We start from the raw sequence: 57671 nt of genomic DNA, 5'->3' as shown, positions 1-57671 counted from the left end.
TTCTCTGAATTTCATAAGTTACTACCTCCTAGCATTAGTTGTTTCTTTTATACCCCATTCCGTGGAGATTAATCGTAATTAACCCTAAAACCGCCTGGAAATCCGATTAATAACAAGGGAAGTGAGTAAAATGCCGAGAACGGCCCCCGCCGCGTCGATAAGCACATCCCGGAACTGACCGGAGCGGCCCAGTACAAATAATTGATGAAATTCGTCTGTCATGGCATAAATCATGCAGATGAGCAGCGCCAGATTGGCTGGTTTTCGTGCCTCACTTTGGACAAGTGCCAACAGGGTCAGAACGCCTAAAATAAAATAGGCCATGAAATGGGCGTTTTTTCGGATCAAGAAATCCAGATTCCCGAGCTCGATGCTTTCGATACCCGGCATCAAATACCTCAGAATTGCCAGCAATCCATCTTTTAACCCGGTACTGAGCTGCTCTGACTGGGTGGCCGGCTGACTGGAAAGATAAAAGATAATCCCCATCCAGAGCAGGGCGCAGCTCCAGGTCAATAGTTGAATTAATCGCTTCTTATCCACTTCTTCACCTTTTCCGGACCTGATAGTCACCTTTGCTATTAATATGATTTTTATAAACAGCGGGTCACTCTTTATTACCTGTTCTTTTTTTACCTGCAAGACAACAATAGAAACCCATTTATTTTATCCGAGACATCTCCACTTATCAATAGAATTATGGTAAACTAAAGAAAAAAACTGGAGAATGCGATGAAACGACAAGATTATATTACCTGGGAAGAATATTTTATGGGGATTGCCCTGTTATCGGCCCGACGCAGCAAGGACCCCAATACCCAGGTGGGGGCCTGCATTGTTAATAAAGACAATATTATTCTGTCCACCGGCTACAACGGCATGCCGAAAGGCTGCAGTGATGACGTCCTGCCCTGGGAGCGGGAAGGAACGTTTCAGGACACCAAATACGCCTATGTTTGCCACGCTGAGTTAAACGCCATTTTAAATTCGGATGGCCGGTCGCTGGCTGATTCGATTTTGTATGTCACCTGTTTTCCCTGCAACGAATGCGCCAAGGCCATTATCCAGGCCGGGATAAAAAAGGTGATTTATCTCGAAGATAAATACCCGGATGCGGACGCCACCCAGGTTTCCCGGCGGTTGTTTAAAATGGCCGACATCACCCTGAAAGAATTTCTCAATCCGACCTTTTACAGTGAGTTATCGCTGTATTAAACGGGACTCTACTACCGTTATCTTTTTTGACTTTCACAGCATCCCTCAAATAATGAGAGGATGCTTTTTTCACCAGATGACTGGTAGCCTGGCTATTACTGGTTGGCGATCTGCGTAAGCATTTTGCCGAGCCGCTTGTTGAGTTTGGCAATCGGCAGCCCGACAATATTATTGCAGTCACCCTTAATCCATTTGACCCAGAGGCCAGCTTCTTCCTGAATACCATAGGCTCCGGCTTTGTCCATCGCCTTGCCGGAGGCCACATAATCTGCCACCTCCCGCCGCATCTGATGATCCCACTGATAAAACTTGATAGTCGATGTGGCGACAAACCGCTCTTCCCGATCCCGATAGCGGATGCTGACCCCGGTTAAGACCTGGTGGGTGTTTCCGGCCAGCTGTTTAATCATCTTATAGGCTTCCATTTCATCGGCTGGCTTACCGAGGATCTGATCATCAAGCACCACAATCGTGTCCGCTCCCACGATCAGAGCCCGTGGATTAAGCTTTTGTACAACTCGGGCTTTTCTGGCGGCCAGCTCCCCCACCAGTTTTTTTACCGTACCCTGAAAATCCCCGTCACTGTTTGCCAGTATCTCTGCTTCTATTCGTTTTTCATCGATTTCCGCGGCCTGGATGATAAAATCTTTGATGCCATGGTTTTTTACCACCAATTTAAACAGCTCCCGTCGGCGAGGCGACTGGCTGGCAAGAATTATTTTTGGTTGCATGGTATACCTCCGATTTTTCAAAAAAGTTAGCAATATTGTATCATTTTATCGAGTTAAACGAAAGATTTATCCGATAAAAATCGAATCGCTGTACGAGTAAATTGATTATCTTTGTAATTTGCTCATAACCAACCCATTATTGCCTGGATCATTTCTTTCGCTCTGTTTAAAAATGTCTGGCACGGGTATGATAGTTCTATCGCAGGTGCCTGACTCCGTTAGTTTTTTGTGTTAAAGGCTTTTCTTTCAGTCTTTTGGACGGCTGGCAACTGTATTTTCAATCAACACCTAAATCGAACCAGTGAAAGGAACCAAAATGAAAAAAAGTATTTTCAAATCGATCACCGGCCGTCTTCTGATTCTCCTACTGATGCTGTCAATGATTTTTTCAACCGGCGTATTTGCTGCAGTTGACTCAAACAGCAATGAATCAAGCAACGATCCCACCATTGATACTCAAGCCACCAGCGATATTGGGGTTCAATATCGGGGTCATGTTCAGAACAAAGGCGATGTGCCGTTGCCGGTGGGCAACTTCGTTACCGGACCGAATGAACTGGGCTCCCGGAGCGAAGGGCTCCGGTTGGAAGGTCTTCGAATTGAGCTCACTGGCGCTGTCCCCAGCGGTGCCGGGATCAGCTATCAGGTTCATGTCCAGAATAAAGGCTGGATGGATGCAGTGCAAAACGGTGATTTTGCCGGAACCACCGGAGAGGGTCTACGGATAGAAGCCATCAAGATCAGTCTGACCGGTCTTGACGGCTATGAGGTCTATTACCGTGGCCACGTTCAGAACAAAGGAAATATTCCGGCTGTCGATAACACCTGGGGTTGGGTTAAGAACGGCGCCGAGTTGGGAACAACCGGTGAAAACCTGCGTCTGGAATCGATCGAAATAAAAATCGTCAAGACTGAAACCTACACTGCCCTGGGCGATTCCATCGCCTATGGGATGAGTGCCACCCCCGGTTCCGGTTATGTCAATCTTTTCTATAACGATTTGATCGGCGTTAGCGGTAATGAAGATCTCACTCTGGTGAATCTGGGCGTCCCGGGTTACACCTCCAGTCAGCTGTTAACTCAACTCCAGAATGATCCAGCAACCATTGCTGCACTCAGCAAGGCCAAGGTAATTACCGTCAGTGTTGGCGGTAACAATATTCTCGCACCTGTCATCGTAACCCTGGCGGCCGCTTTCCAGCTGGATCCCGCCTCACCGACCTTCCCAACCGATCTGGCGACCGCTTTAGCTCAACCCGGTGCCCAAGACATTATTACAGCGGCGCTGCCAACAATCCAGACCAATGTCACTGCCAGTGTCACCCAGTTTGGCACCGATTGGCCGCAGATCGTGGCCACCATCAAAACCCTGGCACCCCAGGCGGATATTTACGTGACGACTCTGTATGATCCCATCAACACTCAGGATCCACTATTTGCGATATTTGATCCGGCCATTCAAACCATTAACGCCGCCATTGAGACCCCCGGTGCCGGTTATAAAGTAGCTGATGTCTACACCGCCTTTGCCACCTACCAGGGCAGTGAACCGTTGGTTAATTTCAACTGGTATACCGGCAACCTCGATCCTCATCCCACCAACGCCGGTCACGAGCTGATTTACCAGTCACATCTGAATGCCGTAGCAATTAACTAGTATTGATAGCTGACTTAATCGGGCAATCTCTATTTCATGATCAATCAGCAGTTTAAGTCTGATTCTAATCCTAAATCTAAATTAAATGCGATGGAAGTTAATTCACTTAACTGCCATCGCATTTTATTGTTGCTATTCTTTTAATTATCCGGTGCAAATTTTTTCAGCCCGATTACGGTTTTAACTGGACTTACGTCAATTTTTGAATCAGCGCCTGGGCGGTTGCCTCATCAGTTATCAGAACCTTGATATAGCGCTGCCGGGCGGCACTGATAAGCGGCGCGACCTTCTCGCTGCCGTGGGCAATGCAGATCACATTCTCAATCTTTTCTAACAATGATAAAGCCATGCTGGTCATGAAATAATCTTCCGGTAATTGCAGGGCCTGATGATTTTCATACATAACGTGTCCCAAAAGATTGCCATGTGACTTGGTTAAAGCCCGAGAAATATCAATTTTCTTACTGAATAAAGAAAATTCATCAAAATAAGGATAACTGATATTGATCGGGCCGGCAATCGATAAAACGACGGTATCTAATTTTTCATAAGCTTTCTCAAGCTCATCAAAACGTTTCAAATCAAATGGGGACATCATGCTTCGCTTCTGACAGATGGTAAAATTGTTGTAATGACAGCTCCCTTTAAAGTGCCGGGCAAAATTATCCAAAATAACACTGGGCTGCAAATAGGGGTTATTGGTACCCGACGATCCCACAACTGAAAAAAACTTCAACGGTTTGTCCACCCGCCGGTTTGTCAGCTGGGAAGCCACATGGTAAAGGGTTTTACCTAATCCGATCCCAATGTTTTGACACTCTGGCAGCAGTTCTTCCAGTTGCCGGGCAGCAAAAAAATATAGGGCCTCGGATTGATCTGGCTGGGTCGATAACGACGGTGCCACGAAAACGTCCTGTAGCGCCAGCAGTTCCCGCAGCTGATTACCAAGGGCATCGGCGGTGCAGCTTTCCGGGGTGCTGACCCGAATTTTGACATAGCCCAGTTCGCGCGCCTGTTTAAGGATCCGTGAGATTTGTGATCGGTGGATGTTTTCTTTTTCAGAAATCTCCTGTTGGCTTAATCCGTCAAGATAATAGTATTTTGCGATCCGCAGGATCAATAATTGATCATCATTTTGTTTCATTAATACTCCCCTTATGGTTTTAAATTGCTCTGACAAACTGTTTTTGATAAAATAATATCCTCACACGTGTGATTTGTCAAGCAATCACATATGTGCGCATTCATTCGCATCGATTGACATTGCTCTATTTTATAACCTATAATGACATTACTAGGAGTATTTTAAATTCACATTTGTGACTATATTCGATTAAAAACCAATTAAGGAGAACGAAGATATGTGTGTTGACAGCTATCCCCCTGAACGATTGGATTCCCCACTGTTCACCAGCCGTTCATCAGAAATCTATTTGTGGGAAGGCTCCCGGTTATTGAAACTTTTCAACGCCGAAGTCGATCCCTTCCTGATTGAAAACGAAAAAATCAATACCATCGAAGCCTATCAGAAAGGTGTCACCAAGGTAAAATGCTACGGCATGATTCAAATTGAAAACCGGACCGGAATGATCATTGAATGCGTCAACGGAAAACCTTTAATCAGCCTGGCCGGCGCCCATCCCACGACGGTTTTCGGTGTTCCTCGGCTGATGGTGCAACTCCAGATCCAATTACATGAGACCCAGACCGACGTTATCCGCAGTTACAAGGAAATGGTCCTTAGCACCCTGGAATCCCCACCCCTGGCTTTTTTATCCGCGACGGAAAAGGAAATGATTATGACCAGGCTTGCCTTACTCCCTGATGGAAATTCGATCCTGCATCTTGATTATCACCCTGACAACATTATGTCGGATCGTCAGTCTGCCACCATCATCGACTGGATGACGGCAGCCCGCGGGGTTCCGGCCGCTGATGTGGCGGCAACCCTCTATCTGCTCAATGAAGGTGAAATGATTCCCGGTCTCAACAAGACCGTTGCGATGGCGTTAGAATCGGTGCGAAAATATCTCTGCAAACGTTATCTCAAAGCGTATCAACGGACAACCGGAATGACCGATGCCGAAATTGCCCCCTGGCGGCTGCCCTTTTTAATTGTGCGGCTTGGTGTCTGGAACATTGAAAGCGAAGTGCTTATTCTCCAAAAGAAGATCAGAGCCGCCCTTAATGAGTAAACAGTTCCATTTTCACTGTCATGATCAGATCCTGCGATTGATAAATCTCGTAACGCACAAGGAGACAAGCCATGAGTAACGTAAAAATAGCCTTAGCGGCTCTAAAAAACTGCATCAGCCAATTAAAATCGGCCAACATTGAACTCAACCACGCCTTTCTGGCCCTTCGGCTTTCGGATAAGGCTTATCTTGCGGCAATACCAGTTATGCATTCAGACCGTTATGATCATCACCATTTTAAGGTGCTCAATTTGGCCGGATTATTAACTTGCAATAAACTGGCCCATGCAATTTTTCTGGCTAACAGTAAAACCAACGCTGTCATTCTTACCCATTCACGGTTTTGTTCACAGGCGGCCGAAAATGGGACGGATATTCCCGCGGTGCTGGATGATATGGCTCAAATTATTGGCCTGACCATAAAAATCTGTGATATTAGCGACCAGCAGAAAATCAACCAGCTTTTAAAAAGCAGTCGCGGCTGTTTACAAAAAAGCCCAGTCGCCGCTGAACAGGGCGCAGTGGCCGTGGGTAAGAATCTGGGCGAAGCTTTTATTGTCACCCTATTGATGGAAAAAGCCGCCCAGGTCTATCTACAAGCTAACCTGCTGGGCGGCGCAAAAATTCTTAATCCCATCGAAGCCCAAATTATGCAGCTGGGCTATGAGCTTGCCTATTCAAAAATGGCGGGCGCGGTTTGCCACCAGACTGCTGCCGATTTTCCGCGGCTCATTTCTGCTCATGAACTGGACTTACGTGAACAGCTTGTTGAACTGGGTCAGTCGCTGGCCCGGGAAAATCTGGTGCAGGGAACCTGGGGCAATATTTCCATCCGGCTGGACGATCAGCACATGCTTTGCACCCCATCTGGCATGGACTATGCGACCCTCACGCCCTATGACATGGTTCGGGTTGCCATTGACACCTTAAAATTCGAGGGCCTAATCAAACCTACCGGTGAAAAAGCTCTCCATGCGGCACTCTATTTAAACCATCCGGAGGTACACTGTGTCATCCATACCCATCCCGTTCATTGCAGTGTTTTTGCGGCCGCCCATAAAAAAATAAAACCGTCCGATCCGGTCCTGCGTGAGTGCCTCGGCGGCGATGTTGCAGTGGCCCGCTACGCCTTCCCTACCTCGAAGCAATTGTCTAAAAATGTGGTCAAAGCAATCAAAAAAAACCGCGCCTGTGTGATGGAGAATCATGGTATGGTGGTCTGCGGCAGTACCCCAGAAGATGCCCATGCAAAATGTCGGGCGGCTGAAAACAGTGCCCGGATCATTCTCGAACAAATTTCACAGGAACAGCCTATGACTGCTCCGAAAACAGCCGTGATCAACAAAGGAGTTAAGCATATGCCTCACTTTAACAAAATCTGCAAGCAAATCAGAGCCCTCTCGCCGCGGATCACCGTGACCGAAGAACGGGGCTGCATTGTCTTAAGAGGAGCAGTCGATGACTGGGCTACTGTGGTTAAGGCCGGGCAGCTGGCGGTTGATAAAAAAAACTATCGGGGTGTCATCAATGACGTTCGCCTCAAGGGTTTCGTTCAGCAGCGGCAAACTCCCGCGGTCCAGGATCGCAGCTTAAATGGTGAAAAACCTGATGTCCTAATCATCGGCGGCGGTATTGTCGGGTGTGCCATTGCCCGAGAGCTGTCCCGATATAATCTGGACATTTTACTGGTAGAGAAAAAATCGGATGTCGCCCTGGGAGCCACCGGTGCCAATGGCGGCGTGGTTCATGTCGGTGTCAATTTTTCGAAAAAATCCCAGAAATACCGGTATAATCTCCGCGGCAACCGGATCTACGAAGCGCTTTCAAAGCAGCTGTCAGTGCCCTTTGAACAACAGGGTCAGGTGATGCTTTGTGTCAAAAAATGGGAACGCCTATTAGTCTGGATTCTCATACTCAAAGCCAGATCGATGGGGATTCCTGGGGTGACTTATTTAAAACGCGATGCCCTGCTTCAACATGAACCCCATCTGCCCGATTTTGTGGTGGGTGGGATGTACATGTCCACCGGCGGCATCACTAATCCTTTTGAAATGACCATCGCTCTGGCTGAAAATGCCATTCAAAACAAAGCCCGGATTAGTCTGAGTACCATCGTTACCGGCATGGAAATAACGGATGGACACATTACTCAAGTGGCTACCAACCGAGGTCGCCTTTATCCAAAGCTGGTCATCAACGCCGCCGGTGTTTATGCCGATGAAATTGCCGAGCTGGGCGGTGACCGCACCTTTACCATCCATCCGCGCCGGGGTACCGATATTATTACCGACAAAAATGCCGGCTATATGGTGCGCTCCAGTATGGGTATCTCACCTTTCGCCATCCTGCCCCAGCAGCTGTCTACTTTATCCAAAAATCCGATTAAGCGAATGATTAACGGCTTTACCGGTAAGAGCCATACCAAAGGAGTCGGCCTGATTCACTCGATTCATGGCAATATGCTGATTGGTCCCAATGCCATTGAAACACCGGACCGGGAAGATACCGCTACCCATTATGACGAGGTCAACAGCATTTTGGCGATGCAGCAGCAAATTGCGACGGAACTCAAACCCAGTGACGTGATCGCCTATTTTACCGGCGTCCGGGCAGCCACCTATGAAGAGGATTTTGTGGTTCGTAAAGGCATCTTCACGGACAACATTATTCACGCCGGGGGGATTCAATCGCCCGGCGTCACCGCTGCTCCGGCCATTGCCGAAGATATTGCCAATTGGTCGGTCCAAATACTCAGCCAAACCATGAACGTCGAAGCAAACCCGGATTTTGATCCGGTGCGAAAACCACTGCCCCGACTCAATAGCCTGGATGATTCACAACGGGATGCCTTGATTCGCGCCAACCCGGACTATGGGATCATCGTCTGCCGCTGCGAAGAGATCAGCAAGGGCGAAATCATCGATGCCCTCAATGCCAGTCTGACCGTCCCGACGCTAGACGGCATCAAACGACGACTGCGGCCTGGGATGGGCCGTTGCCAGGGGGGCTTCTGTACGCCGCTGGTTGCTGGTATCATTGCCGAACATTCCAAGATCCCCTTATCAGCGGTTAAAAAAAGTGGCGAAAATTCAGTGATCCTTTATCATCAATCGAAAGGAGTGTCCCAATGAAACAGACCGATGTGATCGTTATTGGCGGCGGCCCGGCTGGTCTTGCCGCCGCTTTGGCCGCCCATCGCGCCGGGGCTCGAACCCTACTGATTGAACGGGAGCCCCGACTTGGCGGTATTCTTAAACAGTGCATTCATGACGGCTTCGGGCTGGTCCGCTTTTCCGAACAATTAACTGGGCCGGAGTATGCCGACCGCGATATAAAAAGCTTTAAGCAGGCCGGGATTGAAGCGCTAACGACAACCTTTGTAACCCGCATTAACAAGACCGCCACAGGCTTTATCCTTACGGCGGTCAATCAAACGGGAGTGCTGACGATAACAGCCAAGGCGCTGGTGCTGGCCACCGGTTGCCGGGAACGCACGGCCCGGCAGGTCTTTATTCATGGTACCCGCCCAGCTGGGATATTCACCGCCGGAACAGCCCAGCATTACATTAATCTTTTAGGTCAGATGCCGGCTAAAAAATGCGTGATTCTCGGCAGTGGCGACATCGGTTTAATCATGGCGCGGCGATTGACCTTAGAAGGTGCCACCGTATTGGGGGTTTACGAAGCCAAAGCAACCCCCTCGGGGCTGACCCGCAACCTTTATCAATGCCTTCATGATTTTGATATTCCCCTGCACCTTTCCCAAACAGTCACCCGGGTTTACGGCGAAGAACGACTGACCGCTGTTGAAGTCTCTACGGTGGATGAAGACATGCAGCCGATTGCCGGAACCAGTCAAAAAATCGACTGTGATGCCCTGATTCTTTCAGTCGGGTTGATTCCTGAAAATGAATTGGCAGTCAGCTTGGGGGTTGAACTGGATCCCAAAACAAAGGGTCCCATTTGCAATGCGACCCTAATGACCTCAGTTGACGGCGTCTTTTCCTGCGGCAACGCCCTGCACGTCAACGATCTGGTGGATTATGTTTCTGAAAGCGGCGAACTGGCCGGAACAGCTGCGGCCAACTTTAGCCACAAACAACGGGCCGAAATTGCTCTGACGGCGGATCCAAACTTTGCCTACCTGGTGCCGCAACGGTTGGATTTAAACAACACTGACACGAAAACCATTGTTTATTTCCGCAGTCAACAGGTGCTAAAAAACTGTGATGTCATCATCACCGTGAACGAGCAGGAAGTCTTACGCAAACACTATTCTCATTTACGCCCGCCGGAAATGGAACGGCTGGAAGTGGACTTTTCCCCATATGGCCTCACGGCAAGTTCAACCCTATCATTTAAAATGGAGGTAAGCTGAGATGAAAGAGCTGATCTGCATCCTCTGCCCCAATGGCTGTGCCTTATCAGTTGCCGAAGATCAGTCTAAGATTGTCGTCACGGGTCAAAAATGTAAGCGGGGTCAGGAATTTGCCATTGCCGAAACAACCAACCCAATCCGAACTCTTTGCACCACGGTTAAGACGAATTTTCCTGAAATGCCGGTGCTGCCGGTGCGCAGCGCCTCCGCTATTCCCAAAGATCGCATTTTTGCTGTGATGGCCGAAATCAACCAGGTAGTGATCACCGAAGCCCTTGGTTGCGGCACGCCGGTGATCACCGACGTACTGGGTCTGGGTGTTGACATCATCACAACCAGCTCTTTGGAAACCGCTCTTTAAAGCGCCTTAGCACTTATGATATAAAAAGCCAGAAACCTTCCCAAAAGCATTAGTCTTGGTAAGGTTCCTGGCTTTTTTATTTTCAGCAAATTACATCAATAGTGCTGTATTTTTTAAAACCGATTGCCCCTGTTTTTTAAAGAATCAGACAAATCAATTTTGCTATAGTTGTTGTCATAATATGATTTTTAAAACGGGTCTACAATCTCATAAACCGCTTAATCAAAAACCGGGTCGGCTTGTAATAAAAGCCTTCCATGGTTTTGGCAACAGTTGCCAACTCGTCTCGGATTTTGATATTCTGAGGGCAATGGCTTTCGCATTTACCACATTTTGAACAAAGGGAGGCATTGCTGGTCTGGCTTTTGACACTGGTTTGCATGATATATTTGCTGAGTGCCGCCGTTTTTCCTTCAATTTCACGATCATTATAGGTTGAGAAGCAAGTCGGAATATCAACCCCCTTAGGACACGGCAGGCAGTAATTGCATCCGGTACAGGGAATTTTAATCTTTTCGCTTAATATTTGGGTGACCTGATTAAAGAGTTCAAAGTCAGCCGTGCTGAAGGCATTGGCTTCAGCCTCAGAAGCCACTCTAATGTTTTCTTCAACCATCGCCTGGGAATTCATTCCCGACAAGACAACGGTAACCTGTGGATGATTCCAGATCCAGCGGAAGGCCCATTCCGCCGGTGACCGCTTCACCTCCGCCTGATCCCAGACCTGATAAACTTCCTTGGGCAGATTAGTGACCAGCTTCCCGCCTCTAAGGGGTTCCATGACCATCACCGGCAACCCTTTGGCGGCGGCATATTCCAGTCCCTCTTTGCCGGCTTGTTTGTTTTCATCCAGGAAATTATATTGGATCATGCAGAATTCCCAATCATAGGCATCAATCAGCTTTTTAAATTCATCGCGGCCGCCGTGATAAGAAAAGCCGATATTGATAATTTGTCCAGCCTGCTTCTTTTCCTCGATCCATTTCAGAATCCCTAAATTGACCAGCCGGGTCCAGATGTTAACATCCGTCAGCATATGCAGGAAATAATAATCAATATGGTCGGTTTGCAACCGTTCCAGTTCAGCATTGAAAATCTTGTCCAGGTCTTCATATTTCTTCACCAGATAAGGGGGCATCTTGGTGGCGATTTTCACCCGGTCACGATAACCTTTTGCCAACACCCGGCCTAAGATTGCTTCGCTCTTGGGATAAATATAAGCGGTGTCAAAATAATTGACGCCATTTTCAATGGCATAGATGATCTGTTTCTCAACCTCGTTTTCATCTTTGGCAAAGCGCATACAGCCAAATCCCAGGGCTGAAAGTTTGTCACCGTTTTTAGGATTAATCCGATAATTCATTTTGTATCTCCTTCATCAATTTTATTTATGATAACCGCTGAGCAGTTCGCTGATTCATATCAGTGAATTTTATTTAATAGCCATCGCTTGGCAGGCACAAATCCGTCAAAATGACTGATTAGTCATTCATTTGTAAAAAAAATTAATTTTTAATGCTGTCCCATAGAAAATTAAATGATGTTTCCAAAAAAACCTCATCTGCGGCCAGACTGGGATTATCAATAAAATAATAGGTATTTGCATTGAGAATACCCATCAGCAGGTTGCTCATATAATCGAGATTAACCTTTTTGATAATCTCCTGTTCAATCCCTTCAGAAATTAAATCCATAATATTATTAAATTTGCTCAACCCTTCTTTCCGGGTCGTTTCGCCGATACAGGAAGCATTGCAGAACTGCTGAAAAAACAGAAATTCTTCGGTGTGATCCAGACTCCAGCCAATGTAATTAATATAAATCCGTTTTAGCTTGCTTCTAAAGGTGGTTTCCAACTCCAGTCCAAATGATAATCGGCGGGTCAGGGATTCTTTGCAAGCCAAATAAAGCACATTGATCAGTTCTTCTTTATTGCTGAAATAGTTGAACAATGTCCCGGTGGCCACCCCGGCTTCTTTGGTAATCCGAGCCGTCGGGGTATTATCAAAACCGTATTGATTAAAAAGTTTTAAGGCTGCTTTTAATATTCTGTCTCGCTTATCCAATCGTTGCCTCCTGATTCTGGACTCTTTATATCTTAATGTCTTTGACTTTTTTTCCTTATTATAAATCAAAATGACTAAACAGTCAATATTGTTTTTAAACACCCGGCAGGCCTGGTTAATCTCCTGCCGGATTTATTATTCCTCACTGTCATCCAGGGTAGCACTTTCGATGTAGTTGATATGACGTCGCAGTTTTCGGGATTGTTCGATTGAAATCTCACCAGATTCATACATCCGTTGAATTTCCTGGCGTTCGCTGTCCATGGCTTTAATTCGCAGTTCTTCTTTCAGAGCTTCATCGACATTTTCAAACTCAGACCGCTCCATGGAAAGACGCCGGATCATCCCCTGATAACCCATCATCACTGCTTCAATAATATCGGCATCAGCCTTGGTTTCAGCCTTCTGTTGTTCCTGCTCAAGACTTACAATGGCGGCCTGGAAAGCTCTGATTTGAATATCTTTAACATTGGCCATTTTTTCCACCAGCTTTTCTTGATCCGGTTTGGATTGTCGCCTGAACTGATGCCAGGTCCGCAGGGTTTTGCCCAGAAAATATCTCACACTGAACCGGACATCATTAGACAGGGCTTCTTCCCGGCGATCCAGGGCGGCTTCAAATTTTTGATAGATACTCTGGTCGATCTGGTTGCTGTCCAGCAAACCGCGAAGGTAGTCAGCCTCGGCTGTGAGCCCGATCAACTTCAACCCATTGAGTTTATTCAGGTATCCCTCTGTTTCCGCAGAATTCTGCTCGTTTTGGATCCGTTTAACGATCCGTTTATATTCGCCAATCAGTTCATCGGCGGCCAGCTCATTTGCCGGATTGATTTCCTGTTTGATCCGGTTAATGGTGGCCAGGAAGATCTTGATAATGGCGGCATTAAAATCCAACTGATTGATGGCGCTGGCCTTTTCTTTGTCAGTTTTACACAGTAGTGGCAAAAACAGGGTGGCGGCCACCAGGGTAACCAGAATCACCCCCGTAGCGATAAAAAGAATCAGTGATCGCTGAGGAAACTCCGCGCCACTGGCCAGCAGTGTCGGAACCGACAGCACGGCGACCATGGTCACTGTCCCCCGGACCCCGGTAAGACTGATCAGCAGACTGGTTCTAATACTGGGTGCTTCAGCCCCCTGACTTTTGACAATAAAATGGCGGATCACCGCGAATAAATAGGAGTAAAAAAAGCGGATTCCAAAAATTCCCAGCCAGATCACCAGTACCCCAGCAATAGCCAGCCAGTTGTTAATATCCTCACTAGCCACCGCATCGCCCATCGATAAGGGGATATTCAGTCCTAATAGGATAAAAACCACCCCATTGAGCACAAACAAAAGCACTGACCAGACATTTTCCGAAATCACCTTTTCTTTGGCCAGCATCGTTGAGGTGTGTTCCGTGATGGCGGCATGGGCAATCCCGGCAACCACTACCGCAATAACCCCGGAAGCATGAAACAACTCTTCGGTAACGATAAAGATGATAAAAGGGGTTAATATCTGCAGCAGGCTATGGAAGGTGGCATCCCGGATACCCTTTTTCCGGAGAATAAAACCAATCCAGTCAATCAGCAGGCCGAGGGTCAAACCCAGAAAGGCCCCGACAATAAACATATAGGTGAAATTCAGGGCCGCATCCCGTAATGAAAAATAACCGGTGACCACCGCGGCAATGGCATAGTTAAAGGCCACCAGCCCGGAGGCATCATTGATCAGGGACTCCCCCCGAACCAGGGTCAGCACCTTTTGGGGGATATGAACCCGTTTGGCAATCCCATTCACCGCCACCGGATCGGTGGGTGAAAGCACCGCCGCCAGAGCAAAGGCCGCTGCCAGCGGTATATAGGGCATCAGCCAATGGATGAAAAAGCCCCCCAGAATGGTGGTTAGCAAAACCAGAATGATGGCGTTGCCAAAAATCGGCTCCCGCATTTTCCAGAGATTTTCCCGGGAGAAATGACGTCCATCATCGTATAAAAGCGGTGCCACAAAAAGAATTAAAAACCATTCCGTTTCCAGTTCAATAGCTTGGCTTTTCATGATAAAGGCAATACCAAACCCCAATCCGATCTGAATCAGGGCGGTGGGAATAAAGGGAATAAAATGACTGATCACATCCGAGATCAGTAAGCAAAGCAGAAGCATTAAGATGATAAGCAGTAAATTCAAACCAATCTCCTTCACACCTTTTTTTATTATATTACCGCATTATCCTTTTTTTCTCAAGAAAATCTTAGCCTTTCTGAAAAATCGCCGGGAGTGCTTCGGATTCTCCGCAATGGTTATTTTTTCATCCATTTCTTTGTATACTTATTCATTCTATGCTATAATACATTGAATTTATTTTAGGAGGAAAAGAATGAGTACTGATAACATCCAAATACTGATCGCCATGATTATTTACATCGCGGCGATACTCGGTATCGGCGTCTATTTTTTAAAGATCGCCAACGAAAACAGTGACAATTATTTTATCGGCGGCCGTTCCCTGGGACCCTGGGTGGCGGCAATGAGTGCAGAAGCATCCGACATGAGCGGTTGGCTTTTGATGGGATTACCCGGTGTCGCCTACTGGTGCGGCTGGAGCGATGCCTTCTGGACCGCTTTAGGTCTGGCTTTAGGAACCTACCTGAACTGGAAGATTACCGCCAAACGGCTGCGGCACTATTCCGCCATTGCCGGTGATGCGATTACCATTCCAGAATATTTCAGTAATCGCTTTAAAGAAAACAAAAAAGTCATCATGCTGATTGCATCGGTGTTTATTCTGGTTTTCTTTACGGTTTATGCCGCCAGCTGCTTTGTTACGGTCGGAAAGCTGTTTAATTCACTGTTTGGCATTCAATATCAGGTGGTCATGATCGTCGGTGCATGTTTTGTTATTTTATATACCTTACTGGGCGGTTTCCTGGCTGAAAGTGTATCGGACTTTCTACAGGGCATCATTATGATACTTGCGCTGACCCTGGTCCTGATCCTCGGTGTAACGGCTGCCGGCGGTTTTAGTGGGGTCATGGACAACATCCAACAGATTCCTGGTTTCTTTGATTTCTTTGGTATTGCCAACCCCACGGTGGTCGATGGCACGCAACAGGTATTGGCCGGCAACCCGGTCTTTGGTCCGGCGCTGCCCTATACTTTGTTAACGATCATCTCGACAATGTCCTGGGGGCTCGGTTATTTTGGAATGCCTCAGGTATTGCTGCGGTTTATCGCCATCCGCGATGCCGCTGAAATTCCCAAGGCACGACGGATTGCCACTACCTGGTGTGTAATCTCGCTATTCGCTGCGGTGATCATCGGTCTGGTCGGTCGGGTGTTATTCCCTACCGAACTGCTGACACCAAGCGGAGCGGAAAGCATTTTTATCGTCATGTCCACCAATCTGCTGCCACCCTTGCTGGCCGGTTTTGTCATGGCTGGGATTCTGGCAGCAACGATGAGTTCTTCGGACTCCTACCTGCTGATTGCGGCTTCGGCCTTTTCTAAAAATATTTATGAGGGTATCCTCAAAAAGGATGCCACCGAAAAGCAAATCATGCGGGTTTCCCATCTCACCCTGATTGCCATTGCGGTGATTGGTGTCCTGCTGGCCCTGGATGAAACCAGCGTCATCTTTAGTATCGTCGCCTTTGCCTGGGCCGGTTTTGGTGCTACTTTCGGACCGCTGATGATCTTCTCGCTGTTCTGGAAACGGACCAACCGTGAAGGTGCCATTGCCGGCATGCTGGCCGGCGGCAGCATGGTCTTTATCTGGCGACTGTTGATCAAGCCCCTGGGCGGCGTCTTCGGCATTTACGAACTGATGCCCGCCTTCCTGGTCTCCTGCCTCTTTATTGTGGTGGTTTCGCTGCTGACCAAGGAACCTTCTCAGGAAATTCAGGATGAATTTGATCAGGCCAAGACCGCTTCAATTTAATTATGTTAATTGAATGAAGTTAATTAAATGCGTTAAAAAAACAAAGCCAGCTTTTCAGCTGGCTTTTGTTTTATGACATTTTTTGTCACGAAATAATATTTTGCGACAAAACAAGGATATTATTTACGCGGTTGACAAAATGGTTATTTCCTGGTTTCTGTCTTCTGCTCAATCTCGGTGACGCAGGTCGTTTTGATGGTTTCCACCAGAAACTGCAGGGCATCAATCACATGGGGGCGAATATCACCGCCGATAAGAACAACCATGATATCATCACCCAGCTGCAACTGACCCTCGTTGAGCCAGACCCGGACATGGAAAATCCCCTCCCGCTTTTTGGTGGCTTCGATGGCCGCCGCCACCTTGGCGGCATCATAAAAGAATTCCATCCCGGTAACCAGCGAACCATCATCCACTCCCTGTCGCACCTGGGCTTTGGGGGTTTGACGGACGGTGCCGTTATGGACCAGATACATGCCTTCCTGTAAGGCCGCGGGATCATTTTTTGCTGCTTTTAGCCAGGCATCAATCGATGGTGCCATTTTCTTTTCATTACTCATCGTCAGCTACTCCTTTATTTTTTGTCTTTGCGTTGGTGGATCCCGAAACAGTCTGCACGGTAATCATCCCGATGTCAAATCTTTAAGCTGTTAACAACCGCCAGGACCAATGGATAAAATCATGGCATCCAGCTAATCTACTTTACCATATCATCTCAGAATCGCAAAGGATTTGTTGTTGATGAAAAGTTCTTTCTGATTTGCATTTACAAATGCGATTTGGTATCATAGGATTGTTAAATGGTACAAATCTATGAAAAAGGCGGATATAAATATGAGCACGGCATTATATCGACAATCAGTTTCACGATCAACTTCACCTGTCACCGCGACAAAATCGCAATTACGGAGTTTACCCAATGGATAATCAGGAACCCAAACACCAGCGCCGGCCCCGCTACAAGGGCACCCATCCCAAGGCCTATAAAGATAAATATAAAGAATTGCAGCCTGAAAAGTATGCCGATACAGTCGAAAAAGTAATGCAAAAAGGCAGCACCCCCGCCGGGATGCACCGCTCCATCTGTGTTGATGAAATCCTCGAATTTCTGGCGATTAAACCAGGCCAGACCGGATTGGATGCGACCCTGGGTTTTGGCGGTCACACCCAGGCGATGCTTGAATGTCTGGCGGGCCAGGGCCACCTCTACGCCACCGATGTCGATGCTATTGAACTGCCCCGGACCCAAAAACGGCTGGCCGACAATGGCTATGGTCCGGAAATGCTGACCATCCGCCACCTGAACTTTTCGCAAATTGATGAGATTGCCCAGGAATCCGGCCCGCTGGATTTTGTGCTGGCTGATTTGGGGGTCTCTTCGATGCAGATTGATAATCCCGAACGCGGCTTTTCCTTTAAGTTTGAAGGACCATTAGACCTGCGGCTGAATCCCGAAAAAGGCCTTTCGGCGGCCGAGCGCTTAAAAACTATTTCCCCGGATGAGCTGGAAGGGATGTTTATCGAAAACGCCGATGAACCCAATGCGGCGGCCATCGCCAAGGCCATCATCGGCCACCGCAACAGGGGCCTTGAGATTGCCACCACCACCCAGCTCCAGGAAATTATCACTGCCGCCCTGAAAAAGATTCCCGGCAGCAACAGCAAGGAAGCCATTAAAAAAACCTGTCAGCGCTGCTTTCAGGCCTTGCGAATCGATGTTAATGACGAATATGAAGTCTTATACGAATTTCTCGAAAAACTGCCGGCGGTGCTGGCCCCCGGCGGCCGGGTGGCGATTTTGTCCTTTCATTCCGGGGAAGACCGGCTGGTTAAAAAATCCTTTCAGCGCCTCTTTCGGGAAGGCGTCTACTGTGAGGTGGCACCCGGGCCGCTTCGGCCCTCAGCCGCGGAATGCCATGCCAATGGCCGGGCCCGGTCCGCCAAATTGCGCTGGGCCATCAAAGCCTGAGTATTGCGTGCGCAAGAATGGACTTAAATAATTTTCTGTAAATAAAAAAAGAACCTGAAAAATCAGGTTCTTTTTTAGGTGGTTTATAAATTTTCTGGCTTTAATGAATAATATAGGCAATATTACCGGACTCGGCCCAGGCCGCGGCAAACTGATCCAGCCGGTAGCGGACCCGAACCCCGGTATTGCTGGCGGCGGCGGGATCATTGATGATGATGTACTCGGTGCCGTTTTCATTGGTAAAACCGCACACCACAATCAGATGACCATAGGTTGACCGGATTGGTGCGCCATCGATAACCGGTAAATTGGCACTAACCCCGGCGCTGTTTTTATAGGCCACCGCCACCGCCACCGGATGGCCCCCGGCGATTTCCCGTTTTAAACCCTCGATGGTGGAATAATCCACATAGGTCAGATAGCCAAAGCTGGCGGCATAGGCGGTGTTAAAGGGCCAGTTACCAAACTCGTCAGCGCCATAATCATAGGCCCCCCAGGCGGCTTGTTCCGGCTGAACCGCAGTGCCATAATAATTGAGCATCATCGCCACGCTGGTGGGACTGCAGATCGAATCGGCGATCGACGGCTCCCGGACCATCTGGGAAAACTGCGGCACATTCAGCACCGGCAGATTTGCTAAATCAGGATGATCGGTAAAAACCTTGGTAATGCCCTGGCCGGGATTGGCATTTCGCAGCGCCACGGCGATTAGCCGCACCGTCGGTGTCACGCCGGGGGTGCCGGAATGGAGGATCACCCGATACTGGATTTTATTGGCGGTTTTGCCATTCTTGACCACCAGGGTATCGACATCGATTCTGGCCAGCGGGCTATCCATCGTCCCGATCCCGGAGGCTCGCTTAATGGTGGTTCCCCACTGCCCGAAGGAAAGCCAGTCGGACCAGTTTTCGGTGGACTGGCCGTTACCATCGACGGCATTTTCGCAGACCCGGGCTTCCACCTGAACCAGGGTTCCAGCCGGGGTGTCGGTATCCCAGGACAGCACCGTTTTGGTAAAGGGGCTGGCATTAAAGATATTGGAAGTATAGACCCCCGACTGCTGACCGGATTGCAGCCTGATTTCGCCGTCGCCCGAATTTGCGGCAATCTCAACCCGATCCAGGCCCATGGCATGATCGTTAAAATCACTGGTGGTGGTCTGAATCATCAGATTTCCCGGCACTGCTTTCCGTTCAATAAAGGGGGCCTGTTGATCCACGGTTCCCGCTGGCGGAGTACCGCCTTGGGGCACAATCACGATATGGATCCCTTCCAGGCGATAGGAATAGCCGGCGGTTCCGGAACTTTCACCGTTTTTAGCCCAGCCCAGCCAGCCCATGTTCTGGGCGTGAACCTGGTAATAGACATCAAAGCCCGCAGCATCTGCCCCGGTTAAGTTAATCTGAATCGCTTCCAACCGGTAACTCAGTCCTTCGGTGCCGCTCATGGCGCCGTTACTTTTCCAACCGCGATCAGTCTCGGCTTCCCAGCCGATATTTTGGATATGCGTTTGATAGGTGATCCCCAGATCATAATCCGGCACTTCCAGCTTCACCTCAATGCCCTCCAGCCGCAGACTCCGGCCAGCGGTTCCGCTCATGGTCCCATCGGCCACAAACTCCTGCCAGCCATCATTCTGGACATGGGTCCGATAACTGACACTGGGCGCTCCAGCCGCCATGATCCCCGGCGGCAGAATTCCGGCCAGCAGGCCCAGGCCCAGTAACACAGCAACACACCTTGTTATCTTTTTCTTCATCGTTTTATCCTCACTTTTTTTAACAGCTTTAAATTTTTCAGGGCTTATTCCGACCCTTGTTATCGTATCGTCGTTTACCTTACCACTATAACAAATAAACGGCCGGAAAGGAAGGATTAACCGATTTCAATGGTGCTATCTGCAATTATTCAGGAATAACCGGATAGTTAAACCCCGTTTTGTGATTTGATCGAAACTGACATTAAACCGGGTTAAGAAAACTTTGAAATCAATCATATAAAATGGTATAATTGAAAAGTTAGAGCACACTGATTGCAAACGTTGTCTTTAATGGAATTTGCAAATAAAGGAAGATCGAGATGAACCTCAATGATAAAAAAATAGATCGCAGCGTCCTGATGATCCTGATACCGATTGCCATTTTGCTGGTGCTAATCCTGATATTGCTGTACAATTTTGGCAGCGCCAGTCGGCACACCGCTAAATCCATGGTTGAAAACGCGCTGCTTAAAGAAACTGGGGATTTTGCCGCTCAGATTAATGATGAACTCGATGTCATGACCCGGATGGGAGAAGCCTTTCGGGATATGATTATTCTGACTCCGGTCAATAAGTCCATTGATACCCTGCCCATAATTGGCACCCTGTGTAATAATTCCGACGCCTATATGGTTGTTTATTGCAATGCTGAAGGGGTTGGCCTGACCCAGAACGGAATCAAAGTCAATGTCAGCAAAGACAATTTTCTCAATCCCGAGAATAATCACAGCCAGTATTATGCCTATCTTCAAAAAGAAAATATTATGCAGGCTGAAGCGGTGGTATCGGTCATCCCGATCATTAAAGAAGATCAGGTTGATGGCTATATTCTGATGTATTATTCGGTCAGCCGGATTCGTAAAATTTTTACCCAGACGCCGGCCTTTGCCGATGCCTTTTTTATCTTCAGCGTGGATGAGGGTCTGATTATCACCACCGAAGATTTAAATGCCCCACCACCGGTCGGGACGACGCAGCTGCAGTTGTTGGCTGAAATGGATCCCGCAATGGATCCCACGCCGGTTCAGGCGGCCATGGCGAACCAGCAAAATTTCTCGCTGAATCTGGCGATTAAAGACGATCCCCACTATGTTATCTATTCCCCCATTGGCATCAATGCCTGGTATATTGCCATCGGATTTGAGGAAGCCCAATACGATCAGCTCTTAATTGATCAATGGGGCAGCATGCGCAATCTGATCACCTATCTGCTGGTAGTTATTTTCATCTTTGTCTTTGGCGTGATTGGAACCATGGTGTTAATGCGGATCTTCTATCAAAAACACCATCGCAAGCTGCAAACGGCTGTCGATTTGGACCTGCTGACCGGTTTAAACAACAAGATGGCAACGGAACGTAAGATAAAACAGTATCTGATCGATCATCCGGAGACTTCAGCGATACTCTGTGTTCTCGATCTTGATAATTTTAAAGAGATCAACGACAGCCTCGGCCATGTTGTCGGGGATGACGTTCTAAAAATGATTGGCGCCATACTGCGCGACCGATTTGGGGATGATCATGTGGTCGGGCGCGTCGGCGGGGATGAATTTATTATTTTTATCAAAGCGATCACAACCGCCGCCGCCCTGGTAGAAATACAAAAAGTGAGGGACCTTATCGACACACCGGTGTTGTCTGGCGAAACAGAAATAGCCATCTCCTTCAGCATCGGCGTAGCTGAATACCCGGCGGATGCGGCCGATTTTAAAGAACTCTATACAATTGCCGACAATGCCTTGTATCAGGCCAAGAAGAACGGCAAGAATCAATTATATAAAGCGGTGAATAAGCAAACATCAATAAATGAATCAGAAAAGGGAGTAGCAAATGAAGAGTAAAAAGAAGCGAATTGTTGGAATTCTCTGGGTCTGCGTGATCTTAATCAGTGTTTTGGGCTGTGCGCCCCCAAAGAGTTCCGAGGATACTGCAAAATCAGCGGTTGCGGAAAAATTTGAGCTGGCCCTGATTACCGACCTTGGCCACATTGACGATCAATCCTTTAATCAGGCGGCCTGGCAGGGTGTCAAACAATATGCTGAAGAACATGGCATAACCTATAAGTACTATCAGCCCGAAGAGGGCACCACCGATTCCTATGTTGAAACCATCGATCAGGCCATCGCAGCGGGCGCTAAATTGGTGGTCTGTCCCGGCTATTTGTTTGAAACCCCGGTTTTTATTGCCCAGGACCGATATCCTGATGTTTCCTTTATCCTGGTAGATGGTCAACCCCATGATTCGGCCTACAATGTCTCCAAAATTGGCAAAAACGTCTTGTCGATTCTCTATCAGGATGAGCAGGCCGGCTTTCTGGCTGGCTATGCCGCGGTCAAAGATGGTTACAGCAAACTTGGTTTTATGGGCGGAATGGCCGTTCCTTCGGTGATTCGTTATGGCTATGGTTTTGTTCAAGGGGCTGACCTGGCCGCCCAGGAATTGGGAATCACCGCTGAAATCCAGTATACCTATACCGGTACCTTTGTGGGCACTCCGGCAATCCAGGCTTTGGCCGCTTCCTGGTATGACGATGGGACCGAGGTTATTTTCTCATGTGGTGGCGCCATTGTTGAATCGGTGATCCTGGCCGCCGAAGCCCAAGACAACGCCAAGGTCATTGGGGTTGATGTGGATCAAAGCAGCCATTCTAACACCGTGATGACCTCGGCCATGAAGATGCTGACCAGTTCAGTGTACAGCGGCATTCGTGATTACTACAGCAATGCCTTCCCGGGCGGCACCGTCCAGAAATTTTCAGCGGCCAACAATGGCATCGGTCTGCCGATGGAGACCTCAACCTTCCGCAGCTTCTCCCGGCAGGATTATCAGGACATCTATGCCGACCTCGTGGCCGGGGAGATTGTCATTGCCAGTCAAACCGAAGATTCCACCACCGCCGATTTATCCCTGGTGGCGACCACGGTTAGCTACATTAAGTAAGTTAAGCCGCTGTTATTCGGAAAAAAAGGATTGCCGCTTAGATCATCAGGCAATCCTTTAATTGATCGAGATCGAGGATTCTAAAGGAATTCTGGTAGTAATCCAGCAGTCCCTCGTCCTTCATCCGACTCAGCTCCCGGCTCATGGCGGTGCGGGAGACATTGAGGTATTCGGCCAACTCGTTGCGGTTGAGGACAATATCAAAGCTCCGGCTGTTGTTTGTCTGGGACTCCTGAATCAGATAGGTGGCCAGCTTTTCCCGCATCCCTTTTAGCATCAGTAGCTCAATTTTAGAATTCATCCGGAAGTTTTTTTCACCCAACAGCATCATCATATTCTGGATCAGCTGAAAGTGAAAATTACAGGCGTTGCCGCAGGTTCTGATGATCCGTTCAAAGGGAATCAATAAGATCTGGGATTCTTCTTTGACACGAACGCTCACCGGGGCGATTCGGGCTTTGGTGCAGACAATCCCCTCCCCAAAAATATGGGCCGGGCCTAAAACATCCATAATCAGTCTGGCGCCAGCGGGATTTTCTTTGATAATTTCAACCGCACCAGTGAGAACGATCCCCACAAAGCTGATTTGGCTGCCAGCCAGAAAAACATAGTCATCACTGCTGAATTTCCGGATATTGCCATTGATGCAGGTCATCAGGACTTTAAATTCATCGGCTTTGATATTATCAAACAACGGACTTTTTTCCAGTGTCCCATAAAATTTCTCCATCAATGTTCCCTCTTTCTTCTTTATAAACGCGCGACCCGATGCGCTGTCGGTTTTGCCTTATTATACGACAGTCGCTCGATTCCGTAAAGATCGAAAAAAAAGCGCCCGGTTATCAGGCGCTCAAGACTGTAATAAAACTACTAGCCCAGTACCGACAATTCTTACATCATGTTGTTTGCCTCAAGGCGAACAGTTGCACAAAATACTGAAGTATCAAGATCAACAAATTTAGCAACTGTACGAATTGCGCGCATACAACAGATTAACAATTGGTCGATACGGTCTTTTTTTACCAGCCTGCTTCCCGGCTTACAGTGAAGCCAGGTGGGCGTTGAGTTTATCCACCAAAGCATCGGCGCTGGTGGCGTGCACCTGGCAGGCTTCTTCGATGGTTTCCATTTGCGATGAGGGGCAGCCGAGACAATGCATCCCGATTTCTAATAAGATCGGTGCAAAACCACCATCTATTCTTAACAACTCACCAATTTTCATATCTTTCGTTACTTTTTGCATGGTAAAACCTCCTGAGATTTATTGTGAATACAATAATTTGTTTTTAACTTGAGCTTAGTATACCACAAAGATTCTTGTATTTTGTAGCCACAGCTACAATTACTTACAAAAAAGCGGTTATAATGAACTCATCAAATAAAAACAACGGCGGTTATAAATTGAGCCGCCATCTTAGGAGGACAAATATGAGTAAATTTTTAGGACCGATTCATTTTTGGGTCTATAACAAAATTCAGATACAACAGGAAATGGTGGCGGATTTCCTTGCGTTAAATGGAGAGACGGCTTCACAGCGCCGGGACGAACTGGACCAACGCTATGGCATTTCAGAAACCCGGCCGTTAGCATCCGTCATCGATGAAGGCAACATTCACGGCTGGCTCCAGATTAATGTCACCCGGTCAGAATATAAACTGGCTGATAGTGTAACCGCACTGCTAAAACAAGACCCCGACAACTACCAGCTGATCGCAGCAATTTTTAGCGCCACCGGCCGTTCCTTATCCCAGGCCAATCTGACCGCTGCCGCTGCCTATAAGCTGATCAGCGACAGCTTGCTGGACGGAATGCCCTGTGATCACGCCAATGCCCTGATCGCAGAAAGCGATGAACAGGTGATCTGGCAGCGCAACAGATGTGTCCACAGCAACTACTGGAGCGAAGTCGGCGGCGACATTGCGGTCTATTATGCCCTGCGAGAAGCCCTGATCCGCGGTGTTCTGGAAAACACCGGCTTAGTCTATGAAAAAACCGATGCTGTAACCAGTGTCATCAGGAGGGTAAGTTAATGAACAGTATTGAATTAATGGTCTATGAACACACCAATATTATCCGGATGCTGGGCGTGGTCCGAGCCGCCAGCGCTCAGGTGATGAAGGGCGACCCCATCCATTACGAAGACTTTGACCAGATGATTGACTTTATCGCCAATTATGCCGATGTCCATCATCATGGCAAAGAAGAAAAGTTTCTCTTTAAAGAAATGGTCGATCATCTGGGGAAGATGGGCACCAATCTGATTTCACACGGAATGCTGGTCGAACATGACTGGGGCCGATTGTTTATTGCGGAATTAAAAGCCGCCTTGCTCCGGGTGCAGGCCGGCGATGATGAAAGCCGCCTGGATGTGATTGCCAATGCGATTGGTTATGCCAACCATCTGGCCCGTCATATCGCCAAAGAAGACACGGTGGTCTATCCCTTTGCTGAAAAGCAGCTGGCCCCGGAAATCCTGGCCCAGATCAATGCGCAAACCGATGTCTTCGAAGCCGAAGCCGAGCAACAGGGAATTCCGGCTTACTATCTCAACATCCTGGCCACGCTGGAGTCAAAATATTTATAAGCTGTAAAACAGTTACCGCACCGGAACCATGCCGCCGTGATTACCGCAAAAAGTCCACCGCATTGCTGCCGTGGACTTTTTTGTATGATCATGTCAATTTTAATACCTGTCCGTCGTCTACCCAAGCACTACTGCGGTACGGGCCCGGTGGCGTCATCGGGTTTAAAGTCGCGGATGATTTTTAAATCTTTTTTGATGATTTTTTTCTCCCGATACATCTTTGCATCGGCCTGGTTGATGATGGTGTCGATGTATTCATTGGAACCACCGCTGAAGGTTTCGATGCCATGGCTGGCACTGATGACATAGCGGCGGTTTTCGGTTTCATTGATCTGCTCGAATTCTGCCACAATCCGTTGCCAGACGGCTTCGGCCCCGGTTTCATCGAGACCTTCAAAGATGATCAAAAACTCGTCGCCGCCCAGTCTGGCGACGAAATCATTGACCCGGATCTTGTCTTTGATGCCGTTGGTGATGGTTAAGATCAACTCATCGCCGACATCATGGCCGAGATAGTCGTTGACGTCCTTGAGACCATTGATGTCGATAAAGCAGACCGAGATTTCGCTTTCGTTTTTCTCGGTACTTTTATATAACTGGGCCAGCTTTTCAAAACCGGTGCGGCGATTAAAGATCCCCGTCATCGCATCATATTCAGAAAAATATTTAATCTCATCATTCTTCACCTTATTGATGGTCAGCACTGCCCCTAAAAATAAGGCCAGCATGAAAATCAGAAAATAAGCGAACAGATTATTTTTAAGAACCAGCAGGACGGTATCAAACAGGTTGCCGGTCAGCAGCTGGCCGTCGTCGCTGTCCGGCGGAATATAGGAAACAATGGTCCAGTCCCCTAACCCCAGGGCCAGCGAATGGTCACTATCAAGAACAAACTCATCATCCGACATAATTTTCGAATAATTGAAAACCCCCGCGTCAGAAATCACTGAACCGCTTGCATCGGTCTGAATGGCCTGCCAGATATCGGGAAAATCATTTTTAAAACTCTCATCGCGGCGGTTATCGTACATAAATGACCAGGCTTTACTGCTGTCGCCGCTGTTGTAAAGCCAATAGCCATCGGCATTGAGCATAAAAATTTGACCCTGGCTGGTGGAGGCAATTTTTTCGACCTGACTCAGCATATCATCGGCCGCATAATTTAGCACCACGATTCCCTCCAACTGCCCGCGGGCACCATAATAGGGGGTGGCCAGCCGGATCATCGGTTTGATGGGCTGCTCAATCTGATTGTTTTCCATATTTAAATCCAGTTTGGAAATATAAATCTGGTCATCATCCAGACCAATCGTTTCCGTAAAATAATAGCGATCAGCCTTGTTCTGAAGCGCGTCACTATCGGTGAGGGTGGCACCGTCATCGGTATAATTGACCCGGATCACCTCATTGCCATCGGCATCAATAAAGCGGATCTGATCATAGATCATTTTGCGGTTGGCAAAGGCCAGCCAATGATCCTCCACATCAGAATAATCGCCCCGGCCATTGTCGCCCAGTTTTAAGGCATCAGAGACATAAAGCAGATCCGTTGTCAGTCGGTTGACCTTGTTGGCAACGATGGTTTTTTCCACGTCAAGCTGCTGTTCTTCGTGGCTCATGATGTCATTTTTTGAAACCGTGTCAGCATTAATCTGGATCACCAGCGTAATCAGAAAAAATACCAGACTGAGAATCAGAAATACCCCCAGGGTATAGAGAATTGTTTTTTTCGTATCTTTGTTAATGGCTTTATCAATCAAGGTAAGCACTCCTTTTGGTTAATCTCTAAATAAACTTGATTTTATTGTACCCTAATCAATTCCTTAAAACAAGGGTACCAGGATGCCTTTCCGGTGAAATAACTGATTTCCCCGTCTTTTTTTAAGCTGTCGGGACGCCTTAGTCGATGCCTAAAAAGTTCTGCCAGCGGGGCACATCCTGTTTCTGAGTTGTTTGCTTGCATCAGTTAAGTTTAACTGAAATAGACAGAATTTTCAATCTATGTTGCAAAATTTGGTTGAGTTAATCCCGCCGGCCTGTTACACTGAAGCGGGTATCTCTACCAATCAGGAAAATGAGTGCCTGACTTAAATTTAAAGGAGCAATTAGATGTTAAATGATACGACCAATAATTACTTGAAAGCCTGCGAGAACTGGCGGCTGAAATTTCTGGATATGGATAAACAGCAACTGCTGGAAAAACTGCCGGAAATTAAACTTGAAGCGGACTATCTGACTGTGAAGCTCTATGATCGAAAATTTGGGATTCATCACGAAACCGGAAAAATCGTCACCATTCCAGATTTTCAGCCGGCCGAGATCATCAGCCAATTGAATATTTATACCCTGCTGGGCTTTGTCTCACCCCAGGCCCATTTCCAAGATAAATGGGTGCCCTTCCGGGAGCTGCGCGGCGCCTCCCCCTTTGCCATGGCCTTTGAGAATCATGTTCTTGTGCCCCTGGCCCTGACCTTCACCGGACAGACGGAGAAGCTGTCCCAGGCCTATCGAGCATTGGGCGGCAGCAACCTGTCCCACTCAGATGCCGGCGGTCTCGTCAACGCCTTTGACTGTCTGCCAGTCAAATTTCTTTTCTGGGATGGCGATGATGAATTCCCGGCCCAGGCCAATATTCTCTACGACGTCAGCGCCATCGATTTTATCCACGTCGAAAGCACCGTCAGCATTGCCATGGAGGGCATCGAGCGGCTGGCCGCCGCCGCCGAACTTGACATCAAAGGGCCGCTGTTTAAAATGTAGCAAAAGGCAAAGCCGTCCCTCCCGAAAAGGAAGGACGGCTTTTTTGATGGGTTTTTTCTCAACCCCCATAACTGCTTTTGTTATTTTTCTACCGGGACCACGATTGCTTAAACCGCTTTTGTTTTTCGGGTTGCCACCGCAACGCCGCCAATCAGCACGACCATCAGGATCACGGCGATGGCATTTTCCCAGACTCCCGGATCGGCGTAGGCTGTCGGGGTACCGGTCATCACGCCATAGGCTTCGCCCATCAGCAAGTGGGCATAGCCTTCACCATCGCTATTTTGGGCAGCAGTCATTTCAAAGCCGGCGCCATTCTGGAAGATCATCACATAGTCCGATCCGCCAAAAAGGAAATAACCGAGCATGTCGCCCTTTTTTACCACTGTCCCGGGCTTGATATTGTCTTCAAAAAGAACCGAGGAAACCTGGGACATCCCCACCGGCAGCAGGGCCACCAGCCCATCATTAGCGGTTTCGATAATCACACAGCCCCGGGTTTCCACCGCCTGCCAGCCATAGCCGCCTTCATCGAGCATGTAGCGCTGGGCTTCCTCATCCCAATAGGTGATACCGCCCACGGCATCGTCCTGGTAAACCGTACGGACCTCGAGGATGGTTCCCCCCACTGGGAAGTGGAAGCGATGATAATCCTGGACATTCAAAAAGGTATGAGTCAAGACGCCACCGGCAAAAGCATCACTATAAGCACTGCCGGCGCCCAGCAGCGCGGGAATCGAATCAAAGGTCTGGGATTTTATTTTTACCCCATCCCCGACAACCCGGGAATCGCCGTTGACCTGCCAGACCCCCTGGGGGACCGAATCGGCCGGCGCCACTACCACCCCATCGTCCTCGGGTGAAGCAATCGGACGGACGGAGGGCGAAACCAGATAGCGGCTGAAAAAATCATTAAAGCTTTTCCAGTTGGACGGGTCTTCATACCAGCCATTCTGTAATCCAAAATCGGGATTGTTATAGGCAGTCTGATAATAGCTGTCATTCCAGGATGCCGGGGTGCTCAGATATTCCCCCCATTCCTTGGTGAATTTGATCATCCAGGAGCGGTACGGCTCGTGGTATTGCAGTGAATTATTATAATACCCCATACCTTCCAGCTCTGCTAACGGCTGATCGGTGATATAGTAAAAATAATCCAGGCTTTGATCGATCTGATCGTAGAGGCCCGGATAGGTGTCGCCAACATTGGGCAGGATAGTCCAGGGCATGGCTTTGGCAGCCCAGTCAATAAAGTCATAAAACTCATCCAGCGATTGGACCGGATTGGAATTTTTGTCGGGATTGACGGTTTTGGCCTGGTCAATGGATTTAACCAGCAGGGTTTCCAGCTCGGGGTTATGCTCCACCAATAAGATCAGTTCAGCGGTGATGGGCTCATGGACCGGGTTTTCGGCCCAGACGACCGGGGTTGACAGCAACAATAGACTGACAACCAGAAATAGGGACAATACTCTTTTCATTCTCTTCCTCCTGAATAAATTTCTCACGTGTTCTTTTGTTTTGAAACTTTATACCCATTAAAAACAGGCTCAGCCAGCACCAAAAAAATAATCAATTTTTCCCAACTGCTCTTACTGCTTTGCGCTGACAATTTTTCCATGAAATAGCTTTACTGATTTCGGGAACTTATCAAGGGACGGGGTCAGACTTTTTTGATGATTCGCTCTTGTTGTTCGGCCATTTTTTGATAGACCTCAAAACGGGAAATACCTTCCTGCACCGATGCCATGCAGATCGCATCAATTTCATCTAAATTATTTTGAATAATCGCAAAGACCGGCTCGCCATGCTTGCATAAATATTCATCCTCAAGAATTTGCATAATCTGGTCTGGTGACAGCCCTTTCCGGTACGGCCGATCTTCTGACAGGGCGGTATAAATATCAGCATAGGAGACAATATCCATCTCCTGCGTAATGACAGCATTCAATAGATTCATCGGATAGCCGCTGCCATCATGATTTTCATGATGACAGGAAGCCCATTCAACAATCTCTCCTAAGCCTTCTATGTGGCCCAGAATCAGAAAGGTAAAATAGGCATGGGTTCTGATATCGGCCCTTTCCGTTTCGGTCAGTGCCCCTTTTTTTTCAATGATCTCCGTCGCCACCGCAATCTTACCCATATCGTGAAGCAAACCGGCCACGCGGATTTTACGGCATTTTTCTTCGGAATAACCCATTTTTTGGGCCAGCACATAGGCCACCTGACTCACCCCAAAAGAGTGGGAAATGGCAAACTTACTGCGCGAATCAATAATTTTGGACAGCGTCAGGGCAAACTCCTCTAATAAATCCATGGTCATCATAATCTCATATTGCTCTGAAATGCCAAGACTCAGAATTGTTTCCATCTCCCAGTTGTCAAAATCCAGCCAGAAAGAATCTTTCTGAGCCTGTTCACTAAAGGCTGCCACCACTTCCGGAGCGAAAACGGTGCCACCATAGGATTGAATCTTGGCGATTATTTTTTGTTTTTGGGCCAGAATCGAACAATTTGGCTGAACCAGAATATCGGTCCGGTCAGCCACATGGAGAATATAGGATTCCAAGGGTACCGGGCCCAGTTCGGAAAGATAGTTGCTGTCCTGATCATAGTGCCAATGATGATAAAAAATGATCTTTGAAATTTGCGCAAAAGGCGAAAATGAAGACAGCATATAGCTGCCCAGGCTGCTATGCGGAAAAGGATTCTCCACATCCATCTGAATCAGATCATCTCTTTCACCAACGGTCAGGGCCCCAATATCGTGTAAAGATGCGGCAATGACGAGATCACTCAGTCGTTCGGCCGGCAACCCCATCTGAACCCCAATATGATAGGCGGCAATGGCCGTCCGGCGGTGATGGTCCTTCAGTAAATAATTATATAGATCAATTGATTTTGTAAATGAAGTAATCAGTTCTTTCAATGTAATGTTCATCAATGCCATCCTCCCACCAGGTTGCAGTCATTCAATTCTCATTATCTTAATACCAGTTTACACGGATAAAACCCATTCGTCAATGCCTACCATGCCAGCCTTTCATCTTCTTACGGAAACCTGGTTTTATTCTCATTAATTCCGCTAACGGTGGTGCTGACCCCACCGTACAAAAAAAGGAACCAGCCCTGCTGATTCCTTCGTTATTCATCCCCCACCCACCGGTGGAAAGATCAAAACCGCATCCCAATCCTGCAATGGGGTCTCAAGCCCCAACCGGGCAAAGATCACGCAGCCATTAACAAACACCGCAATCCCCGGATTGAGCTGATGCACGTCATTAAAAATCCGGTCGTTCAGTGCCGGTCCATAAATTTTGCCGAGCTGATCCAGGGCATCCGCAACCGTCGCCCCATCAGGCAGCGTCAGGAACTGATCCTTGTTACCACCCATCAGGGCTTTTAAGCCCATGATGGTGGTAATTTCAACGGTAATCATATGATTACGCTGCTGTTTCAATCATCCGCAAGCAAGCCTCTGGCTTCCAGCAGGGCGGCGGCTTCCGGCAGATCCAGTTCGGTCAGTTTTTCCCGGGTGGGCACTCCATCCTGACCCCAGTTCCTCGCTTCATAATACTCGTTAAGCATCAACTCCAGATCTTCCTGAGAAATCCGCTGGCCTTTGGAGCCCCCTTCCTTGATGGTCTCATCGATGATCCGTTTGGGGAAGGTATCGTCGGCCCGGGTAAAACCGGCGGAGATATTAAAGACCCGGGCCAGATTATTGACCCGTTCCCCCACCCTGCCAATGTCCTCTTTGGTTAGAGGTATACCACTGGCACTGCTGACCAGATCGGCAGTGTTTTGCTCGGCAATGGCCGGTACCGCCATATCCATCAGAAAACCGCACATCGTCGGACAGTCGGTGGTGGCACAGCGGATATCCTGGTTCCACTTGGTCAGCCAGCCCTTGCCGGCCACGGCAAAGCGGTCATAGGCGTTGGGTACCGGTATCCCAAAGACTTCCTGGAAGGCGTAGCCGCGGTTATGGTCAGCTCCGGTATAGCTGGTGGCAAAATTAAGGCCGTGGGCTTTGGCACCCCGGGGGTCATAGGCCGGCAGTTCCAGGCCCTTGATGTGCATCGCAAAATCCCCGGCGTCTCCGCCAATTTTTTCGGCCAAGATCCGGGAACCGTCACAGAGTAACTCACCCAGGCCCTCCCGGCGGAAAGCGATTTCCTCAATCAGCTGGGTTACCGCCTGATGATTGCCAAAGTGCAGATCAATCCCATTGGTGTCCGCGGCGGTCAGCATCCCCCGTTCAAAAAGCTCCATCGCCAAGGCGATGGTGACGCCTACCGACATGGTGTCCAGGCCATACTTGTCGCAGAGCATGTCATTATAAATAATGCTGTCGACACTTTCAACGCCCACGACGCTGCCGAGGCTGTAATAGGTTTCGTATTCGGGGTCCGACATGCCCCCTTCATAGCCCTGGCCCTTGGCCAGTTTCAGCTGGGTACAGCCCACCGGGCAGCCATAGCAGTGTTCGCTGCCCTTGTTGCGGCTGATGCTGGCTTCTACCCCGATGCTCGCCGAATAATCCTTTTCGCCGGTATTACGATAGTTTTCGGAGGGAAAAATACCCATTGCTGAGGTCGCATCGACCACCATCGAGGTTCCCAGTTTGGAAAACTCCGGATACAGCACCGGGCTTTGTTTCATCGCACCCAGCATAAATTTTCGGGCCGTCTCAAAAGCTTCCGGGTTGGCCAGCGGTACCAGACCGCTGCCGCGGATAGCAATCGCCTTGAGGTTCTTGGAACCCATCACCGCGCCCACCCCTTTGCGGCCGAAGGCCCGGCGTTCGTTGATGATGGCCGCCATTTTTGACAGGTTTTCACCGGCCTGGCCAATACAGGCAATCCGGGTATTCTGATCATTCACATCCTGCTTGATGATGGTCTGGGTGATTTGGGTATCCATACCCCAGAGTTTTGCGGCATTTTTGATGGTTACCTTGTCGTCTTTAATATGAAGATAAACCGGGGTTTCGGATTGCCCCTCAATGATCAGGACATCGTAGCCGGCAAATTTCAGTTCCACCGGGAAATAGCCCCCCGACAGGGACATCCCCACTGCCCCGGTCAGCGGTGATTTGGTGGTCACGGCCATCCGGCTGGCACAGGGCGCCGGGGTACCGCTCAGTGGACCCGGTGCAAAAATCAGCTTGTTATCCGGCCCCAAGGGATCGACATCACCGGGGACCTCATCAAACAGGTATTTCACCCCAAAACCGGCGCCACCAATATAATCTCTGGCAATCTTTTCCGGTAAATCTTCAACCGCTACTGTTTTTGTGGTGAGATTCACCCGCAACACTTTTCCCATATAACCGCCCTGAAACATTTCACTACCTCCTAGTAAGCTAAAATTGAATACGAAATGATTAACCACATCCTTTCGTATTCTTTTTCTGATCAGTAATTTGATAACGTTATCATACCACTTTAGGAAATTTTAATCAATATACTAATTTACTTGTAACTAAATTTTAAGCCGGTTCAGCGCGAAAAGCCAGGTACTCGATGATGATCCCATAGACAATCCCGGCCAAAAAACTGACCACATCGGTGAAACCGGTCGCACTGTAAAAGGCAAAGGAGACGATCAGGCCCAGCACAGCCCCCCGGGCCAGCCGCTTGAGCAGTCCGATCTTCGGCCAGGGCAGTCCGATCACCAGGCCCATCAGCAGCCGGTTGTACCACAGTGAAAACAGCAGGTAGTATTCAATTTGAAATCCGGATCTTACCAATGCACCAATGATACAAACTACCCCTAACACAGCACCTGCCAAAAGCGAAACGTTGATTCTTTTTGTCATCATCACAATATCCTCCTGTAAAAATGTCTAAAAACTTGATTTTTTATGCTTATTATATCGTCATACCCTGGATCTTGCCGCTTAAAACATTTAATCAACGCCAATATTTGATCCCCCTCCGCAACCACAAGGTTTATCCCCGTTTCAGCTGCTGTTTCAAAGCCGCCGGATTACAAAAATCAGACTGTTCACGAGTGGCTGCGGCGACGATCGCATCACGCCCGGTTGAAAACGGCAATCTATTCTGCTTTCAGATACAAAAAACCACAGCATTACACTGTGGCTCGGTTCACACAATATTTTAGTTTTATTTTTGCTGCCTGATTAAACGCTGCTAGCTTGCCTGTTCATAGCTGACAAAGGTAACATAGTCATATTCGCAATCCATGCGTGACTCATCTCCTTTAGGAATTGATTTAATTCCACCAACCAGTTTACCGCCACGTGCAAAGGCTTCACTCAGTTTTCGATTGAAATCATGTGCATTACCACTTGTTATAATACTTATTTTACCCATAAATTTACCCTCCAGTATTTATTCAAAGTTATAAATAGTATAGCATAGGAAATATTTGCTTTGCAAAAGTAATTTTATGCAAACCATTACCATTTCGCGTCAATCGAATGGAACCACAAAGGTAAAGCGGGTATACTGACCCCGTTCGCTGTCGATCGTTATTTTTCCGCCTATTTTTGCGATTTCGGCAGCCACTGCAGCCAGGCCGACGCCCCTGCCTGAATACAAATCGACACTATCCCGGGTGGAAAAGTCGTCCCGCAAAATCGTTGCCAGCATTTGCGCTCTGCTTAATTGAGAAAACTCCGCAGCGGAATAGATCTGTTTCTCCACGGCTTTCTTCCCGATGATATCCAGATCAATACCGCTGCCGTCATCGGCCAGGCAAATCACGAATTGATCGCCTTCATTTTTCAGCGCACAGGTAATTTCCCCGTATTCCGGTTTTCCCCGGCAATCCCGCTGATCCGGGTCTTCAATGCCATGATCGGTGATATTGCGAAACACATGAACCAGGGATTTGATAAACGGCGCATAGCGATCGCGATTGATAAAAATATCATCCCCGGTCACGATGATGGCGCCGATATTTTTACCGAAACGGTCGGCCAGGGTCTGCACATACTCGTTGTAATCTGTAATCATGTCTTTGACATTGAGATAGAACAGACTGTCAAACAACTTAAGGATCACTGCCTGCTCTTCGCTTTTAAAGACCGCTGCAATTTTATTTTCAATGGCGGCCATCCGCTGTCGACTGACGGTCACCCGATCTTCATTTTCAAAATAACCAGCCCCCAGGGCTTCGCTGATAATGCCAATATCCTTTTCCAACAGTTGATCGCCGTCAATCTGGCCAATAAATGCACGAATTTCATCGCTGCTGATGGTTTCAATCCGTTTTTGCATCGCGCTTAAGCTGTCTTCCAGCCGGTGCAGCGCCTGGGCTGTATGATGCAGGGCGTTAAGCGAAAAATCGCCTTTCATGGTATGAACCATCCGAAAAAGATACTGTAAAATAAGCTGCGGGCTCTGGTTGTTATCCAGCAGCGGAATGACATCTTTGTCAATAAACCCCTGCAATTCCGCAATCGACTGCGTGATTTCGCTTTTACTGCTGATCGCCCGCACAATCAGCTTGATATTATCCTTTTCTTCCGCGTTTTTCAGCGCCAACGCTTTTTTTTGGGTCACATCGGTTAATATCATCATAATTGATTTGCCCGTCTGATGGGGAATGATTTTATATTCGGTTTGAATATAGCGCTCATGAATTTTTAATTCGGTTGGTAAAATCGACAGGTAAACCCTGTTCTGGGTTTGATTGGCATCATTAAAAACAGTGTCAAAAATATTTTGCATCATCCCGAGACAGTCCGTGTCAACAAACCTTTTTAACACCGCTAAAAAAGGCTGCTGACCAATTGAAAAACCGAAGATACTATCGCACTCGCGACTGTATTCTTCGGAAATAATCAAATCGCTGCCAAAGAAAAGAAAACCCTGGCCAGCATGATCCAAAAGATTCTTAATCGCCGCATTCTTTTGCTCAATCTCAAGCCGGTGTCGCTTTTCGGCTTCATTGGTTTCTTTTAAGATCCGCTGCTGGGCATTTAATAGTTTGATTTCCCGTTCCTTGGTTTTCGACATTTCGATTAAAAACTCCCGGATGTTGACCACGCCAGCATAATTTTTATTTTCCAGGATCACAATAAAATCATAAATACTATCCTGATTTCTACTCATTGCAATAAAACCCAGCTTCGCCATATCACAGCCTTTGTCGACACAGGTAAGATCCGGTTTCATCAACAGGGTCACCTCACGGTTCATATATAAAGCATAGCCAAATTGACTGCCTATTTTCTGGTAGAAATCATTCCGCATCAGAATCCCTGCCGGTTCTTTGCCATTAACAATGACAACCCCTTCAGCTTCTTTGTTTTGTTCAAAGTAATGATGAATCGTGCTCCCCGTCGCCATTGCCGAAAAGGTTGGTGCCACCTGGGCCAGTTTGGCAATCGTTTCAATCATGGGAAATCGCTCCCTTTAATCATTAAGCTAATGCTTCCGCAATCGTGTTGATCACCTGATCATTGGCAAAAGGCTTGGTAATATAGTTTTTAGCGCCGGCATTGAGCGCCTCCAGAATGGTACTGCCTTTGCCCAGGGCGGTAATCATCACGACTTTGGCCGTTGGGTTCACTTTGATGATATTTTTTAACACCGTAATCCCATCAACATCAGGCATGGTAATGTCCATCGTGACCAGATCAGGCGACAGGTCCTGATACTTTTTCAGACCCATTGTGCCGTCACCGGCTTCACCAATAATTTCATGATTGGCCGCTTCCAGAATGTTTCGCAATTTTTTTCGGGATACCGCGGAGTCATCCACAATCAATATTTTTGCCATAAGAAAAGCCTCCTCTTTATATTATCTTCAAATACTTTTATCGATCAGTGCTGGTCTTTTGCCATAAAACCAGGGTTCGCATCGGCATAAAGAAAATCGATCCTGCCAAAGCTTAAATAACAGGGAATCACGTACAGGGCCCCGGCGGGCTTGATCGTTCCGGACTCTTTCACGGCGGTCAGCAGCAGATCCAGCTCAATCCCCTGATGGGCCAGCTGGGATAAGAATAACCCATTATGACAGTTGAGAAATTCACCCAGCGCATCTTTCGCCAGGTCGTTCATCCCGCTTACCGCTTCTTCGGCATAAATCGCTGCAAACTGTGCTAACACCGCTTCTGAACCCGCAAACCCGCTAAAGAAACGCGACTCTCCGGCGGTGCCCTGGGTCACCAGATAATCATAAGTGTAGGAATCAGCGGTTTCTGCTGCTTCCATCCGGATTTCATCATCGATAAAGCGGACGATGTTTCGCAGAAAAAGTTCAAAATAGTCCCGCAGGATGCGGTTTTGATCATCCGCTACGGTTTTTAGAAAGAGTTCCGCAATTTGTGTGATATCGTTATTTTTAAGCACCTGAAGCTCATCGCCAGTCAGCTGGGAATCGGCCTGATACTGGCGCATCGCGTCTTCATATTGGGCCAGGGAAAAGATCCCCCGCTCAATCAGCAGCTGTCCTAATAAACTATTCGATTTTTTCTGGGCGTTTAACAGTTCAGCCAACTGCGCTTCGCTTAAGTATCCTCCCGCAATCGCCAGTTCACCAAAGCGTTTATCTTGTGCGACCTGCAGCTGATGGATTTTCTCAACCTGCCCGGCATTCATATAACCAGCATCAATCGCCAGAACCCCTAATTTGACCTTAACAGATTTTTGTTCCGCTAAAACCATTCTCAGTTCTTCTGGTTTGATTAATTTTTTCTCCAAAAGGTAATTACCAAAATATTGATTAAACATAAAAAAACCTTTCCAAACAATTTTTAACCCCTTATTTTCAGCGAGTGAAAAAAGAATAACCCCTACCGATCATGCGCTGCCAGTCGCAACAGGGGGTGCACGAGCAGCGCATGGAACGGTAAGGCTATTGATTGTTTCTATTGTACCCGGATCATCCATCCGTTTTAAAGACATTCCCGGTAATTTTTGTGTTAAGAAACCGTTAAAATTTTGTTAAACGGGATTAACGCTTTTTAAATAACGGTTCGTCAGGGGCTCTTGGTCCGGTCAGGAAAGGCTATCGCGATGGCCAGATCTGTTGCCACACTAAATTCTTTTTCGATTTTTCGTTTTCAATTTGACCTTATTTCCGTCCACCGAGATTTCTTCAATACTTCTCAAAAAGCTGGAAAAGCGGCTGAAACCATAATCATGGATGTTAAAATGCTTATGATTTGTTTTTAACGCCTCATGTATTTTAGATAAGTTTTCAACCACCCCGCCGCATTTGGTGATCATCTCAATGATTTCATTTTTTACCGTCATGAAATCAACATCATTTTTCATCTTGACAAAGACGGTGCCATCCTTTTCCTCAATGTAAATCTTCGGAAATTCTTCCCGAATAAAAACATTGAGTTTGGTATAACCATAATTTCTGACATCAAAATCAGTATATAATTTCCCCAGTGATGAACCGACCAGTCCCAGGGTAAGATAATCGGCTTCGGCAATCATGTCTAATATTGATTCCTGAATTTGACTGATGGGGGTAACATTTGATTCACTTGTCTCCGGCGTTTTGGCATTATTTTCATGCTGACGATGCTCAATAATCGCTTCGATCTTGGGCTCATCCGAGGCGATCAAATCAAGATGGACAAATTTGTTGCATGCTTTGGTCAGCGCCAGGGGAGTCTTTGATTCCCCCATGCCGATCACATAGGCCTGGGATTCTCTTAAGCGCATGGCCAGTTTGGTAAAATCACTGTCACTGGTGACAATGCAAAAGACATCGATGTTATGGGCGTACAGCATGTCCATGGCATCAATCACCATCGCCATGTCGGTGGCATTTTTGCCCCTGGTGTAATCAAATTGTTGAATCGGCTGGATTGAGTATTCCAGTAAAATATCTTCACTCCAGCCATAGGTTTTTTTCCAGTTACCATAAATCCGGCGGATTGACACCGTTCCAAAAGCATTTAATTCTTCAAAGATGCTTTTTACATATTTGGCACTGACATTGTCGACATCAATCAACAACGCAATATTTTTCTCGTTCAAAGGATTCCTCCATCTTTATTTTTAGTTTAGTGAAGCCGTCGCGAATGTTCCCCAAAACCATGGACAATCTGAACAATTCCCCGGGGTTGGCGAATCGGCTTATAAATTCAAGCCGGGATTGTATCCATTTCGTTAAATGATCCCCTCGTTCCGGGGTTTGCGCAAGTGATTTTGTGCCGCTTGTGGTAAATCCCAGTTTTCGAAAAGCTTTCCCCAATCCTCAATGATGTCAGGTGCATTTACAACAGGGTCCAGCATTTGCAGGTACGCATCCCGGGTAATAACAATAGCCCCTAAGCTTTTCATATGCTCTGTGGGCCATACTCCACAATCCATCACGCCAAATTCCAGCTCCGCCAATCGCAGTGAAAGTGCGATATAAGCCAGTTTTGAGGTGTTTCTCAAACGTGAGAACATCGACAACCCATGAAAATAAGAGCCAAAAGCAATTCCAAACAAACCACCCACCAGTTTTTTATCCTGCCAGACTTCAACTGAATGCGCAAAACCCATTTGTTGAAGCCGATACAAAGCCTCCACCTGTTCAGGAATCAACCATCTGTACTCTGTTCTGGATTCCTGACAGGCATTGACCACCTCACTAAAAGCACGATCAACCGTGAGGTGAAATTTATTTTGTCGAATGATTGCCTGCATATTTTTGGGGATATGAATATCCTTTGGATGCATAATACAATGCGTTTCAGCAGTCCACCATAAAATCGGTTGATTTTTAAAGGAAACCGGATAGATTCCGTTTTTATAGGCGAAAATAATACGTTCCGGCGTCCAGTCTCCACCAATTGCCAGCAATTCACCATCGGGCCCTAAACGAATCGTCTTATTTGCTGCTGTATGTGGCGGAAAATAAAGTTGATCTGTCAATGTGTAAGCCTTTCCCCGGTATTTGATATGACGCATATAGACGCCCATAAGCTTACCTTTTAACAGCATTTTATCAATTTTAATTATACCTGTTTTAAGTTTTTTGGGGATCATACGCAAACCTCCTTCGCGAAAGCTGATGACTCTAAAATGCTTAATGCTTCTGTTTTATCTAATCCCACGGCCACCGCAATTGCAGTTAACACGTCCAGATCTGACTGCCAGTCTGCAGTGTCCTCTTTCTCGGTAAGCTTCCAGCTCCGGCGGCACCTGTTCCCCGGGTGATGATGTGCGGCCCTGTTTTCCTTTCTTAAATTGCGCTAGAATTTTACCCGATGATCGTGTTTAATTCTTGGGGTGTTTTACATGAGCTCCAGCAGCTGAATCTTAAGCCCGTTGGGGTCACTGATAAAGAGGTACTTGATATGTGGCGCGGGCTGAAACGGGACGCTGTGCAGGATACCTTTTTCGTCTAATGTTGCCATCGTTTGCTCCAGTGAGACGACTTCAAACCCCAGCGAAATGTTGGCATCAATGCTTGTCGACGGGATGGTCTTATTGTAAATCAGTTCCAGTTTGGTTTCGCCATCCCCTAAAAAAGCCAGTTCAAGATCTGGACCGGCCGGCCTACGGCTATCCACCGTCAATCCCACAATATCGGTATAAAACCGGATCGATTCATCCATATCTTTGACGGTGACTGTTACCCATGAAAACTTCATAGCTTTCTCCTTCTCAAATCTAAAATTTTGGTTTTATCAGTTTTTTAAGGTATTGTAGCATAAAATCGGAGCGGACAAAAGATGATCGTCCGGGTCATATTACCGCAATCTCCCGCTGACCAAAAAATCGCCGTTTTCTGAAGACCGCTCAGAAAGTGACGATTAAATACTGACGATAATGGTTGATACGTGGCAGTTTGTTCAGCGTAATTTTTGAAATGATCAAGGCTGGCCAGCCATCCATTCTCTTACAACTCCAATGAATTCGTTGCTTCTACTTCAAAAACTTCAATGACTCTGGTTTTATTTTCTTCGGGAATAAAGGGCATCGGCAATGAATACTATCACCGTTGTTGCCACTGTAATGCTGGGATGATTCTCCGTTTTCATTCTATTTGCCGCCGTTCTGAAACGCTATATAAAATGAGATTATGTTAGTCTCAACAATTTTATATCTACCCCAAAACAAAGATTATTCGCAGCCAGTCTGAAGTTAAATGAAAAAACCGCGAGCAATAATGCGAGAAAGCCCATTTCTCGTCGGCGTATGCGGGCCGGAGCGGGACGCTCCAAAAGCACTTATTCTTGATGCGTATCGTCCGCCTCACCCAATTCCCGGATCACCGCTGCCAGCCGTTTGGGCAGGGGCACCCCCAGCCGGCCCAGGTTTTCCAGAATGCTCAGGCCTTCGTTGGCCAGATAAAAGCCGATCATCGCCACCCGCAGCGGGGCACCGGCGCCACCGAGCAGGGTGATATCCAGCAGATGGCCGATCCCGACCACCATAAAGATCAGGATTTTTTTGAGAATGCCACGAAAGCCCTGGGCGCTGGAGAGGCGCTTTTGTTGGGCGGCTGCCAAAAACCCGGTTAAGTAGTCCATCACCACAAAGGCGATCAGACATTGTAAAAAGCCGTCATAACCACCGAGCATTTGCCCAAGCAGCCCGCCCACCAGGGCAAAGACCAGCGAGATTTCACTTATTTTCATGGGTTCACCCCCTTTCGCTTATTTGTGACCATTTTACCATCCCCGGTTACTAGCTTTAAATGGCGTGACGACGGGGTATTTTCGAGTTTTTTCCAGACCCGAAAAAAGCCGGAAGTGCCTGCGCATTACGTACGACAGGTGCAAGACCATCTGGGCGCGTGGCTGTTAAAATTTTATAAATAAGGGTAAATACTTTAATATAAAAAATGGTTTAAGAAACAGTTTATTACCGATGTTAAAGGGGGGATCCATAAATAGAAAATAGTGCGCTCGGATCAATAACAGTAAGGTGAATCCGGATTAAACTGGTACCAAACGAATCGACGATCGGCAAAAATTCACGGTGTTTCATCGTGTTTAAGAAAGCGAGGGAAAAAATGAAAAAATATCTGCATGTCGGACTTGGTTTGTTGATTATTATCACGTTGTTGCTCGGTACGATGCCAGTGACCGTCAATGCTGAAGACGTAAATCCGGAAGCAGCAGCAGTCATCACTCCGAGCACTGGATTAGATGGCGATTTTTGGTATGAAGATGTTCCTGGTGGTGTTATCATTACCCATTACTCTGGTACCGATGTTGATGTGGTTATCCCTGGAACGCTGGATGGTAAAAAGGTATTGGAGATTGGCACAAGCATTTTTTATGGAAAAGCAATAAACAGTGTCACGATCTCGGACGGCATCACAACCATTGGTGAATCTGCTTTTTACAAACTAACCACTTTAACACGGGTTTCGATTTCCAATAGTGTCACAACTATTGGCTTTAATGCCTTTAGCGGATGTACTTCATTACAGAGTATTACGCTTCCCTACGGTGTCACAACCATTGAATCGCAAGCTTTTATGGACAGCGGATTAGTAACCGTCGGCCTCCCGAACAGCCTGACAAAGATTGGCGCTAGTGCGTTTGCAAATTGTATTTCTTTGACCCGCGTCACAATTCCGGAAAGCATTACTTACATCGAAGATGCGACTTTTTTACAATGCTTTGCCCTGCAAAGTGTCACAATTCCCGACAGTGTCACATTTATCGGACAAAGCGCTTTTCGTGAATGTAGCAGCTTAACCGACATCACCATCCCCGATAGCGTCACCGAAATTGAATATCATGTATTTGAAAAGTGTAGCGGCCTGACTAGCATCACGATTCCAAATAGTGTCACCAAAATTGGATCGTCTACTTTTGAAGCGTGTACTGGGCTGACCAGTATCTCCCTGCCGAACCAGTTAATCGACCTGCCGTCTTCGATGTTTGAAGGGTGCACGAACTTAACCAGTGTTACAATACCAGAAAACGTCAGATATATCCACTACGATGCTTTTAAAGACTGCAGTGCATTAACCAGTGTAACAATCCCGAGCAGCCAAACAGCTCTCGCTGATACTGGCGTTTTTGACGGATGTCCTAATCTGACTATTTACGGCATCACAGGCTCTAATGCTGAAGTTCATGCAAACACCTTCAATATTCCATTTATTGCGATTGATAATCCGCTGACCAGTATTGCCGTCACCACCCCGCCTGATAAGACCACTTATCAAGTCGGTGAAAGCCTGGATCTGACCGGCCTGGTGGTAACCGGAACCTATAATGACGGAACCCAGGCACCCGTTACCGTGACTGCTGCCAATATCAGTGGTTTCAACAGCAGCGCGCCGGAAAGCGGTCAGATTATCACCGTGACCGTGAGCGGCAAGACGGCAACATTCCCGGTCACGATCGTCAACAACGACAGCGCCGCTCTTGATGTTTATTACCGGACCCATGTTCAGAACATCGGCTGGCAGGAGCAGAAATTAAACGGTGAAGTAAGCGGCACAACCGGACTGGGCTTACGACTGGAAGCCATACTGATGGTTGGTTGGGATCCGGTTAATCAGGAAGAGGTTGATATGTATTATCAGACTCATATTCAGAATATCGGCTGGCAGGACTGGAAAAACAACAAGGCAGTTAGCGGGACATCCGGACAGGGCTTACGACTGGAAGCGATTCGGATTCTGCTCCCTGAATGGACAGTCAATGACTACGATGTCTATTATCAGGTGCATGCCCAGAATTTCGGCTGGCTGGACTGGGCCAAAAATGGTCAGAGTTCGGGAACAGCGGGGTTTGGTTATCGTCTCGAAGCGATACGAATTCTCATTCTACCAAAAGGTTCCGCCGCACCTGGACCTACGAATCGGCCCTTTGTTCAAAAATAGAAATATCCGGGTCACGTGCAATCAGGGTGCGTTTACAAGCATGAAACACCGAAGCCCCTGTTAAAAAAGCATTAACTGTCCCGAAATGTGCGTATCTCATTAAAGAAACAGCACGATTTAGCGGCCAACATGGCCGCTATTTTTTAAATTTACTGTTTTTTTTGCCGGCTTTTACCAATCCTGCCCGACGCCACCAGCGGCTACACCTCGCAGTGGACAAAGCCCTGCTCGGGGTAGAGGATGGTGGTCAGCCCCAGGCTCCCGGCGATGCTGGCAACTCTTTCAATCGTGATCCCCGGGGCGTAGAGATCCACCGCCTGGCGCCCCGCCCTAGCTCATAGTAAAGGCGGATTTGTCAGTGATCACCAGTTCGGCTTTGACCTTGGCGGTCAGAAGCTGGCCATCGGGGGCGAAGATTGCTTTGTCAATCATCCCGGCCATGGCGGTGTTGACTTCGTCAACCGTCAGCCCGACCTTGGGATCGGTGATTGACATCGTCGTGGTTTTTAGGTCGGCCCGTTTAAAAGTCAGTTGTAATACGGTGTTTGCTGCCATTTTTTTACCTCCTCTCTAAAATTTGCGGGTTGGTGGCGATGAGACCTGACAACCCGGGCTTTGTCCCCCCTTTGTTGACCAGGAGGACAACGGGCGATTAATAATCGCCGCTAGGGATGTGAATTTTACCGACGCCAGATACCGGGGGGAACCTCCCCCTAAATCAGGGTCAGCAGCGCCAGCTCGTGTTTGATGACTTCTTCCATCACCGGTTGTTGCAACCCGTCAATGATCACGGCGGTGTCATAAATTGCCTGATCGGTGGCGTCGGAAACGATGTCTCCGTAGGTGCGGGTGGTGATCTTTTCCTTGCCATCGACCATCCCGTGGTTGGAGCGGAGCTGAACTTTTTTGGTTAAAAAATCGCTAATCAATGCCATTGGTAATCCTCCTTTTTCTTATTTGAGACCATTTTATGATTCCTGGTGACTGGCTTTAAATGGCGTGGCGACGGGCCGACGGCGGTTTTTGGGCATAAAAAAAAGCCGGTTTAAATCAGCTTAAACACGACCACACGGGGCCGGCTTGAATCGACCGCTGTGTGTTGCTGCTATTTCTGAGCGGTTTTATTGTTTGCTTTGGCAAAATGATTCATAGCTACCTCACTGGTTCCGGAAAAAAACCGAGGGCGCCGGATGTCATGAAAACCAATAATTGTGTCATGAATAATAATATCCTTATAGATTAGATTTGCTTATAATGATATATATCAACAATCTCGCTATAAAACGACACTAAGATCGCAGAATCGTACAGAAATATCACACAATCTCACGATTAACCAACCACTTGTGCACTACAACTGCGGCCTTACGGCAGCGGCAAAACGTTTTAACATCGCCACGTTTCTAAGCGCTGAAAATTCTTTGAAGGTAAGACGCAACATGGAAAACCCAATGCAACACCCCCATCAACCCTGCATGACTTTTTTTAAAAACCTCTGGTCGGAGGTCGATGCGGTCGAACTCTGCCCTTTATTTGCTTTGTCCCAACAGCCCGAGGCGGTTGCGGCGGCGCTGATGCAGCCCGAAACACTGCCATACGCCTGTCTGATCTGCCTGCGTCACTATCTGGATTCCACCTCAAGCCCTTGCCTAACGGGGTGACCGGGGGCATCGGTAGTTTTTTATGATTCTTGATGCGAAAAGCGGGTAAAAACAGGAAAGAAGTTGTAACTTTAAGCTTTGGTGATAATATACACCTGATTAAGTAAACCCAACCAAGGAGGTACTGATGATGGCAACGCTGAGAGATATTACGCGATATCTTGTTTATTCCTATGAGACGTTAACGCAATCACAGATTACCAACAGTGAACTGACACTACATAAACTTCTTTATTTTGCGCAAAAAGAGTCATTGGCTTTCAACGGGCAGCCGTTGTTTTTAGAATCCTTTGAGGGCTGGAAACATGGCCCCGTACTGACTGAATTGCGGTTCTTCTTTGATGAAGATTTTGAGAACATGATACCTGAAGAAACCGAACGGCTAACCGATCGGGAGCGTTATATTATTGATAATGTGGTTGTCCAGTACGAAAATACGCCGCCTGGGCCCTGCGGGACCTTACCACAAAGAAAATGCCTGGATCAAAAGCCGGGCCGGCTTGAGCGCTGACGCCTCGGGGAAGCGGACTATCACCCTTGAAGACATCAAGGAAGATGCTGCTGCCTGCGCTTATTTGACCATCAATTCGACATGTTTGTTGATGAATATGATGATTTTATCGGCGAGACAATCTCATGCTGACGGATTTCACATTTTTGATATTTTTAATCGTCATACTTTGGATGCGCACGATATTATTCATTGGATCACCTGCTCTGTTTTTTATCCATTATAACATAAGGTCGATTTTATGAAATTGAAATATTAATTGGAATAAAATATGCCGATTAGTGTTTTGATTTACATTTAATTGGTGACTAAAAATTATCAGTCTACTTTTAAATGTTACCACGTTTGTTTTTGGTACTATCTTCCCAGGTCTCTCTTGATATGGTACAATTTACAATTATATACCCTATTATTGAGTATAGCTGTATTTCCCTCAATTATTTAATTTCAAAAGTCTCACCCGTGGGACTCTCGTCGCTGTATTTCCCTCAATATATCTTGGTATGGTCTAATGTTGAACGATGCAGTATGAATTGTTACTGAGCTGTATTTCCCTCAATTATCTTGGTATGGTATAATCATTTGTTTTATACCCCATTATATATAATAGCTGTATTTCCCTCAATTATCTTGGTATGGTATAATAACTGAAGGGAGGTAAGAACGTGGGAGAAAGCTGTATTTCCCTCAATTATCTTGGTATGGTATAATTCCACTAGAAAGCGTTGTACTGCCCACAGAGCTGTATTTCCCTCAATTATCTTGGTATGGTATAATATAATTTGTGATCATCCACATTAAAGCACCGCTGTATTTCCCTCAATTATCTTGGTATGGTATAATAAGGCGTTCGGAATACCACCAGCGTTAATAGCTGTATTTCCCTCAATTATCTTGGTATGGTATAATCATAGCGAGTATTAACGCAAGTGGTGAGAGGCTGTATTTCCCTCAATTATCTTGGTATGGTATAATAATGCCCTCGATCTCATCATCCATCGTTGTGCTGTATTTCCCTCAATTATCTTGGTATGGTATAATGATAAACAGAATCAAACGGTGTAGCTGGTAGCTGTATTTCCCTCAATTATCTTGGTATGGTATAATGTGGCTGATTTTCTATAATAGTGATTAAGGGCTGTATTTCCCTCAATTATCTTGGTATGGTATAATCCATTCTGCATCGACCGTGGCCAGCTTATCGCTGTATTTCCCTCAATTATCTTGGTATGGTATAATAATCGGTTCACCAGTATATGCTCCTGGAGAGCTGTATTTCCCTCAATTATCTTGGTATGGTATAATTCTACCTATTATATATAATAACATTAAAGAGCTGTATTTCCCTCAATTATCTTGGTATGGTATAATTTTAGATGATTGCACGAATAACGGGAGAAAGCTGTATTTCCCTCAATTATCTTGGTATGGTATAATCGAGGCAAAAGAACCCCTGAAAACAAAGGGCTTTCAGGGGTTCTTTTGTTGTTAAAACGATTGGTTTTGGCAAATATTTTTTAAAATATTCCGATTTTAAAAAAGGCTAAGTTGCTCTTCAACAAATTTTTTATCTTCGATCTTTAATTCGCCAACGAGAATCTGGATATCCTGATATTGTTTTTCTGTAATCGTTAATAACCTAACAGAACCATTGTCTGGAAGATTTCTGTGGATTCTCTGTTGATGTTTTTTTACCGCATCATTGCCGTTACATACCCTTGCATATACTGAAAACTGAACCATATAATAGCCATCTTTGATTAAGAACTTCCGAAAATCTGTTGCCATCTTGCGTTGCTTTTTAGTGGTAACTGGCAGATCGAAAAATACTATAATTCTCATGAATCTACTCATATTCATGCAATGAGAGTGGAATGATTTCGCAACATTTTATATGTCCTTTTTTTTCTAAGTATATTTTACTAAGACTCTGAATGGTTCGTTCAATGGCATAACTCACCGTATGATATTGACCATCGGAAAGTACATCCATATTTATAAGATTATAAAGTGCTCTTTTCATTTTGGGTGTCAATACTTCTTCTTCACTATCAATATTCTCAGCAACGTATAAGTCAATTACAGGTCGATAGCATTCAATCAGATCATCAGCCAAGTTAAAAGCATTTAGTTGGTTGTGATGACAAATCCCCATGCATGGTTCAAAGCCATAGACCACCAGAGTTCTGGCAATTAGCCCCCGCAAAATGGCATAACCATAATTCAGTGCACCATTTATAATAATCGCATCGCCTCTGGCGAAATGTTCCCCAAATAGACGTTTGAAATAAAAAGATGCCGCTGTTGCTTCAACATTGGTAGTATCGCCGGAATAGACCCGTTTTGACAAAGTATTAAGCTCTGCGTAACCTTCAATATCCAGAATTTTTAAAACACTGGCCTGATTGATTATTTTCTGAACGATAATTTCCTGCCAGATTCTTTTCAACTGTGGTTTTGTCATAGAAATTTGATTTTCAAATATCTTCAGTTTTCGGCTATGAGAGTCCAACCCCATCAACACCCCGGATGGGATGTGTTTTTCGTCGCAGATGAATACGCAAACCCCATTTTTGGTCAGTTTATTTAATACACATGCCGTGATTGTAACCTGTTGATGTTCGATGAGCATACTGTTAATATCTTCAATGGGCACTCGGTTGGTGAGACCGGCTTCAATAATGAGCTGTTCATCTTTTAATGATAGCTTGCAAGGATTTTCGATCATAAGATTCCGATACCCCATTACACCGGCCTTCTTTCTCGTTCTACTTTCTGAATATTTCCCAAAACATCTACTCCGTATTTTTCAATAGAAGCAAGTGTTTTAACCCCTAAGCTCTCTAAAGTATATGTATTGTCATGAGTTATCACTGAAATCGTTCCATTTGCAGAATGCGCTTTCTTATAATAAACAAATGTTTTTTCAACTTTTTTCTTTTCAGCTAATGTGCTGTTTGAATTTACAACAGTAAATTCTTTAGGTCTTGTAAAACTGATATAGATTAAATCGTTTGGATATAAAGAAAAAATAAAATCAGCTGGTTTCATTTCTCTCCAGTCTTCATAGGGTTTATGTGCAACGATTGCTTTATTAGGAAGCCTTTCTTTTAATAAATCTGCTACATAAATGGGCACCAGATAATAACCATCATTTTCAATCTGATATACATCTACTCTGACCATTGAATCATTGGATGCGATTCCATTATCATTATGAACAGCAACACCAATATTCATTTTTTCAATTATTTTTACTTTTTTTACTTCTGGTGCTTTACCACCTTTTGGGGTGGGTTTAAAAACCGGCTCAGCGAAAGCTTTTTTTGCATCATTTTTGACATCTTTTAACCTGTTTTTTAATAATTCATATAGAAAACGATCACTTTCAGGTTCATAATAATCCTTGATTTCACCATTATTATCGAGTTTTAAAGTGGTTAATTGAACCTTCTTTATTGCGTATTGCTGTCCATCGATTACCTTCCTGCTTTTTACGGTGTCTTCATGCGCTTTCCCAGTCATTTTTTTCTGCTTATAACGTGATACAAAGGGGGCTTTTATTTTGGAAAGATCCACCCCTTCATAATTTTGCAGCTCTCTTTTTTCCAATTGCTCCACCGGATTCTCGGAAAGTCGGATACCAACCTCGTCGCTAAAACCAACCCAAGGCGGCGGAAATTTTTCGTGAAACTGACTGCGATCATGATCCCGCTCGTAGCGCAGTTCGTGATTTTTTGAGAAACGGGTCACTTTTTGAATGTTTCCATCGGTTATACAGGCTACAACAACCGCATCCAAGGCATGGTGCAAATCGCCATCGGCTCTGACTTTGGAAAGTTGCCAGCGTTTGCGCATATAGGCAGTGACAGCCCCATTGACGGCTCGCACCTTCTTTTTGCCTTTAAAGATATCGTCAAAGAGCATATAATCATTGAGGTAATTGTACATGAATTTTGTGATGTAACGCGTATCGGTAAGGCTTCGATCTTTCCATTCGTCCATTTCATCCGGAGTGATGGTTTCTTTTAAGAGGTTTTCCCGTTTACGATGGTTGCGAATCTGGGTATTGGCCAGGATGATAAACTGCTCTCTTTTTTCGCCGGTCAAGTATTGTAGCGGCAGGCGGTTTTTCTTGTCCTGGTTTTCTTTGGCCATGACCAGCACCTTGTTGATAAAACGGTCATCAAAACTGATGCTGTAGGGGATAATATGGTCAATCTCCGCATAGCCGGTATTAAAAAGATTCTGGATCTGCATCTTTTCTCCCGAATACAGGCAGATACCATCCTGTTCTTCCCACAGTTTCAATTTAACAACATCCTGGTTGGTCGGAAAATGAATGCTAAACTCGTCCTTAAGACGTTTTTTAATTTTATCGTTTTTCTCAAAGTTTTCTTTTTGCTCTTTCTCGATCGCTTTTCGGTCTTCATGATTTTTAGACATTTCTCTTGCTAATTCGATGTTTACCGACATGGGTACACCATATTTTTTGACGATCGCATTGACGACTTTGATTGTCTGTGAAATCGAACGTTTGACTACCGGACTGGTGATTTCCGGGTTTTGATGCTCCAACGGGGGCAGCAGGCTTTTTTTAGAATGCCCGGCATGGGCTCTGAAATCATAACCGGCAGCAGTACAGGCATCCGAATATAGCTGTCCTTCTTTCAAATATGGGAGAATGCGCTGGGTGGCTTTAAGCGATAAATTGCCGACCTGCTTAAAGGCTGGCAGAGTTAAAACAGCTTCAATGAGGAACGCATCGACGATCGGATCGGTCATTTGCTTTAATTGTTCTGTTATTTTTTCGTCGGTTTTGTAGAGGGTGAGAATTCTGGCAATTTCATCCCGGGTTGGAAGAGGAATACCGATAATTTTATCCTTTGAGATTTTGTTAAAGGTCTTTTTCATCAGATGATAGTGTTTTAAAAACTGAAATTTAGTTTTGTCTTCTACTTCTTTTATTTCTTTGCGACCATAGGATAACCCCACAAAATATTCATCATCGCACAAATCTAGGACTTTTCGGATACGGATATATTTGAGCGTATCAACTTCATGGGCCAAAGCATCTAATCGCATCCGCTCATCATCATTGAGTCTTCTTTTTTCGCCAAGTTGGTTTTTAATGGTCATGCCATTTATTTTCTGGAGCAGCACCGAATATTCGTAGGTATAGGCACCTTTTACAGCACGAGGTTCGTCTTTCTCAAAAGTACACCGCCCAATCATTTTCTCAATCTGATTCCCTGCATATGGACTTTGTTCACCTGGCCCTTCTTCAAAGGAACGTTGTGAGGTATATATTTTCAAATATTCTTGTTCAAAGGTTTCCAATGCGTAAGCATTATTCAACGCTCTTTGAGATTTAAAAATATACTCAATTTCTTCAACCATCTGGCTACGATCGATCGTATGCGAGTAGTCTTCTGATTTGTTCCGTTTGTGTTCAGAAAATTTTTCATCCAAAAAAATCATTTCACCTATTGTTCGGTATCCATTCTCGGCCATTCGGTTTCGATTGTCACTCACAGCTTTTAATAGTTTCCCAGCTTCTTTATTTTCTGTATCTTCACTGTCAACTTTACGATTTGATTTAAACCCTCGACGTTGAGCGAGGTGAATAAGTAAACGTGCAAAATCTTCATTACTTAATTTATTATCAAGCGCTTCGTATCGTACTTGATAAATGTCAGGCAAATTTTTTGAATCATACAAGCATTCTAAACACTCTTTGGTGAGTAATTGGTTCCTAATCATCAGGTTTTTGATTCTTTCCAATCGATGTTTGTGTCTTCTATTTCGTCTCCGCGACCCCCTTGCCAATCGTCTTGTAGTTGCAAGCGAGGCGCCAGTTTTTGGCACTTCCGCACAATCAAATATGCGGCAACCCAGGTCGATAATACGTTTAGGTTCGTTATTTATATCTGTTTCCAAAACAGCGAACCCAACCGATGTTGTCCCAATGTCCAAGCCTATTTTATACATATAAAATCTCCTCAAAAAAATGACACCATACCGTAAGACATGGTGTCATTTTTTTGCGGCGCTCTGTTGCCAGAAGCCTTACTGTATTAACCCCAATACTCTTGGTATGGTATAAGGTTAATTTTATTCTACTCCAATTCCTTTATTTGTCAACTATTATTTTGCTGATTTTTAAATTATCTAGCTTTAAGTGCCCCCCACCCGACTTGACCGGGTGGCCCCGCCGCTGCGCTCACGCCGCTTCCAGCGGACCCAGTAGCCGCAGCCCCTGCTGATGAAGCCGGTAAATCCAGCGGACATCAAAATGCATGGCGGCGGCGATGGCGTCAAAGGATTCGCCATTAACGTAACGGCGGGTCAGGATTTCCTGAATCCGGTGGTCGGCCAGGCCTTCAATCAGGGCGATCATCCGGGCCTGCAGGGTTTCGATATGGCAGCGGTCGGCGGCAATCTGCCGGGTTAGGCTGTCAATTCTTTGCTGGCAGCGGCAACTCGTGGTCAGGGTGTCGCTGTCGATCAGGGCCAGCCGCTGCTGGTAGTGGCGGCGGTACTGGGTGTTGCGAAAAATCTGACCGTTCAGCATCGTGATCTGGTGTTTTAAGGTTTTCATGGTGTCCTCCTTGATATTTTGTGCCCCTAAGGGGGTTGATTTAAAAACACCGCAGGGCTATCGATCAAGCCATCAGGCCCTCACTGCCACGGGGTGATGTTGCCATTTTGCGCGCGGTAAGCTGGTGTTGGTTGGGGGCGCTTGCGAAGGGCCTCGATGAACTGAAAATTGGCAGCTTTATCGATACCATGCAGTAGCGTCAGGGATTATTTTGTCGCGGCGAGGGTCTGAACCCTTGGTCTTGATTGATCGCCCGGAACGTTGCGCTCACGCCAGCGCGGACAGGCAGATCCGCTTTTAAACACCACTATCGTGACTAAAACGCAATCCTTCCCGGTCCACCGGACCGGTCATTTTCGGAGGGGTGGAGGGATTTGGCCCCGGGAATCCGCTGGTGATATAAAAAAAATTTGATCAATTTTCCGCCATAATAGGAACAACCCCTCCGATCCCTTCGAATGGCTTTAACAAGCTAAAAAACCCCTCCGCTTTTGTTAAAATTTTTGCCGGGCGGCAAAGAAAAAGGTGGTTTTTATAGCCACTTGAGGTTTTTAGGCGACCTCCTCAATCTCCAACAGCGCAATCCCAGTGTAGAGGGCCCGCCGGGAGACCGTATCCCTGATTTTTTCCAGCTCCGGAAAAGCTTCTTTTAACTCCATCCAGAACCGTTTCTGGCTAACCGGCCGCAGTCCCGATTCCTGGGCATAATACTGATAGGCGTGAAACAGCACGGTGGCCGGGGCCTGGCTGGCGGCGGCCAGGGCGCAGCGCTCATCGACAAAGGACAGCACCGAGCTGCCGGCAATCCGGTAGGCCGCCAGGGCCGCAGCGCTGGGGTCCGATGGGGAAAAACAATAGTGGTTGGCCTGTAACCGGGCCAGTCCCGCCAGCGCCCAGTTTAAAATCCCGGCGGCCTCCCCCCGCAGCTTCGCCTTGAGGTGGAGATCCCGCTGCGCCGGGGGTTTTGGCGACAAAAAGGGGACGATGATCAGGCGCCGGTAAAAGGCCTCGGAGCGGTCGCCGAGATTCCGGGGCAGATTGTTGCAGGAAAAGACCAGCCGGGCGGTGGCTTTAAAGGAAAACGGGTCCTTGTTTTTGCGCTCGGCAGTGATGAAATCCTCCCCGGTGATGCTCTTAAAGAGGCCATTGTCCTCAAACGATTTGGACGGCAGATCGGCAAAGATATTGGCCAGCATCCCGAACAGCTCGGCCGTTTTAAAGCGGTCGCCCAGCTGCTGCCAGGGAATATTAGAAACATTGGCCGACCCCAGCAGCAGCTCCTGAGCCACCGCCAGCAGCGTCGATTTGCCGGCGCCGCCGGCTCCCACCAGGACAAAGGCTTTCTGGGCGCAGGTTTCGGGAATCAGCAGATAGCCGTTGGCCTTTTTGACGTACCAGAGCTGCAGCGGGGTCTTGCCCAGCTGCCGGGGTGCCTGGGCCCCACAGCTGCCCAGTCGGGGACACTGATAGCCCCAGCTGCGCAGGGTTTCGCAGCTCATCGGCCCGGCGCCGGTGTTTAAAAACTGGGCGATTTTTTTATCGGTGGCAGCGCTGCTATAACCGCGATAATCACGCGACAAATCATGGATCACCGGCAGTTGGCGCCAAAGTTTGATATGCTTCCCCACTATCAGCGCTATTTTTGCCTCTATTTTTAGCTTCGATGGGATACTCCCCCATTTCGTCCGGTTTTTTAAGCAGCCAGTAACTGTGCAGGGACTTCCGGGTTTTGACAATAATCGAGGGGGCCAGCGGGAAGGCCAAAAGACTTTCATACTGCTCGGTCAGCGGCAGATCATCCGCCTCCACAAAATGAGCGGTCACATCGACAATGGCGTCATCCCGGGGGCCGCCGGGGTTGACCACAAAAAAGATCCCCTGACGGTCGGCCTGGTTGGCCAGATGCAGCTTGGCCAGAAAGTCATCGCTGGCCAACTCGGCGGCACTGACCTGGTAGTTCTTGCCGCCCCCGCCGCCGCCATCGGCAAAGCTCCGCAAATGGTAGGGGCCGGGGTGAAAGGCGGCCAGAAATTGGGCCGGGGTCAGGGTAATTGGCTTGAGCTCAGCCAGGGTTAAGGGTGAATCCATGAGAACCTCCTGAAATTTTGAAATTTATCTCGCGGGGACAGACCCCAATACGAGGAATATAAAAAGGATGCCGGGATGCCTACACGGGGCGGCTACGAAGCGCCCCGACCAGCCGGAAATTTGCAGTAACGTAAAAATCAAACCACAACCTGACGCCTTATTGTGTCAGGGCGGACCGTACCCGCCCGCCATCGTCACCGCTCAGGCCGCTGCCTGGCCACCGTCAGCCGCCACCCCATAGGGGTCAGGCTGCCATAGCGGGTCCCCACCGATACCTCCACCACCAGCGGCAGATCAAAACCGGGAAAAGGCGGCGCTTCCATTATCTCTTTAAGACGGGCAATGCTGGGGGTCAGCACCGCGTCATCGACCTCAAAAACCAGCTCATCATGAACCGTCAGCAGTGGCGTGATCGCCGGGTTGCCCGCCAGCAGCGGCAGCAGCCGCGCCATCGCCAGTTTTAAAATATCCGCTGCAGTGCCCTGAATCGGGTGGTTCAGGGCGGCCCGGCGGGCTTGGCTGGCAAGGGCCTCATCGGGGTCATTGATCCCCGGCAGACAGCGTTGCCGGCCCAGGGCGGTGGCCATTTTTTCATCATAGCTGGCCTGGCGGATGACCCCCTGCTGCCACGGCGCCAGCCCCGGGTAGGCCAGATGAATGTTAAAGATCATCGACTCACAGGCTTCCAGACTCAGGTTCAGGCCGGCCTTAAGCCTAAGAATCCGCTGCAGGCCCTTGGGATAGAGGCCGTAAAAAATACCGAAGTTGATATTTTTGGCCACCGCGCGCCGCTCCTTGTACCGGGGCTCGTTTTTGTCACTGGCCTGGGCCAGACTGATGCCATAAACCCCGGCGGTGGTCATGGCATGAATATCGCCGCCATGGCGATAAACCGCCATCATCTGCTTGTCCCGGGTCAGCCAGGCCCCGATCCGCAGCTCGATCTGGCTGTAGTCCAGGGCCACCAGGGTTTTGCCGGGCCGGGCCACCAGCAGATCACGGACGCTGATCCCCTGGATGGCGCCCGCCGGCAGATTCTGACAATTGGGGTGAACGCTGGTAAAGCGCCCGGTTTCCGCCCCCAGCGGCAAAAACTGGGGGTGGAGGGCGGCCGTGGCAGGATTGATTCTTGATCCCAGCCCGACCAGATAGGTTTTATCGAGCTTGGACATGCGCCTGAAATCCGCCACCAGAGCCAGATAGTCAAGCACCTCCGGCGCCGCTGCCTGGGCATAATCGAGCAGCGCCAGCAGGGCTTCGTTGTCCACCGAGGGTTTGCCGGTGGCGGTGGTCTTTAACACTGGCAGGCCCAGATCCTCAAACAGATAGGCTTTAAAATCATTGGTCGCGGCATTGGCCCCCACCTTAACCACCCGCTGCCGCGGATGCTCCAGCTGCTGCCGCAGGGCCGTCAGGGCAGCGGCGGCGATGGCCCGGTTTTGCTTAAGCTGCGGCTGATCGACCCGCACCCCGGCGATGGTGTCAAAAACCGGCGGCTGCAGGACAATTTCCGCCGCCAGCAAAAACTTGGCTTCAAAGGCCAGATTGTGGGCAATTTTGAGACAGCCGGGGTTTTCAAAGACGGTTTTTTTAAGCAGCGGCAGCACCGCCAGCGAGATCCCGGTGATTTCGGCCTGATGCGGGTCCAGCGCCGCCTCGGGCACGTCCCCGAACCTGGCTTGGGGGGCGGTCTCAAAATCAAAGGCGACCATCGTCGCGCCGTCCAGATAAGCCGCCAGCTGCCCGATGTCAATCAGGGTCTGATAAACCAGTTTTTCATTTGCTAGTTGCTTCATTGTTGTTCCTCTTTTCTTATATTTTTGTTTTGTTTTACTTCTGGCGATCCCACCAGCCGGGCCCCCGGTCACAAAAAAACCGGATGCTCTTAAAAAAAGTCATAATCATGACGATAATTTTAAGAAACATCCGGTATCTTAGTGGCTCTCTGGCCCAATTTAACTCAGTATGTATCATTTCTTTGGGTGCTATATTAAATTGATGATTGGTGGAATCAATGTGATTTTCGTGATGATCAGTGGTCGTGTCTTAACTTAGGCACAATCCGCTTTATGCTCTTTTAAGGTGCTATTAAGTTATCAAAATCAGCAAAAACCCGCTTGTGCTGCTGAGCGATTCTTAAAAGCCCCCTGTGTTGCGATTTCCGCTTTGTGATAAAAAAAGTTGCCCTCACTTTTCCCGGTCTTTTTTCTAACTTAACACTTTCTTAACAACAAACAGCGGCCCCGTTAACCGCAATCAAATATTTCTGATTACGCGCTAATATGGCGCTAAATTTTACCCTTTGAGCCTGTCCAAAACCCCGCCAGAAATTATTTTGCGGTTTCTTGCGATGAATCTTATCGTCATGCTATTGCCCCGATTAAAGCGGCTGCTTGAAAACAAAATGCTTGATCTGGTCCGGGATGGTGATTAAATCGTCGATCAGATTCGCAGGATAAAGCTTTATATTTTTTAACTCGGAC

50 protein-coding genes and 1 CRISPR repeat array (2 of these 51 cut by a window edge) are annotated in these 57671 nt (G+C 47.3%); of the genes, 15 read left to right on the top strand and 35 right to left on the bottom strand.

Features of this window, described 5'->3' with window-relative positions:
- On the bottom strand, positions 1–15 hold the start of the coding sequence (locus tag ACEW8F_RS06740) for a nitroreductase family protein (protein ID WP_373482707.1). 861 nt of this gene lie to the left of the window's left edge; 15 of the gene's 876 nt are visible here — the first part of the coding sequence; it begins with the start codon at positions 13–15; its stop codon lies beyond the left edge, outside the window.
- A 69-nt stretch (positions 16–84) separates the two neighbouring features.
- Entirely contained in the window at positions 85–543 is a 459-nt protein-coding gene (locus tag ACEW8F_RS06735; RefSeq protein WP_373482706.1) for a VanZ family protein, read from the bottom strand.
- Positions 544–732: 189 nt separating this feature from the next.
- Between ACEW8F_RS06735 and ACEW8F_RS06730 the strand changes: the two genes are divergently transcribed.
- A complete protein-coding gene (locus ACEW8F_RS06730) occupies positions 733–1215 on the top strand; it encodes a cytidine/deoxycytidylate deaminase family protein (RefSeq protein ID WP_373482705.1) in 483 nt (160 codons plus the stop codon).
- Positions 1216–1310: 95 nt separating this feature from the next.
- Here the strand turns inward: ACEW8F_RS06730 and ACEW8F_RS06725 are convergent, their stop codons facing one another.
- A complete protein-coding gene (locus ACEW8F_RS06725) occupies positions 1311–1946 on the bottom strand; it encodes a nucleoside triphosphate pyrophosphatase (RefSeq protein ID WP_373482704.1) in 636 nt (211 codons plus the stop codon).
- Positions 1947–2262: 316 nt separating this feature from the next.
- On the opposite strand from ACEW8F_RS06725, the gene ACEW8F_RS06720 reads away from it, so the two are divergent.
- Positions 2263–3603: a GDSL-type esterase/lipase family protein gene (locus ACEW8F_RS06720; RefSeq protein WP_373482703.1), complete on the top strand. Its 1341-nt coding sequence runs from the start codon at positions 2263–2265 to the stop codon at positions 3601–3603.
- Between the two features lie 190 nt (positions 3604–3793).
- On the opposite strand, the gene ACEW8F_RS06715 is transcribed toward ACEW8F_RS06720, so the two are convergent.
- Positions 3794–4747, bottom strand: coding sequence for a sugar-binding transcriptional regulator (locus ACEW8F_RS06715; RefSeq protein ID WP_373482702.1), 954 nt, complete (start codon positions 4745–4747; stop codon positions 3794–3796).
- Positions 4748–4964: 217 nt separating this feature from the next.
- On the opposite strand from ACEW8F_RS06715, the gene ACEW8F_RS06710 reads away from it, so the two are divergent.
- The 4 genes from ACEW8F_RS06710 to ACEW8F_RS06695 all read left to right on the top strand — a co-directional run bounded on the left by ACEW8F_RS06710 (position 4965) and on the right by ACEW8F_RS06695 (position 10537).
- A complete protein-coding gene (locus tag ACEW8F_RS06710; RefSeq protein ID WP_373482701.1) occupies positions 4965–5798 on the top strand; it encodes a phosphotransferase in 834 nt (277 codons plus the stop codon).
- 71 nt (positions 5799–5869) lie between these two features.
- The gene (locus ACEW8F_RS06705) at positions 5870–8929 is read left to right on the top strand and encodes an FAD-dependent oxidoreductase (RefSeq protein WP_373482700.1); all 3060 of its coding nucleotides are present in this window, start codon (positions 5870–5872) and stop codon (positions 8927–8929) included.
- Positions 8926–10176, top strand: a complete 1251-nt coding sequence (locus ACEW8F_RS06700) for an NAD(P)/FAD-dependent oxidoreductase (protein ID WP_373482699.1) — start codon at positions 8926–8928, stop codon at positions 10174–10176. Before ACEW8F_RS06705 ends, ACEW8F_RS06700 begins: the two co-directional genes overlap by 4 nt.
- 1 nt (position 10177) lies before the next feature.
- Positions 10178–10537 carry a DUF1667 domain-containing protein gene (locus tag ACEW8F_RS06695; RefSeq protein ID WP_373482698.1) on the top strand — a complete coding sequence of 120 codons (360 nt, stop codon included), beginning with the start codon at positions 10178–10180 and terminating at the stop codon, positions 10535–10537.
- A gap of 199 nt (positions 10538–10736) precedes the next feature.
- On the opposite strand, the gene ACEW8F_RS06690 is transcribed toward ACEW8F_RS06695, so the two are convergent.
- The 3 genes from ACEW8F_RS06690 to ACEW8F_RS06680 all read right to left on the bottom strand — a co-directional run bounded on the left by ACEW8F_RS06690 (position 10737) and on the right by ACEW8F_RS06680 (position 14775).
- Positions 10737–11900: an aldo/keto reductase gene (locus tag ACEW8F_RS06690; RefSeq protein WP_373482697.1), complete on the bottom strand. Its 1164-nt coding sequence runs from the start codon at positions 11898–11900 to the stop codon at positions 10737–10739.
- Between the two features lie 142 nt (positions 11901–12042).
- Positions 12043–12603 carry a TetR/AcrR family transcriptional regulator gene (locus ACEW8F_RS06685; RefSeq protein WP_373482696.1) on the bottom strand — a complete coding sequence of 187 codons (561 nt, stop codon included), beginning with the start codon at positions 12601–12603 and terminating at the stop codon, positions 12043–12045.
- A gap of 135 nt (positions 12604–12738) precedes the next feature.
- Entirely contained in the window at positions 12739–14775 is a 2037-nt protein-coding gene (locus ACEW8F_RS06680) for a Na+/H+ antiporter (RefSeq protein ID WP_373482695.1), read from the bottom strand.
- 190 nt (positions 14776–14965) lie between these two features.
- Here ACEW8F_RS06680 and putP point away from each other — a divergent pair, with 190 nt between their 5' ends.
- The gene (gene putP, locus ACEW8F_RS06675; RefSeq protein WP_373482694.1) at positions 14966–16525 is read left to right on the top strand and encodes a sodium/proline symporter PutP; all 1560 of its coding nucleotides are present in this window, start codon (positions 14966–14968) and stop codon (positions 16523–16525) included.
- A 143-nt stretch (positions 16526–16668) separates the two neighbouring features.
- Here the strand turns inward: putP and ACEW8F_RS06670 are convergent, their stop codons facing one another.
- Positions 16669–17085, bottom strand: a complete 417-nt coding sequence (locus tag ACEW8F_RS06670; protein WP_373482693.1) for a molybdenum cofactor biosynthesis protein MoaE — start codon at positions 17083–17085, stop codon at positions 16669–16671.
- Positions 17086–17444: 359 nt separating this feature from the next.
- On the opposite strand from ACEW8F_RS06670, the gene rsmH reads away from it, so the two are divergent.
- On the top strand, positions 17445–18494 hold the full coding sequence (gene rsmH / locus ACEW8F_RS06665; RefSeq protein WP_373482692.1) for a 16S rRNA (cytosine(1402)-N(4))-methyltransferase RsmH: 1050 nt from the start codon (positions 17445–17447) through the stop codon (positions 18492–18494).
- Positions 18495–18594: 100 nt separating this feature from the next.
- Here the strand turns inward: rsmH and ACEW8F_RS06660 are convergent, their stop codons facing one another.
- A complete protein-coding gene (locus ACEW8F_RS06660) occupies positions 18595–20253 on the bottom strand; it encodes a C39 family peptidase (RefSeq protein ID WP_373482691.1) in 1659 nt (552 codons plus the stop codon).
- Between the two features lie 320 nt (positions 20254–20573).
- Between ACEW8F_RS06660 and ACEW8F_RS06655 the strand changes: the two genes are divergently transcribed.
- Both ACEW8F_RS06655 and ACEW8F_RS06650 read left to right on the top strand, forming a co-directional pair.
- Positions 20574–22094 (top strand): GGDEF domain-containing protein, encoded by a 1521-nt coding sequence (locus ACEW8F_RS06655; protein ID WP_373482690.1) that lies wholly within the window; start codon positions 20574–20576, stop codon positions 22092–22094.
- Positions 22084–23193, top strand: a complete 1110-nt coding sequence (locus ACEW8F_RS06650; protein ID WP_373482689.1) for a BMP family protein — start codon at positions 22084–22086, stop codon at positions 23191–23193. The genes ACEW8F_RS06655 and ACEW8F_RS06650 overlap by 11 nt, the downstream gene beginning before the upstream one ends.
- 37 nt (positions 23194–23230) lie before the next feature.
- On the opposite strand, the gene ACEW8F_RS06645 is transcribed toward ACEW8F_RS06650, so the two are convergent.
- Positions 23231–23923 carry a Crp/Fnr family transcriptional regulator gene (locus ACEW8F_RS06645; RefSeq protein ID WP_373482688.1) on the bottom strand — a complete coding sequence of 231 codons (693 nt, stop codon included), beginning with the start codon at positions 23921–23923 and terminating at the stop codon, positions 23231–23233.
- 309 nt (positions 23924–24232) lie between these two features.
- A complete protein-coding gene (locus ACEW8F_RS06640) occupies positions 24233–24436 on the bottom strand; it encodes a DUF1858 domain-containing protein (RefSeq protein WP_373482687.1) in 204 nt (67 codons plus the stop codon).
- A 185-nt stretch (positions 24437–24621) separates the two neighbouring features.
- Between ACEW8F_RS06640 and ACEW8F_RS06635 the strand changes: the two genes are divergently transcribed.
- Complete coding sequence (locus tag ACEW8F_RS06635) at positions 24622–25224, top strand: hypothetical protein (protein ID WP_373482686.1); 603 nt, start codon at positions 24622–24624, stop codon at positions 25222–25224.
- Entirely contained in the window at positions 25224–25778 is a 555-nt protein-coding gene (locus ACEW8F_RS06630) for a hemerythrin domain-containing protein (protein WP_373482685.1), read from the top strand. Before ACEW8F_RS06635 ends, ACEW8F_RS06630 begins: the two co-directional genes overlap by 1 nt.
- A 128-nt stretch (positions 25779–25906) precedes the next feature.
- Here ACEW8F_RS06630 and ACEW8F_RS06625 read toward each other — a convergent pair whose 3' ends face one another.
- Positions 25907–27538: a diguanylate cyclase domain-containing protein gene (locus ACEW8F_RS06625; RefSeq protein WP_373482684.1), complete on the bottom strand. Its 1632-nt coding sequence runs from the start codon at positions 27536–27538 to the stop codon at positions 25907–25909.
- Positions 27539–27887: 349 nt separating this feature from the next.
- Here ACEW8F_RS06625 and ACEW8F_RS06620 point away from each other — a divergent pair, with 349 nt between their 5' ends.
- Positions 27888–28538, top strand: coding sequence for a DUF3786 domain-containing protein (locus ACEW8F_RS06620; RefSeq protein ID WP_373482683.1), 651 nt, complete (start codon positions 27888–27890; stop codon positions 28536–28538).
- Positions 28539–28645: 107 nt separating this feature from the next.
- On the opposite strand, the gene ACEW8F_RS06615 is transcribed toward ACEW8F_RS06620, so the two are convergent.
- From ACEW8F_RS06615 to ACEW8F_RS06555, 13 genes are all read right to left on the bottom strand, one after another.
- Positions 28646–30019, bottom strand: a complete 1374-nt coding sequence (locus tag ACEW8F_RS06615) for a phosphatidylserine decarboxylase (protein WP_373482682.1) — start codon at positions 30017–30019, stop codon at positions 28646–28648.
- 182 nt (positions 30020–30201) lie between these two features.
- Positions 30202–31482: an HD-GYP domain-containing protein gene (locus ACEW8F_RS06610; RefSeq protein WP_373482681.1), complete on the bottom strand. Its 1281-nt coding sequence runs from the start codon at positions 31480–31482 to the stop codon at positions 30202–30204.
- A 207-nt stretch (positions 31483–31689) separates the two neighbouring features.
- Positions 31690–31980 (bottom strand): MoaD/ThiS family protein, encoded by a 291-nt coding sequence (locus ACEW8F_RS06605; RefSeq protein WP_373482680.1) that lies wholly within the window; start codon positions 31978–31980, stop codon positions 31690–31692.
- Between the two features lie 17 nt (positions 31981–31997).
- Positions 31998–33890, bottom strand: a complete 1893-nt coding sequence (locus ACEW8F_RS06600) for an aldehyde ferredoxin oxidoreductase family protein (RefSeq protein WP_373482679.1) — start codon at positions 33888–33890, stop codon at positions 31998–32000.
- 145 nt (positions 33891–34035) lie between these two features.
- Complete coding sequence (locus ACEW8F_RS06595; protein ID WP_373482678.1) at positions 34036–34368, bottom strand: hypothetical protein; 333 nt, start codon at positions 34366–34368, stop codon at positions 34036–34038.
- Between the two features lie 331 nt (positions 34369–34699).
- Positions 34700–34882, bottom strand: a complete 183-nt coding sequence (locus tag ACEW8F_RS06590) for a hypothetical protein (RefSeq protein WP_373482677.1) — start codon at positions 34880–34882, stop codon at positions 34700–34702.
- Between the two features lie 99 nt (positions 34883–34981).
- Entirely contained in the window at positions 34982–36916 is a 1935-nt protein-coding gene (locus tag ACEW8F_RS06585) for an ATP-binding protein (RefSeq protein ID WP_373482676.1), read from the bottom strand.
- Positions 36917–36938: 22 nt separating this feature from the next.
- The gene (locus tag ACEW8F_RS06580; RefSeq protein WP_373482675.1) at positions 36939–37298 is read right to left on the bottom strand and encodes a response regulator; all 360 of its coding nucleotides are present in this window, start codon (positions 37296–37298) and stop codon (positions 36939–36941) included.
- Between the two features lie 44 nt (positions 37299–37342).
- The gene (locus ACEW8F_RS06575) at positions 37343–38224 is read right to left on the bottom strand and encodes a hypothetical protein (RefSeq protein WP_373482674.1); all 882 of its coding nucleotides are present in this window, start codon (positions 38222–38224) and stop codon (positions 37343–37345) included.
- 336 nt (positions 38225–38560) lie between these two features.
- Positions 38561–39520: an NYN domain-containing protein gene (locus ACEW8F_RS06570; RefSeq protein WP_373482673.1), complete on the bottom strand. Its 960-nt coding sequence runs from the start codon at positions 39518–39520 to the stop codon at positions 38561–38563.
- A gap of 132 nt (positions 39521–39652) precedes the next feature.
- Positions 39653–40519, bottom strand: coding sequence for a leucyl/phenylalanyl-tRNA--protein transferase (aat, locus tag ACEW8F_RS06565; protein ID WP_373482672.1), 867 nt, complete (start codon positions 40517–40519; stop codon positions 39653–39655).
- 248 nt (positions 40520–40767) lie between these two features.
- Positions 40768–41127, bottom strand: coding sequence for a VOC family protein (locus tag ACEW8F_RS06560; protein WP_373482671.1), 360 nt, complete (start codon positions 41125–41127; stop codon positions 40768–40770).
- A 579-nt stretch (positions 41128–41706) separates the two neighbouring features.
- On the bottom strand, positions 41707–42117 hold the full coding sequence (locus ACEW8F_RS06555) for a holin family protein (RefSeq protein ID WP_373482670.1): 411 nt from the start codon (positions 42115–42117) through the stop codon (positions 41707–41709).
- A 377-nt stretch (positions 42118–42494) separates the two neighbouring features.
- Between ACEW8F_RS06555 and ACEW8F_RS06550 the strand changes: the two genes are divergently transcribed.
- Positions 42495–44327 carry a leucine-rich repeat protein gene (locus ACEW8F_RS06550; protein WP_373482669.1) on the top strand — a complete coding sequence of 611 codons (1833 nt, stop codon included), beginning with the start codon at positions 42495–42497 and terminating at the stop codon, positions 44325–44327.
- Between the two features lie 330 nt (positions 44328–44657).
- Here ACEW8F_RS06550 and ACEW8F_RS06545 read toward each other — a convergent pair whose 3' ends face one another.
- Together ACEW8F_RS06545 and ACEW8F_RS06540 are read right to left on the bottom strand one after the other, a co-directional pair.
- Complete coding sequence (locus ACEW8F_RS06545) at positions 44658–44882, bottom strand: DUF2922 domain-containing protein (protein ID WP_373482668.1); 225 nt, start codon at positions 44880–44882, stop codon at positions 44658–44660.
- 158 nt (positions 44883–45040) lie between these two features.
- On the bottom strand, positions 45041–45262 hold the full coding sequence (locus ACEW8F_RS06540; RefSeq protein ID WP_373482667.1) for a DUF1659 domain-containing protein: 222 nt from the start codon (positions 45260–45262) through the stop codon (positions 45041–45043).
- A gap of 853 nt (positions 45263–46115) precedes the next feature.
- Between ACEW8F_RS06540 and ACEW8F_RS06535 the strand changes: the two genes are divergently transcribed.
- Positions 46116–46499 carry a Panacea domain-containing protein gene (locus tag ACEW8F_RS06535; protein WP_373482666.1) on the top strand — a complete coding sequence of 128 codons (384 nt, stop codon included), beginning with the start codon at positions 46116–46118 and terminating at the stop codon, positions 46497–46499.
- Positions 46500–46975: 476 nt separating this feature from the next.
- Positions 46976–47936: direct repeats of the CRISPR family, unit length 36 nt; unit sequence GCTGTATTTCCCTCAATTATCTTGGTATGGTATAAT.
- 96 nt (positions 47937–48032) lie between these two features.
- Here the strand turns inward: ACEW8F_RS06535 and cas2 are convergent.
- From cas2 to ACEW8F_RS06495, 8 genes are all read right to left on the bottom strand, one after another.
- Entirely contained in the window at positions 48033–48341 is a 309-nt protein-coding gene (cas2, locus tag ACEW8F_RS06530) for a CRISPR-associated endonuclease Cas2 (RefSeq protein ID WP_373482665.1), read from the bottom strand.
- A gap of 4 nt (positions 48342–48345) precedes the next feature.
- Positions 48346–49245 carry a type II CRISPR-associated endonuclease Cas1 gene (cas1, locus tag ACEW8F_RS06525; protein ID WP_373482664.1) on the bottom strand — a complete coding sequence of 300 codons (900 nt, stop codon included), beginning with the start codon at positions 49243–49245 and terminating at the stop codon, positions 48346–48348.
- Positions 49245–52490, bottom strand: coding sequence for a type II CRISPR RNA-guided endonuclease Cas9 (cas9, locus tag ACEW8F_RS06520; protein WP_373482663.1), 3246 nt, complete (start codon positions 52488–52490; stop codon positions 49245–49247). The genes cas1 and cas9 overlap by 1 nt, the downstream gene beginning before the upstream one ends.
- 232 nt (positions 52491–52722) lie before the next feature.
- Complete coding sequence (locus ACEW8F_RS06515) at positions 52723–53100, bottom strand: hypothetical protein (RefSeq protein ID WP_373482662.1); 378 nt, start codon at positions 53098–53100, stop codon at positions 52723–52725.
- A gap of 551 nt (positions 53101–53651) precedes the next feature.
- Positions 53652–54680 carry a phage/plasmid primase, P4 family gene (locus ACEW8F_RS06510; RefSeq protein WP_373482661.1) on the bottom strand — a complete coding sequence of 343 codons (1029 nt, stop codon included), beginning with the start codon at positions 54678–54680 and terminating at the stop codon, positions 53652–53654.
- Position 54681: 1 nt separating this feature from the next.
- Positions 54682–55188 carry a hypothetical protein gene (locus ACEW8F_RS06505; protein ID WP_373482660.1) on the bottom strand — a complete coding sequence of 169 codons (507 nt, stop codon included), beginning with the start codon at positions 55186–55188 and terminating at the stop codon, positions 54682–54684.
- Positions 55189–55382: 194 nt separating this feature from the next.
- Positions 55383–56984: a DNA polymerase gene (locus tag ACEW8F_RS06500; protein ID WP_373482659.1), complete on the bottom strand. Its 1602-nt coding sequence runs from the start codon at positions 56982–56984 to the stop codon at positions 55383–55385.
- A gap of 584 nt (positions 56985–57568) precedes the next feature.
- On the bottom strand, positions 57569–57671 hold the final stretch of the coding sequence (locus ACEW8F_RS06495) for an NUDIX hydrolase (RefSeq protein WP_373482658.1). Its footprint extends 392 nt past the window's final position; 103 of the gene's 495 nt are visible here — the last part of the coding sequence; its start codon lies off the right edge, out of view; it ends in the stop codon at positions 57569–57571.

This window comes from Acetobacterium sp., from assembly GCF_041752335.1.
In the GTDB taxonomy this organism is placed as follows: Bacteria; Bacillota; Clostridia; order Eubacteriales; family Eubacteriaceae; genus Acetobacterium.
The sequence above is the reverse complement of the archived record's forward strand: the minus strand, read 5'-3'. Positions and strand labels throughout refer to the sequence as shown.

What these genes read in the sequence shown, in the direction of transcription:
- ACEW8F_RS06725 (WP_373482704.1), bottom strand. Translation starts at nt 1,946, where the DNA reads ATGCAACCAAAAATAATTCTTGCCAGCCAGTCGCCTCGCCGACGGGAG.
- ACEW8F_RS06555 (WP_373482670.1), bottom strand. Translation starts at nt 42,117, where the DNA reads ATGAAAATAAGTGAAATCTCGCTGGTCTTTGCCCTGGTGGGCGGGCTG.
- ACEW8F_RS06535 (WP_373482666.1), top strand. Translation starts at nt 46,116, where the DNA reads ATGATGGCAACGCTGAGAGATATTACGCGATATCTTGTTTATTCCTAT.
- ACEW8F_RS06540 (WP_373482667.1), bottom strand. Translation starts at nt 45,262, where the DNA reads ATGGCATTGATTAGCGATTTTTTAACCAAAAAAGTTCAGCTCCGCTCC.
- rsmH (WP_373482692.1), top strand. Translation starts at nt 17,445, where the DNA reads ATGGATAATCAGGAACCCAAACACCAGCGCCGGCCCCGCTACAAGGGC.
- ACEW8F_RS06715 (WP_373482702.1), bottom strand. Translation starts at nt 4,747, where the DNA reads ATGAAACAAAATGATGATCAATTATTGATCCTGCGGATCGCAAAATAC.
- ACEW8F_RS06550 (WP_373482669.1), top strand. Translation starts at nt 42,495, where the DNA reads ATGAAAAAATATCTGCATGTCGGACTTGGTTTGTTGATTATTATCACG.
- ACEW8F_RS06595 (WP_373482678.1), bottom strand. Translation starts at nt 34,368, where the DNA reads ATGATGACAAAAAGAATCAACGTTTCGCTTTTGGCAGGTGCTGTGTTA.
- ACEW8F_RS06630 (WP_373482685.1), top strand. Translation starts at nt 25,224, where the DNA reads ATGAACAGTATTGAATTAATGGTCTATGAACACACCAATATTATCCGG.
- cas1 (WP_373482664.1), bottom strand. Translation starts at nt 49,245, where the DNA reads ATGGGGTATCGGAATCTTATGATCGAAAATCCTTGCAAGCTATCATTA.
- ACEW8F_RS06505 (WP_373482660.1), bottom strand. Translation starts at nt 55,188, where the DNA reads ATGGATTCACCCTTAACCCTGGCTGAGCTCAAGCCAATTACCCTGACC.
- ACEW8F_RS06650 (WP_373482689.1), top strand. Translation starts at nt 22,084, where the DNA reads ATGAAGAGTAAAAAGAAGCGAATTGTTGGAATTCTCTGGGTCTGCGTG.
- ACEW8F_RS06720 (WP_373482703.1), top strand. Translation starts at nt 2,263, where the DNA reads ATGAAAAAAAGTATTTTCAAATCGATCACCGGCCGTCTTCTGATTCTC.
- ACEW8F_RS06600 (WP_373482679.1), bottom strand. Translation starts at nt 33,890, where the DNA reads ATGTTTCAGGGCGGTTATATGGGAAAAGTGTTGCGGGTGAATCTCACC.
- putP (WP_373482694.1), top strand. Translation starts at nt 14,966, where the DNA reads ATGAGTACTGATAACATCCAAATACTGATCGCCATGATTATTTACATC.
- ACEW8F_RS06515 (WP_373482662.1), bottom strand. Translation starts at nt 53,100, where the DNA reads ATGAAAACCTTAAAACACCAGATCACGATGCTGAACGGTCAGATTTTT.
- ACEW8F_RS06590 (WP_373482677.1), bottom strand. Translation starts at nt 34,882, where the DNA reads ATGGGTAAAATAAGTATTATAACAAGTGGTAATGCACATGATTTCAAT.
- ACEW8F_RS06670 (WP_373482693.1), bottom strand. Translation starts at nt 17,085, where the DNA reads ATGAGTAATGAAAAGAAAATGGCACCATCGATTGATGCCTGGCTAAAA.
- ACEW8F_RS06605 (WP_373482680.1), bottom strand. Translation starts at nt 31,980, where the DNA reads ATGATTACCGTTGAAATTACCACCATCATGGGCTTAAAAGCCCTGATG.
- ACEW8F_RS06500 (WP_373482659.1), bottom strand. Translation starts at nt 56,984, where the DNA reads ATGAAGCAACTAGCAAATGAAAAACTGGTTTATCAGACCCTGATTGAC.
- ACEW8F_RS06580 (WP_373482675.1), bottom strand. Translation starts at nt 37,298, where the DNA reads ATGGCAAAAATATTGATTGTGGATGACTCCGCGGTATCCCGAAAAAAA.
- ACEW8F_RS06690 (WP_373482697.1), bottom strand. Translation starts at nt 11,900, where the DNA reads ATGAATTATCGGATTAATCCTAAAAACGGTGACAAACTTTCAGCCCTG.
- cas9 (WP_373482663.1), bottom strand. Translation starts at nt 52,490, where the DNA reads ATGTATAAAATAGGCTTGGACATTGGGACAACATCGGTTGGGTTCGCT.
- ACEW8F_RS06615 (WP_373482682.1), bottom strand. Translation starts at nt 30,019, where the DNA reads ATGAAAAGAGTATTGTCCCTATTTCTGGTTGTCAGTCTATTGTTGCTG.
- ACEW8F_RS06700 (WP_373482699.1), top strand. Translation starts at nt 8,926, where the DNA reads ATGAAACAGACCGATGTGATCGTTATTGGCGGCGGCCCGGCTGGTCTT.
- aat (WP_373482672.1), bottom strand. Translation starts at nt 40,519, where the DNA reads ATGATCCCCAAAAAACTTAAAACAGGTATAATTAAAATTGATAAAATG.
- ACEW8F_RS06695 (WP_373482698.1), top strand. Translation starts at nt 10,178, where the DNA reads ATGAAAGAGCTGATCTGCATCCTCTGCCCCAATGGCTGTGCCTTATCA.
- ACEW8F_RS06560 (WP_373482671.1), bottom strand. Translation starts at nt 41,127, where the DNA reads ATGAAGTTTTCATGGGTAACAGTCACCGTCAAAGATATGGATGAATCG.
- ACEW8F_RS06640 (WP_373482687.1), bottom strand. Translation starts at nt 24,436, where the DNA reads ATGCAAAAAGTAACGAAAGATATGAAAATTGGTGAGTTGTTAAGAATA.
- ACEW8F_RS06635 (WP_373482686.1), top strand. Translation starts at nt 24,622, where the DNA reads ATGAGTAAATTTTTAGGACCGATTCATTTTTGGGTCTATAACAAAATT.
- ACEW8F_RS06620 (WP_373482683.1), top strand. Translation starts at nt 27,888, where the DNA reads ATGTTAAATGATACGACCAATAATTACTTGAAAGCCTGCGAGAACTGG.
- ACEW8F_RS06660 (WP_373482691.1), bottom strand. Translation starts at nt 20,253, where the DNA reads ATGAAGAAAAAGATAACAAGGTGTGTTGCTGTGTTACTGGGCCTGGGC.
- ACEW8F_RS06645 (WP_373482688.1), bottom strand. Translation starts at nt 23,923, where the DNA reads ATGGAGAAATTTTATGGGACACTGGAAAAAAGTCCGTTGTTTGATAAT.
- ACEW8F_RS06585 (WP_373482676.1), bottom strand. Translation starts at nt 36,916, where the DNA reads ATGATTGAAACGATTGCCAAACTGGCCCAGGTGGCACCAACCTTTTCG.
- ACEW8F_RS06705 (WP_373482700.1), top strand. Translation starts at nt 5,870, where the DNA reads ATGAGTAACGTAAAAATAGCCTTAGCGGCTCTAAAAAACTGCATCAGC.
- ACEW8F_RS06730 (WP_373482705.1), top strand. Translation starts at nt 733, where the DNA reads ATGAAACGACAAGATTATATTACCTGGGAAGAATATTTTATGGGGATT.
- ACEW8F_RS06545 (WP_373482668.1), bottom strand. Translation starts at nt 44,882, where the DNA reads ATGGCAGCAAACACCGTATTACAACTGACTTTTAAACGGGCCGACCTA.
- ACEW8F_RS06655 (WP_373482690.1), top strand. Translation starts at nt 20,574, where the DNA reads ATGAACCTCAATGATAAAAAAATAGATCGCAGCGTCCTGATGATCCTG.
- ACEW8F_RS06710 (WP_373482701.1), top strand. Translation starts at nt 4,965, where the DNA reads ATGTGTGTTGACAGCTATCCCCCTGAACGATTGGATTCCCCACTGTTC.
- ACEW8F_RS06610 (WP_373482681.1), bottom strand. Translation starts at nt 31,482, where the DNA reads ATGAACATTACATTGAAAGAACTGATTACTTCATTTACAAAATCAATT.
- cas2 (WP_373482665.1), bottom strand. Translation starts at nt 48,341, where the DNA reads ATGAGAATTATAGTATTTTTCGATCTGCCAGTTACCACTAAAAAGCAA.